Below are 57,671 nucleotides of genomic sequence, written 5' to 3'. Positions count from 1 at the left end.
TCCTATCTGAATGGAGTTATTGAATAAAAATAACCTCATACTCAAAGAAGTAAAATACAACTAACCCGCCTTACCCGCCACAAAAGGGTTATGCTGTTTTTCAAAACCAATCGTACTTAAAGGTCCATGACCTGAAATAAATTGTGTTTCATCAGGCAAACTAAAACATTCTCGCTTGATTGAATCGATCAATTGCTGATGATTGCCACGCGGGAAATCAGTTCGACCAATCGAGCCTTTAAACAGTACATCTCCCGTCCATAACAATGCATTTTCCGCGTTATAAAACATCACATGACCTGGAGTATGACCTGGGGCAAAGCGAACTTCAAAATTTTGCTGACCGAGCTGTAAGGTTTCACCACCTTCTAGCCATTGAGTGACTTCAACTTTTTCTGGAATCGGAAAACCATAACGTGCTGACACTTCTTGCAGCATATCCAACCAGAACTGGTCTTCTTTGTGCGGACCAATTACAGGGACATTCCAGACACGGCTTAGGGCGCCGACTGCTCCTGCATGGTCTAAGTGCCCATGTGTTAACCACAGCGCTTTTACTGTTAAACCCAATGCTTCAACTTCTGCCTGTAATTTTTCAGGTTCACCACCCGCATCAATCAGTACTGCTTCTTTGCTCTCAGAATCCCAAAGAATAGAACAGTTCTGCTGAAAGGCAGTTACAGGTACAATTTTCACTTGAAGCATAGTGGCAGCTCTCTCTTAAGCAGATGCTAATGTATGTTTTAAGCCATCAAGATTAGCTTGCAATAAGCTCAAGAGCAATTGCAGATGATCTTCACGCGTATTCAGTGCCGGAATATACGCATATTTTTCGCCACCATGTTCGAAGAATAACTCGGCATTCTGAATGGCGAGCTCTTCTAAGGTTTCCAAACAATCGGCTGAAAATGCAGGACTCATAATCTGCACCGATTTCACCCCGTGTTCCGCCCAATCTTGTAGCAATTGATCGGTATAGGGCTTGACCCATTCCTGCTTCCCAAAACGTGACTGGAAGCTAATCGCCCATTGATCCTCACCCAAATTCAGGGCTTGAGCCAGTAATTGCGCAGTTTTACGACAACGATCTGCATAAGGATCGCCCTTATCGGCATAAGGTTGCGGAATGCCATGAAAAGACATCAATAATTTTTCTGCCTGACCATGTGCTGCCCAATACTCTTGGACGCTCTGTGCCAAAGACTGAATATATAAAGGATGTTGGTAGTAATCCCGTACAATTGAAAGACCCGGTAAATTGCGTTGCTTTTGCATCCACTGCGACAATAAATCATATAAAGGGGCGGTCGAAGTCGCCGAATACTGCGGAAACAGTGGCAGTAAAATAATATGATCTTGTGGTGTCTGACTCAAATTTTCCAGCACCGTTGCCATACCAGGTTGACCATAGGTCATGGCAGGCACTACGTTTAACTCAAACTCAGGATATTGCAGCAATAAAGCTTCACGAACCTGTGCCACTTGATCCAATACAATTTCACGCATGGGAGAATCTCCCCCCCAAACACTGGCATAAGCATGTGCCACGCGTTTCGGACGGAAAGGTAAAATAAATAAGCGTAAAATGATTTGCCATAACGGCTTTGGAATCTCAATCACGCGTTGATCAGACAGGAATTGTTGTAAAAACTTTCTAACTGCTGGTGCCGTGGGCGCATCAGGTGTACCCAAATTGGCTAAAATAACGGTGATCTTTGCTTTTTCCGCAGGCATTATGTGACCTTCATTTCCAATTCAACCCAGTCACTTTAACAACTTTTGAGTTAAATTAAATCTGAATTAATACAATTATTTCGATAGAGAAACACGATCATCTGAAAGCAAATGACTTTCGATCAGGTTATGCCCCTTCTGGGTCAACTTCCATAACAAGCGTTGACGGTCATCACGCCCCGCAGGGCTAATCCATTCATTCTGACGCATCTGCATCTTAATATTATGTAAAGCCCGAATATTGATTTGAGCACGTGCCACCGCATGCGCGCGTGGCATTTCGATGCGTGCATCTTGCAGTCCAATCTCATTCAAATATTCATTGATGCGTTTAGAAAAATATTCTTCTGGGGTTGGATGCAAAAAGGTACTACCCAATACCGCCAACAATTCTGCCCATGTCAGGGTTTTCTGAATTTTTAATTCTTTGAAATTACCATCTTGATAAGCATGCACACGATACTCAAAACTAAAAGCTTCATTCATGGCTACTTTGGGCAAAGTCAAAAATGGATCGGCTTCTCGTGTTCCCAAATCGCGTTCTAATTGCGCCATTTTGTCTTTTAGGCGATCAATTTCATCATGCAAAGCTTGGGTATTTTGTGGGCGCACCCAACCAGTTGCAGGATAACGTTCCAACATTTGCGTCATATTCAAGCGTACCGCCATTTCCAGATCACGCAATGTTCGATAGGTAAATACTTGATCAACTTCCTGCTGCAATAGCTTACGAAACTCTTTGAACTTTTCTTTGAGCTCTGGTTTCTGATCATGCAAAGTCGGATCACGGGAAGTTGGATCCTCATGCATAAACACGATAATCGGCTTTTGCTTGGTCATAGCATAAATATATTCCAGATGCATATAGCCCACACCCGAAACCGACTGCTCCCCGTATTGGCTGCCTAAAAGCATAATTACATAATCACAATCATCAATCTGACGGCGTGCAAAAGCAGTACTCAGCGGTGTTCGTTGTTCTAATCCCCAAGAAAAAAAACCCATGCCCACCAATGTTTGGGACAAAACCATCCGTTCTGGTTGCATCTCCACACCAGATGTCGAAATAAATACTTGATAACGCTTATCGATCATTGGTTATCCTCATCCTTTCTTTGCATACCACAATCAAGATCTTGTGGTATTACAACCCCAATTTTTAATATTGATACTTAAGATTGAAGACGGATTATTGTTCTGCATTTATTCCATCGCGATATTGTGAATACTCCAACTCAAATCAGGCTGAATTAGATGTTGCAATATCGGCTCTAAATGCGCGGCATTATTTCCACTGACATAACATGCTATGCGTGGTAAACCATCATTCCGTCTTTGTTCAAATAATAACTCATTTTTTAACAAAATACGGGAAGTTTGACGTGCAACGGCATATCCAGAGTCAATTAATGTCATTTTTTGCCCAAAAATTGACTCAATTGCAGGTTTTAAGAACGGGTAATGCGTACATCCGAGCACCAAATAGTCTGCGCCTTGATCCACCACGGGCTGTAAAATCTGATTTAGCGTCGTTAAACAGGCAGGACTCATCTGCTGTCCATTTTCGACAAACGGCACCAAATCTAAACAGGTGACAGGTATTACGGTGACATGAGAAGGAATAGCAAAACGCTGCACCACATCGTGAATGAGCTTGCCCCGAAATGTTGCTGGCGTCGCCAGCACCGCAACGGTTTTACTTTGACTTTGCAATACCGCTGGCTTCAGTGCAGGCACCAAACCAATAATCGGGAAATTTTCTCCATAATGCTCACGCAAATAATCCAGACTAAAGGCGGAGGCGGTATTACAGGCGACCACGGCTACTTTACATCCTTGTCGATATAACCATTCAATCGCACGCGCAGTCAGTTCTCGAATCTCCTGATCTTCTCGCGGGCCATAAGGCACATTGGCGGTATCAGCAAAATAGAGAATGCGCTCATTTGGCAAATAGCGTGCAATTTCCTGCGCAACCGACAACCCACCAATGCCTGAATCAAAAATACCAATCGGGGCATCCAATTGCGCTTTTGGCATGGGATTGACTAAAGGGTAAATTGGATGGATCGCTGTCATGACACGCTATTTACAAAGAAAAGTTGGGAATGGATCAAGCTTAAACCTCAGGCGCCCAATTGCAAGTGAAAATCGCCGCTTTGTAGGCTTAAAATGGTATCACCTTGTGCATTTTCAAGCAGCTCGCCCATCTCAATCAGATGAAAAAAGACGGAACGTTGAATCAAGGCATTCATGCCCCAGCGTACATGCACATATGGGCGCAGTTCTCCTGCAAATTCACGCATAAAAATGGGATGTTCTGCATCCACAATAATCACATCCTGATTGGTGGTGGTAAATTGAATGATTTTTTGTCCCGCAATGACCGCAGAGTCAACTTGGTTGACGAACAGCGCTTCATCTTCCACTTCAATTTCAATTTGCTCTACAGGTGTCTTTAAATAAAAGCGCCCCTCTTCTTTCCATAGGACACTCGAAAACAGGTCTAGTAAGGACTGGCGCTTAATCAATTGACCTTCGTGCCACCATTCTCCGTTCGCAAAAACCTTCAAATCCATTTTGCCACAATGCTTTGGGTTCCATTGCTCCAAAGGGGGAATTGACCTTTTGTGACCGCCCTGTGCACTTTTTAAGTATTGTGCAATACTCATTAAGTTTTTATCATCATTTTTCGCTGAATTATTCGTCGGACTGTTGGAATTAGTTTGATTTACCATGAATTAATGCCTACCTGACGTAAAAATATTATGATTCAGCCAATTGGCTAGACCGCGGTTTAAAACTATACTAGCCCACAATATAAAAGGCACGATAATCCATCTGTGCTGAATATTTAAGAACACTCATGGCAGCACTGTAAAGAGTCATACAGTTGCCACCTTTAAGTAATATGAGGAGTCCTACATGGAACACATCGAACGTGAATCGATGGAGTTTGACGTTGTTATCGTAGGCGCAGGCCCTGCAGGTCTTTCTGCTGCGATCAAAATTCGTCAACTCGCGATTGAAAACAATTTATCTGATTTATCCGTTTGTGTGGTAGAAAAGGGCTCCGAAGTCGGTGCGCATATTCTTTCTGGTGCTGTACTAGAACCACGTGCAATTAACGAATTATTCCCGAACTGGAAAGAAGAAGGTGCGCCTTTAAATGTTCCTGTGACGGAAGATAAAACTTATTTCTTGATGTCGCCTGAAAAAGCGCAAGAAGCGCCACATTGGATGGTGCCTAAAACCATGCACAATGATGGCAACTACGTCATCTCTTTAGGTAACGTAGTCCGCTGGTTAGGTCAAAAAGCGGAAGAACTCGAAGTTTCAATTTTCCCGGGCTTTGCTGCGGCTGAAGTGCTTTATCATGCAGATGGTACGGTAAAAGGCATTCAAACTGGTGACATGGGCATTGGTAAAGATGGCGAACCGACGCATAACTTTACTCCGGGTTATGAACTGCATGCCAAATACACGATTTTTGCTGAAGGCTGTCGTGGTCACTTAGGTAAGCGCTTAATTGCCAAGTTTGATTTGGACAAAGATGCCGATCCACAACACTACGGTATCGGGATTAAAGAGCTTTGGGAGATTGATCCTGCCAAACACAAACCAGGTTTGGTGATGCACGGTGCAGGCTGGCCTTTAAGTGAAACTGGTTCTTCAGGCGGTTGGTGGTTATACCACGCTGAAAACAACCAAGTAACTTTGGGTATGATCGTAGACTTGTCTTACGAAAACCCACACATGTATCCATTTGCAGAAATGCAGCGCTGGAAAACCCACCCACTGGTGAAACAGTATTTGGAAGGTGGCAAGCGTATTTCTTACGGTGCACGTGCTGTCGTCAAAGGTGGTTTCAACTCACTGCCTAAATTCACCTTCCCGGGTGGTTCTTTAATTGGTGATGATGCAGGCTTCCTGAACTTTGCGAAAATTAAAGGCTCACACACCGCCATGAAATCAGGCATGTTATGTGGTGAAGCGGTATTTGAAGCGATTCAAGCTGGTGTTGCTAAAGGTGGTGATCTTGCGATTGCCCGTGTCACTGAAGGTGAAGACTTCTTCGCTAAAGAACTGACTGCTTACACAGAGAAGTTCAACAACAGCTGGTTAAAAGAAGAGTTATACAACGCGCGTAACTTCGGTCCAGCCATGCACAAGTTTGGTCAATGGATGGGCGGTGCATTCAACTTCATCGATCAAAATATCTTTAAAGTGCCATTTACGCTACATGACTTAGTGCCTGACTTCAGTGCATTAAAAACTGTCGATACAGCTACATTTAAGCCGAATTATCCAAAACCAGATGGCAAGTTAACTTTTGACCGTTTGTCTTCAGTCTTCGTTTCAAACACCGTGCATGAAGAAAACCAGCCTGCACATTTGAAACTGACCGATGCTTCAATTCCTGTGAACGTGAACTTACCAAAATGGGATGAGCCTGCTCAGCGCTACTGCCCTGCGGGTGTTTATGAAATCATGGAAAATGATGATGGTTCAAAACGCTTCCAAATTAACGCAGCCAACTGTGTGCACTGTAAGACTTGTGACATTAAAGATCCATCACAGAACATCACTTGGGTAACGCCGGAAGGTGGCGGTGGTCCGAATTATCCTAATATGTAATTCCTTGCGACACGGCAAAGCATTGCTTTGCTAACCGTGTCTCATACCCAAACATGTAATTCACGCGTAGGTTCGGGCTATGCCCGACCTCACTCAGGAGATCATGATGATCTCGATAAAAAATCCCCTCACTTGAGGGGATTTTTTATCGGTGAAACTTACAGACGAGTTAGCCCTTTTTCACCAAATAATGGAATTCTTTATTGCCGTTTTCATCCAAACGTTCTTCTTGCAACAGTAATTCGTGTCCCAAGTGCATACAAAATTTAGGAATATCCCAAGACGTTGAATTATCCGTTGCAAACACCTCAACCACATCCCCAGATTTAGATTTACGAATGGCCTGATGCAACATCATCACAGGTTCAGGACAACGCAAGCCACGGGTATTCAATTGTAAAGTCGGGGTCATAGAGGATTCAGACATCTAGGCACTCTTGGTTCATTTTCAGCGCTATTCTAACATAAACTCGACTAGACACAGCAGGGCATGCTGCTTATCCCTTAATCCACAAAACACACAATCATAAAATAGCTGTTTTAGTCTAAGACTTGCATCAAATGATGACGATAACATTCATATTTTGCTGTATTTTTTGCATAGACATCTGCATTTTCTAAGGTATGATGAAAATAATTTTTTTCACATCTAGAGTCTTTAGGAAAGATCATGCACGATGAATCCAGCCCGTCGTGGGGCATGCGTGGCTTAAGAAAGTGGTTAGGAACTGCACCAGAAACTCGCGACGAATTGCTCAAACTCGTACAAGATTCGCGTCGTTTTTTAGAACCTGATACGGTCGCCATGCTAGAAGGTGTGCTTGACCTGCCTGCGACCAAAATTCGCGAAGTCATGACCCCGCGTACCGCGATGATTAGCCTGCAAGAAGATGATGAATTACTTGATATTCTGCATGTCCTGATTGAATCGGCGCATTCACGCTTTCCTGTATTTTCTTCAGATCAACCCGATAACGTGGTCGGAATTCTGTTGGCGAAAGATCTACTGCCATTTCTGACCGAAAAAGCCAGTAAAGTCGACATTCGGGTCTTAATGCGCCAACCGCTGTTCGTCCCTGAAAGTGCGCGCTCTGACCAAGTGCTGCGTATGCTGAAAAATACCCAGACGCATATTGCTGTGGTGATTGATGAATATGGCACGACGTCTGGTTTGGTGACACTGGAAGATATTCTGGAAGAAATTGTCGGTGAAATTGAAGATGAACACGACACCGTCGATGAAGAAGCGCAATACATTGTGCCTGATGATGATCCAAAAACTGCCAATACGTGGATGGTGCAGGCACTTACACCAATCGAACACTTTAACAATCTTTTAGATGCTGATTTTCCAGAAGATGAAGTAGAAACTATGGGCGGTTTATTGCTTCAAGAAATTGGTTTAGTCAGCGATTTACAAGGTCAAGTGATTGAAATTGGCGATTGGGAATTTACCATTGTAGAAGCAGATGCACGCACTATTCATCTGATTCGAGCTGTACTTAAATGAGAACATATTTTCATGCGCTGTTAAGGTCTTCACAACAACAAAAACAGCTACCCATGATTTTACCTTTTATTATTTCCTTATGTTCAGGTGCCATGCTGAGTTTCGCATTGGCACCTTACTATTATTGGTGGATTGCACTCCTCTCACCTGCCTTGCTGTATGCCTGCTTGCGCCAACGTTCAGCCAAACAAGCCTTTTTCATTGGTTGGGGTTATGGTTTCGGACTGTGGTTTGTAGGTGCGTTTTGGCTTTACACTTCTATTCACGTCTATGGCGATACCAGTGCAGTACTCAGCGTCCTCATGATTGCGATCATGGCTTTGGCAATGGGACTGTTTACGGCGCTACAAACTTGGATTTATCGTAGATTTTTCCCTGAAACGCCGCTGACCTTCGCACCGCTCTGGGTGTTCTTTGAATGGGCAAAAACGTGGGTCTTTACTGGCTTTCCATGGCTCTTTGTCGGTTATGCCTTCACTGAACGTTTCTTAGATGGCTATGCGCCATTGTTTGGCGTATTCGGGGTTTCTTTTGTCGTGATCCTCTTGGCCTGTGCCATGGTGGAAATCCTCAATAAACGTCTATTTTGGTTGGTTCCATCGCTCCTCTTACTGCTCGGAGCTTGGGGTGCAGCACAAATCCAGTTTGTTCAGCCCAAGAATGAAAAACCTCTTTCGGTCTCTCTGATTCAAGGCAATATTCCACAAGACCTGAAATGGCTGACGGAATACCAAGCACAGACCTTGATGATCTACGCGGAATTGAGTCGCAGTGAATGGGGACGCGATTTAATCGTTTGGCCTGAATCGTCTATTCCCATGTTCCAAACCGACATTCAGCCTTTTTTAGATGCCATGAAAGTACAGGCAGAAAAATCAGGCACAGCATGGGTTACAGGCATCCCTTACTGGGATTTAAAAGCATCTCAACAACAAGGTAGCCCGATGTTCTATAACGGCATTATGGCAATGGGCGATCAATCTGAGGGACTATATAAAAAGCAACGCTTGGTGCCTTTCGGTGAATATATTCCACTTTCAGGCATGCTGAGTTGGGTATTGCCTGCATTACAAAATGACCCTTCTATGAGCGGGTTTTCACGTGGTGCATCAGATCAAAAGCCTTTACAAATTAAGCAGCATCCCTTAGCTGCAGCAATTTGCTATGAAGTCGCTTATCCAAATCTGACTCGTCGTAATGCCAGTCAGAGTGACTTCTTAGTGACGGTGTCGAATGATGCATGGTTCACAGGTACGGCTGGCCCATGGCAACATTTACAAATGGTGCAAATGCGCGCCAAAGAAAATGGGCGTTGGTTCATCCGTGCGACCAATACAGGAGTCACCGCCTTTATTAACCATGAAGGGCATATTGTGCGCCAAGCTCCGATTGATCAACGTACGGTGTTACGCGGAGATTTACCTGCCATGCAAGGTCAAACACTGTATAACCGTCTCAGTGACTGGCCAATTCTCGGATTTTCAGTGCTACTTTTGATTGTGGGTTGGTTCTTCCGCCCTCGCAAGGTTGATGTTTCGTTTAAATCAAGACGCTAATACAAAGGGGATTTTAAAAATCCCCTTTTTTTATATTGAAATTCAATCAAACTTTTGAAAGCTAGAATACATTACAACACGCTTGCAAACTGACTCGCCAAATAGGCCACTAGACTGGATAAAAACAGCATCGGTACATAACGATAGGCATGAAAGATTTTTTGCTCAAAGATGGAATGCTGACTTTGCATCTGCCATAACGTGGCTTTAAGTGCCGTCATAAAACACACCACCAACCAAGCACTCATGACACTCAAGGCAAAAAAGCCAATCATAATCTGGCTGCTGCCCTCAGTATGCTGCCATAGAGTGACTGCCGCATTCATCAACGGCAAGATGGTTAAAATCAACAGAACAGATTTCAGCATCGCCCAATGAAATTGGGTGATTTCATCTGATAAAACGAATGCTTTCATTCTATTCTCCCCAGCACACTTTTTGTTCTTAAAATCATTATGCTAGGTTTTTTTTAAATAAAAAGTCTCTTTATCTAGATACTTGACAATTTTTGTAAACATTACGGTTAGGAATAATTCTTACTATAAATCTCAACATCCTCTTATTATATTTAATGCTTACCTATCAGATGTTTATATTTAAATGTGTAAATAATAAAGATTATCACTTTATCTTTAATTGAAGTACTCAATTATATAAAGTGATAATTTCCATGAATTTAAAAATCTATTTTTATGGTTGATAATAAATATCGGCATCGGTGCCTTCACCGCCTTCTTTGCCATCAGCACCAAATGAATATAAATCAAAAGCACGACCTTCAGCGCCCGGACTAATATACTGAATATCATTTTCCCAGCTGTCTTTTGGATAGCCACCTTTGACATAGCCGCCTTGCATCCAGTTCTTCGCCGAAGCTGGCTGATTCACCAAGGCATCTAAACCACCATCTTGCATAGACGGATATTTACTGTTGTCCAATTTGTATTGATCCAGTGCCCCCGCAACCCCCTTCAGGGTAATCACAGTGGTATCCACTTTGGCTTTTTCGCCTCGTCCCATCACATTCGGTACAATCAGCGCAGCCAATACCCCTAAAATAACAATCACCACCATCACTTCAATTAAAGTAAAACCCGATTGCTGGGTTGGATATTTATTCATTTGCATTCAACGACTCACTCTAAACTCTTTTACTTCTTAAATCATATTGTTCATATTTACGATTGGCAGCATGACCGCGATTACAATCACCAAAACAATGCTCGCCATCAGCACCAACATTAAAGGCTCCAGCAACGCCAACAAGGTCGAAATCAGCGTGGTCACCTCTCGATCTTGCATATTAGACGCACGCTCCAGCATACGGTCTAACTCGCCCGAGGCTTCGCCACTTTTGATCATTTGTACCATCATCGGGGGGAAATAACCACTGCGCTCCAACTGGGTCGCCAAGTTACCTCCCTCGGTAACTTTTTCAGCTGCTAAATCGACTGAATCACGAATCACCCAGTTACTGCTCACTGCGGCTCCAATGCGTAAAGCATCTACCAGTGGTACACCCGATTTGGTCAAAATAGACAGTGTACTGGCAAGGCGAGCTGAATTAATACCACGTGACAATTTACCAAATAATGGCAACTTGAGCGTTAAACGATCAAACGCATAATGCCCTGCGGTCGTTTTTAAAAATCTTAATAGCAACACGATGCCCAATACAGTCGCAATCAATAAAAAGGGCCAAGCCACCCGAATAAAAGCACTGGCTTTCATCAGTGCCACGGTAATCCACGGTAAAGCATCTTTATTCTGATCGAAGGTTTTGACGATATCAGGTACCACGTAAGTCATTAAGCCCATCACAATTGCAAAGGACATCAACATCAGAATAATGGGATAGATCATTGCCCCTTGAATTTTCTTTTGCATGGCAAAGCGATTCTCTGTGTAGTCTGCCAATTGCTCCAAAATTAAATCCAAATGCCCTGAACGCTCCCCTGCAGCAATAGTGGCACGATACAGTTCTGGAAATCGCCCCGATTGCTGTAGAGCACTAGCGAGAGAATGCCCTTCCAATACTTTTGAGCGTACGGACAATACCAGTTGTTGCACATGGGCTTTTTCACTTTGCTTGGCTACAGCACGTAAGGCTTCTTCCAGCGGAATGGCTGCTGCGACCAAAACAGACAATTGACGGGTAAACAACGCCAAATCGTATGCGGTAATACTTTTTTGAAACCAACGCGCGCCCTGCTGTTTAGATTTATGTTCTACAGGGTCGACCGTAATCGGTATCAGTGATTGCTCACGTAACTGCTGACGAATCTGACGTGCCGAATCACCTTCAAGCACCCCTTTTTGCTGCTTCCCTAAAGCATCAAGGGCGGTAAATTGATATGCTGGCATTGTAATGCTCTAATTTTCCAAAATTTGTTTCAGCGCTGTTGCGTCTGACCACTATAATCATTCATATTCTTCAATATAAATTTTATTTGCTCACTCTAACATAACTCAAGACTTCACACGACGACCATTCAGCTGGAACCTTTGACCTGTTTATGCCAAATACTGTATCACCCACTCTACCTCTTTATCGGATTCGTGTTGCCGTTCCAGCGCATGTCTATGACTGTTTCGACTATCAAATTTCCGCAGACGATTATGAGCGGGCACAGATTGGCGCACGCGTTGCAGTTCCCTTTGGACCACGCAATTTGGTTGGGGTCATTATGGAAAAACTTCCACTCGACGCACCCAGCAACCCCAAATTCAAGTTAAAGTCCATTCAAGCCCTGTTAGATGACGAAGCCATTTTAGATGACAAAGTTTTAACTTTGTTGACATGGGTGGCTCAATATTACCAATTCCCGATTGGTGAAGTCGTGCAGAGCGCATTGCCTAGTCTATTACGTCAAGGCAAACCCTATGATTTACTGGCACATATGTGGCGCCTGCTTGACCAACATGCAGAAGACAAAATTAAGCGTTCTGAGAAACAGCAACATGCTTATAAAATTTTAAAGCTGCACCCTACCGGAACCTCTGAAAATATTTTGAATTTGGCAGGGATTGAAACCGCGACCTTAAGGGCTTTAGAAAAGAAAGGTATCTGTGAAGCCTATTTAGAGCAGAAGGATTTTAGTCCACAAACCTTAAGTTTGGCGCAAATGCCGCTGACTGCTAATCCAGATCAAAAGCATGCCATTCAGCAAGTCTTAAAGTCTCTCTCTTCTTATCATGCCTATTTACTGGATGGTTTAACGGGTAGTGGTAAGACCGAAGTGTATTTGCAAATCATGCATGAGGTACTGAAGCAAGGTAAACAGGTACTGGTACTGGTGCCTGAAATTGGACTGACTCCTCAAACCATCAGTCGTTTTCAATCCCGCTTTCACTGTCATATTGCGTTGCTGCATTCGGGACTGACCGATGCCAAACGTCTGCAAGCTTGGCAAAGTGCACAAACGGGCAAAGCCTCGATTATTTTAGGCACCCGATCCGCCATTTACACCCCACTGCATAATTTAGGTTTAATCATTCTTGATGAAGAACATGATCTGTCTTTTAAACAGCAAGAAGGCTTTCGCTACCATGCGCGTGATGTGGCTCTGTATCGCGCACATCTAGAAAACTGTCCGATTATTCTGGGTTCCGCCACCCCAAGTATGGAAAGCTATGCACTGGTCAATCAAGGCAAATTAACCTGTCTGGAATTGAATGAACGTGCAGGCACCGCGCTACTGCCTAAGTTGCACATTTTGGATTTAAAGCTCGGACGTAAGCAGCATGGATTTAGCCAGTTTTTACTGGATGAAATGCATAAGCGTCTAGCCCGTAAAGATCAGGTCCTAATTTTTCTTAATCGACGTGGCTATGCGCCCGTGCTGATTTGTGAAAGTTGTGCTTGGCAAGCCAAATGCCCACATTGCGATGCCAATTTTACCTTGCACACGCAGCCTTATCAGCACCTGCATTGCCATCATTGCGGCACCATTCATCGTGTTCCCGATCACTGTCCACAATGCCAACATACTGAACTGAAACCGATTGGTATGGGCACAGCAAAAGTCGAAGAAAGTTTAAAAGAACTTTTTCCTGAGTTCGATGTGATTCGGGTCGATCGAGACTCGACTAGCCGTGTCGGCAGTTGGCAAAAAATTTATGATCGGATTCAGAAAAGTGAACCTGTAATTTTGCTCGGCACGCAAATGCTCGCCAAAGGACATCACTTCCCTTATGTGTCATTGGTCGCCATTTTAGATATTGATTCAGGCTTACTCAGCGTCGATTTTCGTGCACCAGAACGTACTGCGCAACTGATTGTACAGGTGGCAGGTCGTGCAGGGCGTGGTGAGAAGAAAGGCGATGTCTATTTACAAACCCTACGTCCAGAACATCCCTTGTTGCATACGCTAGTCGATGGCGATTATCGACAGTTTGCACGCCAGACCTTAAAAGAACGACAACAGGCTTTATTTCCACCTTATCGTTATGCAGCACTGATTCGCTGTGAATCGAAAAGTCAGGAACTGAATCAGCAGTATCTCACTGAACATGCACAACAACTGCGCCAAATTTCGGAACTGAATATCGATATCTGGGGACCGATTCCAGCCCCCATGGAACGTAAAGCAGGTCGTTATCAGGCACATATGGTGCTATTGTCTAAAGATCGAGCACGTTTACACTATTACTTAAGAGCATGGTGGCAAAATATGTTGCAACACAAACCAGCCAGCATGAAACTGAGTCTGGACATTGATCCACAAGAATTTAGCTAAATGGGATCAGCCCAAGCGATTCACCGTTAAAAAATTATATTTCAGGACACAGGCATGTCGTTATTGTTGCAAGTCACGCTTTTTCTAGGTGCAGCCCTGATAGTAGTGCCACTACTCAAACGCTTGGGTATTGCTACAGTCTTGGGCTATCTCATCACGGGTATTGTGTTGGGACCGCATGTGCTGAATATTGCCAATGACCCCGAAGCAATTCATAAACTGGCTGAATTTGGCGTGATTTTCCTGATGTTTTTAATTGGTTTGGAGCTGCGACCACAACGGCTATGGACGATGCGCCAATCCATCTTTGTCATGGGCAGTGCACAAGTCGGTATCACTGCGGTAGTGATTGGCACTATTCTGTTTTTCGTGTTGCAACAAGGTATTGCGACCAGTTTGGTAATTGGCAGTGCACTGGCACTGTCTTCAACTGCATTTGTATTACAACTGTTGACTGAGAAACAACAACTGAATACCAGTTATGGACAACAATCTTTCTCAATTTTATTGTTCCAAGATATTGCCGCAATTCCACTCATTGCAGTCATTCCCCTACTTGCAGGGAATGAAGCCTCCCATTATGGCATCGCCTACTTTGCGGCAATTGTGGCGGCATTCACAGGGCTATTTCTGTTTAGTCGCTTTTTAATTCGCCCTTTTTTCCGCTTTATCGTGAAAACAGGTGCGCATGAGTTAATTACAGCAATCAGCTTATTCATTGTTCTCGCTGTTGTGTTATTGATGGATCTGCTCAATATCAGCACCACACTAGGTGCATTCTTGACAGGCGTATTACTGGCAGACTCCGAGTTTCGACATGAACTTGAAGCCAGTCTTGCACCTTTTAAAGGACTGTTACTAGGGCTGTTTTTCATGACTGTGGGCATGCTGACCCCAATTCAATTGTTATGGCAACAATCACTGTTTATATTCACTGGCGCACTGCTATTACTGCTGATCAAATTCACCCTTTTAATAGCTATCGCACGTTATTATAAGGTTTCATGGTCCAATAGCTTACTGCTCGCCAGTTGTTTGGCTCAGGGTGGAGAATTTGCTTTTGTGGTGTTCAGTGTGGCGCAAAGCGAACAACTGCTTACAGAAGCGATTATCGCGCCTATAACCTTAATTGTCATTATCTCGATGATACTTACCCCAGTTCTATACTGGATTATTCGTCAAGGGATTGTGCCGCGTATTACACCAGTGACAGTACCCGCTTACGATGAAATTCTGGATCAGCGACCAGCCATGATCATTGCAGGTTTTGGTCGTTTTGGACAAACCATTGCACGGGTGGCGCATCTGCAACACCAAAAGTTTACCGCCATCGACAGTAATTTAGAAAAAGTCGATTTTGTCCGTAACTATGGTGGGCATCTATATTATGGTGATGCAACGCATCCTGACATTTTAAGAGCTGCAGGTATTGAACACGCCAAAGTATTTATTCTGGCGATTGATGATATTGAAGATTCAATGAATGTTGCACGTCATATACGCTTAAATTACCCCGAGTTACAGTTATTAGTCAGAGCGCGGGACCGACATCATGTACACTTATTACGTGACTTAGGTGTACAGCATATTTGGCGAGAAACCTACTTATCTTCGCTTGGCATGGCGTATCGAGCCTTGTGTGATCTAGGAGTCAGTGACAGCGATGCCAAGAAAAGCATTGAGTTATTTCGCGATTATGATCAACAGCTATTAGCACAGCAACAACGCGTCTATACCGACGAACAGAAGGTATATGAATCGCATCGCAATGCCCTAGCTGAACTGGAACATTTGTTTGAGCGCGATGCTGAAATTCGTGCGGTCGAAACAGGCATCGATTTACAACGCGGTTTAGATTCTACCCGAATAGATGTGACACGAGATGAAGGAAAGTGACTTGTGTTTTACAATATCGCCACCATTAAAGCAGGGTTTTGGAGAAAATTATGTCTGATATACGTCAACGCTTTTATATTGAAGATTGCCCTGTACGTGGTGAAGTCGTTCACTTGGAAGAAACCTTACAAACAATTCTTGCCCAACGTGACTACGCACAAGCCGTAGAAATTTTACTGGGTGAAATGCTCAGTGCGACGGCCTTACTGGCGAGTACGCTAAAAATTAAAGGGCGTATCAGCTTACAAATTCAAGCCTCTGGAACATTCAAGTGGGCAATGGCGGAATGCAACCATTTAGGTGAAGTCCGTGCTTTGGCTGACTATGAGGAAGATCCGCGCTTCCAAGCCGCAAGCGACAGCAGCACTGTGCTGAAAGCATTAGTCAGTCCTGTGTTGTTCATTAACATTGAACCTGAATTTGGTGAGCGTTATCAAGGGATCGTGCCACTAGATCAACCGACTCTGGCTGGCTGCTTAATGCAGTATTACGATCTTTCTGCGCAGATTCCAACCCGTATTGTGCTGGCAAGTACTGCGCAACGTTCAGGTGGTTTACTGATTCAATTGTTACCGCGTATCAGTGAAGAAGAACAGCAACGTGTAGATGAAGATTTATGGCCACGTCTGACCATGCTTACAGAAACTTTAAAAGTGGAAGAGTTGACCGACTTAGAAGCCAATGAAATTCTGTACCGTTTATACAATGAAGAAGACGTCCGTCTGCCTGAAATTGAACAACTCAAGTTTGGTTGCACCTGCTCTAAAGATCGTTGTGCCAACGCCCTGCAACAGATTGGGGTGGAAGCAGTACGTGAAACCTTAGAGCATCAAAATCCAATTACCATGGATTGCCAGTTCTGTAATACCCAATATCAATTTACCGCTGAAGAAGCGCTTGGATTGTTTGGTGAGCATTTAAGTTAAGTACTGATTGCGCCGTCTGCCTGTACTCATCGACTCGTCATGTACTACAGGCAGTCACCCCCTCCTGAAACAGCCCTACAGCATTACTCCGACCACGCTCATCTTTACAGCACACCTGCCTTAGTCTTTGAATCTATTGGACTAAAATCGTATTTATTCGAACCACCCATACACTTTATAAAATACTGCGACCTAGATAACAATCATTTGTTGAACAGCGTCCTAATATGACAATAAATCCATAATTTTTATATGTGATTCATTCTAATTTTATACATTGATATTGAGGTAATGTTTCATGGGAACTTCTTTTCTTTCCCGTACGGTTTTCCTTTCTGCGTTACTCTACAGTGCGCACAGCTTGGCAGCAACAGATCCACTGGTTGGCAAATGGAAAACCATGGATGATCGTACAGGGCACTCACTGGCAGATGTGATCATCAGCAAAGACCAAAATAATCTGTACAGTGCCCAAGTCACTGCAATTCGCCCCCTACCCGGCAAAGAGAAACTGATTACTTGCCAAAAGTGCATAGGCAACCTGAAAGATCAGCCGATGATTGGCTTAACCATTTTATCGGGCTTAAAACGCAATCCTGAAAAGCGTGACCAATTTATTGAAGGTAAATTTCTTGATCCTTTATCTGGACAGCAATATGCATCAGAAGCCCGTTTAGGTCAGCAAGACAAATATCTGCAAATTCGTGGTCAGGTTGCAGGCTCATCCAATGTACGCCATATGACATGGATTAAAGTGAATTAATCTCTACGATCTACGCTACAGAAAAGCCCCAAGTGGGCTTTTTTTCTTGTCATAATTTGAAACAAATACGAACAGTTCTACACTACTTCCCACTTTCCGAAAGACATAATAATATTGATGAAAATATAATCAATTTAACTATGCTCTTATGCCTAAGAATTATTACGAAATCCTTGGGGTAACACGCGACGCAACCCCAGACCAAATTAAAAAAGCGTATCGGAAGTTGGCACGCAAGTACCACCCCGACATTAGTAAAGAAAGTGATGCTGAAGCCCGTATGCAAGAAGTGAATGTCGCATACGACACCCTCAGTAACGAAGAAAAGAAAAAAGAATATGATTTCATCTTAGATCATCCTGAAGGTTTTTCAGGGTTTGGTGGACAAGCAGGTGCTTCAGGATTTGATGAGGCTGAGTTTTATCGGCAAGGATTTGGTCAAGGTAATTCTTCCGATTTTTCAGGATTTGAAGACCTTTTTGGTCGCTTTGGGACTGGTTTTGGAGGAGGAAACTATCAGTACAAACAAAGACAACAATCTTTCCGAGGTGAAGATCAACACGCCAAGCTTGAGGTCGACCTAGATGTTGCCTTTCATGGTGCTTCACAACAGATTACCCTGCAAATTCCAACCATTAATGCCTATGGAGAACCCGAAGTTCAGCGTAAGACCTTAGAGGTCAAAATTCCCAAAGGAATGAAAGAAGGACAACAAATTCGTTTGACTGGACAAGGACAAGTTGGTGTGCGCGGTGGCGAAAATGGAGACCTGTATATTGAAATTTATTATAAGGATACGGCGCAGTACCGCGTTGAAGGCACAGATATTTACTACACCATTCCCGTGACCCCGTGGGAAGCAGCCTTGGGACAACAAATAGAATTACTGACGCCAGCAGGAACAAAAGTTCAGGTCAATCTGCCGAAGAATGCGCAAACAGGACAACAATTACGTTTAAAAAATCAAGGGATTCCCAATAAAACAGCAGGACATTTATTTTTAATTCTTAACATTGTGAATCCACCTGCGCAAAGTGCAGAACAAGAACGTGCTTACCAAGTGTTTGCCGAAGCCTTTTCGCAGTTTAAGCCTCGACAACTTTAAGGAGAACGCTATGACAACCATTCATTATCGAGAAATTATTTGCGACGGTTATTGCACCGCAGAGATCGTCGATGAACATCGTAGTTTCGATTTAAAACACTTTGCCGAAGCCTGTGGTCAAAGCCCAGAATGGGTTTTACAGCTGTTGGAATACGATATTTTGCCGACACGTCCTGAAGAGCGCATTCATCAATTTTTTGGTGAAGATGTCTCGCGCGCACGTAAAGCCTATCGTTTACAACGTGACTTTGATGCCAGTTTTTCTGCAGTGGCTATGATGCTGGACCTGATTGATGAAGTACAACAATTACGTCGCCAAGTTCGACATTCACATCATCAACAATCATAACCCCAAAACACCACCCATTCCTTGATGCAGAAACATCATTGAATGGGTTTCTTCTTTGATCGCCAATACGAGAGAAATACGGTTCCATGAAAACAAAAGAATGTAATAAAAAAGTCAAACTCATGTTCCCAGAACATCGCGAAATTATTCCGCAATTACGTCAAGATAATCCGCATTTTGCGAAAATTTTTGAAGAGCACGAAATACTCGATCAGGAAATTTGCCAGCGTGAGCTGAATCCTGTGTTTCGCATTAATGATGACATAGAATCCTTAAAGCGAAAAAAACTGCGCCTCAAAGATGAGATTTATCGCCTGTTACAGCACCATGCGAATTCTACAAATCTAAGCGAATCATGAGCAGCCTATGCATTTGATTTAACTTAAATCATCTTGATCAAAACAAAGTCCTATCAGAACATTTTGACCATATAGAGCATAAAAAAAGAAGATGTCACTTTGATGACATCTTCTTGTATTTGATCGTGATTATTTTAACTTGGTTAGTTTTTCTACTTCTTTTAAGGTGACTTTAACGCCTTGCTTAATTGGCTCATAATCCAAGAACCACAATAAGCCCACATGCTGATCTTTATGTTGCTGTGCCAGCATATCCATCACACTCTTTTCCCCACGTCCAACCAAATGACGGCGGTAGAAATACAAAAGCAACCAGATGGTGGTCACCAGCATTACCACCAACATGATCCAGAATCCAAGCGGAGATTTTAGCCCTGGAATAAACTCAAAGTTCATGCCATATATCCCTGTGAGTAAGGTCAGTGGAGCGAAAATTGCGGTAATAATCGCAAGAATACGCATGTTTTCATTGGTCTGGTTGGCAATCGCCGAAAAGTGTAATTCAATGGCTGCTTGTACGGCACTGCGTAAGCGCGTGGTATGCTTTTGAATCCGCTCGACATGACTGACCAAATCATCGGTACGCACCAATACGATATCGCGTTTTTCTGAGCGCTTTTTCGGCTTCAGATGGGAATAATTTTCCACAATTTCATCACGCAATTCTTGTAAGACTTCAATTTGCTCTTCGCATAAATTCTCGATTTGCTGAAACGCCATATTCTCTTGCAACAGCTGATTCCATTTGGCAAAGCGTCGATGACCTTGTAACAGCTCCTGCTGCCAATATTCCACCCGTCGGGTCAAGGGAGCTCTCAGATCCAAATAACCATCCACCATAGCATTGAGTAAGCGTAATGCTAAATCCAAAGGGCTATGTGACAGTTTACGTGGCTTGTTTTGTTCATCCAACGCACGGGCTGCAATCGCGTTGATCCGTTCAATATATTGCTCCACCACCTGATTCCCCTGTTCCCGCACCGTAATCAATACTTGTGAGGTCAAGATAAAGCTAATCGGTGTGGTCGACAGACCGAAAAAACGCTCATGCTGTTCTAGGGCTTGCTCCCCAACTTGAATCTTGTCATCTGGCGTAATCAATTTACGGAAAATTAAGAGATCATAATCTTCCATAGCATCGAAAGCACACGGATGCTCCAGATTCAAAATATCCTTAAGATGGAACTCATTCAGGCTAATGCCGGTCAGTTCAAAGATTTGGTTTTGCCATTGCTCGGCATGATTCACGACATCATCACGTGTGCTGTCTACCCAGATAAATTCTGGCTCAATATCTTCCAATGGCTGTTGTTGTACATACAGATAAGCATCAGTCGGATGTTGATAAAAATAGTAACTTTGCATCTATCTAGTCACTCTATTCCGTCAATCTTGTTATTCAATTCATGGCTTCGAGTGTAATGCATTCAGCTGATAAGATTCATTTTTATCGCAATTTCACCACAAACTTTCTTCATTTCACCTTCATCCCTAAAAATTCAGGCATAAAAAAGCCCGCTCAAGAGCAGGCTTTTTGAAAGATTATGCAGTCAAGGGATTAAACTTGCTCAATATCTTTCATAGTCAATTTAATACGACCACGGTTATCAACATCCGCAACTTGTACTTTCACTTCCTGGCCTTCAGATAATACGTCTGCAACATTGGCAATACGCTCATTTGAAATTTGAGAGATGTGAAGTAAACCGTCAGTACCTGGAAGGATGTTTACGAACGCACCGAATTCAACAATACGGATCACTTTACCAGTGTAAATCGTACCTGGTTCAACTTCAGCAGTAAGCGCTTGGATTTTCGCAATCGCCGCTTGCGCAGCAGCTTTAGTTTCACCAAATACGCGAACTGTACCGTTGTCTTCGATATCAATTGCCGCTTTAGTTTCTTCAGTAATCGCACGAATGGTTGCACCACCTTTACCAATCACGTCACGGATCTTGTCTGGGTTGATGTTAATTACTTGGAAAGTTGGTGCATGCATTGAAATTTCAGGACGAGCGCGTGAAATCACTTGGTTCATTTCGTTCAAGATATGCATACGACCTGCATACGCTTGGTTCAATGCCGCTTCCATGATCTCTTCAGTGATACCTTCGATCTTGATATCCATTTGAAGTGCAGTAATACCGTTCGCAGAACCAGCTACTTTAAAGTCCATGTCACCTAAGTGATCTTCGTCACCTAAGATGTCAGAAAGAACTGCGAAACGCTCGCCTTCTTTCACTAGACCCATTGCAATACCTGCAACTGGCGCTTTTAATGGAACACCTGCATCCATAAGTGATAATGAAGCACCACATACAGAAGCCATTGAAGATGAACCGTTTGATTCAGTAATATCCGATACGATACGAATCACGTACGGGAAGCGGTCAGCCGCAGGAAGAACAGCTTGAACACCACGACGCGCCAAACGACCGTGACCAATTTCACGACGCTTAGGACCAGATTCACGACCCGTTTCACCTACAGAGTATGCAGGGAAGTTGTAGTGCAACATGAAGTTGTCAGTTTTTGTACCAGCTAGGGTATCAACCATCAACGCATCACGCGTATTACCCAAAGTCGTGGTTACCAATGCTTGAGTTTCACCACGTGTGAATAATGCGGAACCGTGTGCACGGCCTAATACACCCACTTGAACATCAATGGCACGAACTGTTTTGGTGTCACGACCATCAATACGTGGTTTACCAGACAAAATGTTGTCACGTACCGTACGGTATTTCAAATCTTCAAACAATTCGTTCAAGTCATCAGCAATACCAGTTTCGTCATTTTCTGGAACGAATTGTGCAACCGCTTCTGCTTGAATCGCGTCTAATGCTGCATAACGGTCTTGCTTAACAGCAATGGTATACGCTTCAGAAATTTTCGCTTCGAAAGCTTCTTTCAATTTAGTACGAAGATCTTCATTCTTCTCTGGTGCAGTCCAAGTAGACTCCGTTGCACCTGCTGCTGCTGCAAATTCTTTAATCGCTTGAATTGCGATTTGCATTTCGTCATGACCGAAAAGCACAGCACCCAACATTTGGTCTTCTGAAAGTTCTTTCGCTTCAGATTCAACCATCAACACAGCTGATTCTGTACCTGCAACCACAAGGTCAAGATCACTTTCTTTCAACTGTTCGTTGTTTGGGTTAAGGATGTATTCACCGTTGATTAAACCAACACGTGCACCAGCGATTGGACCACGGAACGGTGTACCTGCAATCGCAAGTGCAGCAGAAGTACCGAGCATAGCTGCAATATCAGCGTCCATGGTTTTGTCAGAAGAAACAACAGTTGCTGTAACTTGGATTTCGTTGTAGTAACCTTCTGGGAACAACGGACGGATTGGACGGTCAATTAAGCGTGAAATTAACGTTTCTGCTTCTGAAGCACGACCTTCACGTTTACCATAACCACCCGGGATACGACCCGCAGCATATTGTTTTTCTTGGTAGTTAACAGTTAACGGGAAGAAGTCTTGACCCGCTTTCGCTGTAGGTTGAGCCACAACGGCAACCAATACCGTTACGCCACCCATGGTGATCACAACAGTGTTTGCTTGACGCGCCACACGACCTGTTTCTAAAACAACCGTGTGTTGACCATATTGGAATTCTTTACGAATAATATTAAACATCGACATATATTTTTCTTTCCTGATTTTATTCTAGTGGAGACCCCTAAGGTTTGGCATTCACAACCATAAGTTTGTGCAAATGACAAAGCTTAGAAGCCGACCTCACTAGATACACCATTTTTAAACACAAAGAAGGAGCGAAACATTCGCCCCTTCCCCATTATCTAGACACAGCTAGATAGACTTTAGTTTTCAGTAATACAGCATTCAACATGCAATAATCCGAAAATAAAAGTTTCAATCGAATTAACGACGTAAACCTAAAGCACCGATCAAAGCAACATAACGACCGTGATCTTTACCATTTAGGTAGTCAAGTAACTTACGACGTTGGTTAACCATACGGATAAGACCGCGACGGCTATGGTGGTCGTGTTTGTGCTCTTTAAAGTGACCTTGTAAGTCATTGATTTGAGCAGTTAAAAGAGCTACTTGAACTTCTGGTGAACCAGTGTCGTTTTCAGCACGAGCAAATTTAGCGATGATTTCTGCGCGATCTGCGTTTGTTAAAGCCATTCGATTTCTCCGAGATGCTTAATAAATTACATTTGATTCGAATCAATTGATTGCTCAATTGACTGCCGTGCATCACTACAGCAAGAGCGATATTTTAAGGGAAAACGGTGCTGATTGCAAAATATGCGCACTATTTAAATTTTCTAAATAAATAAACTATTCTTTTCAATCACTCTCATACAACTTTGGTATGAAATGTTTCCTCAGCTTTGCTTTAAAATTAAAAAATGAATAATAAATCACATTTTAATTTCCATTTAGCAATTAGAGCCGCATTCTCTTAAGCATTAAAATGCAAACTCTATAGACAGCATGTCTTTAGTGAGAATAAACAGCCGAAATTTTAATCGACATCCTCATTAATACTAGAGTTGCAGACTACAATTTGAATCTTATAAAAAGATCTTGGATCGTGCTTTATGTTCAGATACAAACAGATAAAAATGTGCGTTAAATCTCACAAAACACCAATAAACACTCACTAGCTTTTACTATGCATAAATCATTTTTTGATATTTTATGCCAATCTATTCACCCTCTAAATACAAAAAGAAAAATGCCCAAGCTAAACTTGGGCATTTTTCATTGCGCTGTAGTTCTTATATTTATTTTTGTCATTGTTTTTATTATTGCGCATTATGCGCTTATTGTGCAAACAATCCTTGTTTCCACCAAGATGTCCTTATGTGTAACATTTTGCCACAATAAAAAAAGAAGACTAGAGGTGTTTTTCCTAACTCGATGTACGTTTTAACTTACAGCAGTTGAGCGGAATAAATCAGTGTTGAAGAAGTCGAAGGCTGTAAATCATACAAAACGAACAGCAATAAAAAAGCCCTGTAGTCTCTCCCAAAACTACAAGGCTTAGCGGCTGTAAGTTTCCTCTTTCACCTACTTCACTGTAAGCTCGCTGTCAAATTCTGACTTTGTTATTATCCTTTTGCGATTATGGCTCAACGTTCCGTGTTGTGCTCTTTATGTGAACTCATCTTCTCAGAAACCGAATGAAAGCTCTATGCGCAAATATCTCGAATCACTGTAAGCTATTTCGTACAAAACTTAACAGTATTTAGTACAGCTTAATAATCCAGAATACCTTTTATTTTTTCTAAAACTCCACTGACGCGAGTGGTTCTTTTTGACAACGCTTGCATGAGTGACAGAGGATCTGCCAGCACACTCACCACGGTTTTAGCACGGGTAATAGCAGTATAAAGTAATTCCTGACTCAATAAATTTTGCGCTTGTGCATCTAGCACGACAGCCGTATGGGTAAACTCCGAACCTTGTGATTTATGAATGGTCAATGCAAAAGCAGTTTCAATGCTCTTTGGCAAACGTGTTGCCAGTACCCATTTCTCTAGACTTGGGAAATAAACCTCAAACTGTGCCTGCCCCTGATGTTGCCGCTTAAAACAAATGCCAATATCACCATTCGACAGTCCCAACTGGTAATCATTGTAGGTCATCATCACAGGACGTCCGACATACCAATCACCTTGCTTGGTGGCATAGCGACTCAGTCCATGCAGTAAGCGCTGTTCCATCTGTTGATTGAGTTGTTTTAAGCCAAAGTTGCCATGCCGAATCGCCGTAAGAATTCGATAATCATCAAAAACTTGAATGACATGTGGAATAGACACTTCAGGGTCATCAGCACTTAAATGTGTTTTCAGTGCTTCCATATAGCGCTGATAGCCCAGCATCAGTTTATCGTAATACAGCTCTGGGGCTTGAACCTCCTCCGTGAAATACTCCAGTTGCAACACATTCGACATATCTGCGATAAGGGGCACTGCTTGAAGTTCAGTCGGAGCAACCACCTGTTGATGAAATTGCTCCAATAATGCTTGCGGAGAGGTCACGTCAGGTGGTTGTTGAATAAATGCCGCCATCTGTCCAATCAGTGCTTCACCATCAAAGCGTCGACTGGTCTTTAAATGCACCCGATTGCCCTGCAAGGCAGGAACCTGTTGCAAATCTGCCAGCACTGCCCCGACATCCACCGATGCCAGCTGATTGGCATCACCCAATAGAATCAGTCGCGCCTGATTGGGCACAGCAGCCAACAACATGCTGGCGAGATTCAAATCCAGCATCGAGGCTTCATCCACCACAATCACATCATAAGGTAAAGGCTGTGTCGTATCATAACGTGGTCGTGCGGAATGCCCCAAACCCAACAAACGATGCAAGGTGACCGGGTTTAATTGTTTCAATGCTGGTGTTACTAAAGCTTGCAAGTTTTCATCATTCAGGGCTTTTTGCAGTGCTTCTTTCATGCGCTGTGCTGCCTTGCCTGTCGGTGCTGCCATGGCAATCCGTAAATTAGGTAAAGACTGATTCAACGCTGCAATGATACGTGCCAAGGTATAGGTTTTACCCGTTCCTGGTCCCCCTGTAATAATATTCAAGCCTTGCTGACACACCATGCGCAGTGCCTGTTGCTGATGCTCATCACTGAGTAAAGTGGCATAAGCTTGGTCATCGACCACAGCAACTGATTGTTTTTTTAGTCGTGCCACATGTTGAGCCAGTGTGGCTTCCTGTTTCCAATAACGATAGAGATATAAATACTGAGTGTCATAAATAAAGGGTGCAACACCATTCGACACTTCACTCGCACTGACCGCCAAACCCTCTAAGTTTTGCAGCGCATTTGCCTCAACAGGCACGCAACTATTGCCCTGTAGCATCGCTTCGAACACGGACTGAATCACAGCATCTGTCTGTAGATTGGGTGTTGCACAAAAAGGAGGCTGCTGAATGTATTGACTCCACGACTTGATCCATTCGGCATTCAATGGCTGTTCACGCTTGTTTTCCACACAGTTATCCTCAAAGTTATCCACAACTTAATTCATTGTTTTTACATAGAAGCAATCGCGACTTATGCACTTTTATGAACATGCTCTTCAGCAAAATAGCCCAATAATGCATCCAAACGCAGAATAAATTCTGCATCAGGGCACCAATAGTTGACCCCATACTGCGCATCACCACGCATACCTCGTAAATACAGATAACTGGCGCCACCTAAATGCTGCTCGATCTCATAGTCTTCCAGTTGCACCTGTAAATAGCGATGCAGCGCCACCAAATATAGCCCCGCCTGCAACCAGTAACTGGCATGCGACATGCTTTCCTGTAATTTTGACGAGGTGTAATCTGCAATATCCGCACCCAAGAAATTACTCTTGTAATCGGCAATTTGGTAACGCTGCCCATCAAAATAGACCAAGTCGATGGAACCAGTTAGATAGCGTGCGGAATTGGCAGCATTCAGTTCAGGCATGAAAATGCCATATTCGGCATATAAGTCCTGTATGCGCTTAATAGCCAAGACATGATTGGACAATGACAAATAGAACGGAAATTCAGCCAGATGCGACTCTGCATTCAACTGATTCAGACAAAACTGTTGATGCAATGGAGTCGAAAGTACCTGCAACAACCATTCCGTCATCCACAGCAATAACTGCTCTTCATCCAACTGCTGAAAATCCTGCTGATATTTGTCGCACAGTGCATGCCACAAACTTGGATAATCATTTTTAAAACGACGGCGAACTTCGATTTTCCAGTCTTGTGGCTGTTGGAAATCAATATGTTCAAAAATTTCATGCAAGAAATTTCCTGCTAGCGTTCCCATTGGGAATTGGCGTTGAATCCAACTGATCTGTTGAGCAACCTCTTCAGACTGTTCCATCACGTCCAGATTGATTTCATCCGCTGCACTTTGCAAGTGTTCACGCTGTACCGCGAGTGCATCCAGTGCTTGCTGCCGACTCAGATGCTGAGCCAAGGCACTAAAACTAGTTTTGGCACGCGGATAAAAGCGTTGTGTTGGAAACTCAACTGCATAAAGTTCGGGTATCGTCTGTTCATGTACAAGTTTGATTGCAGCAGGACAGTCGGTTAAAAAGGCTTCATCTGTGCTATGTGGGTGCTGAAAAACTTGATCAGCATGCCCACGCCAGAACGCCAAACCTGTGCTCGACTTGCCTGCCTGATCTTGCAACATGGCATAGACTCGATGACTGGCGCGGGTCAATGCCACATACCATAAACGATGCTGCTCTGCCTCGGCACGAGCATTGTGCTGCTGAATCGCCACGTCATCCAAAAGGTGTTTGTCATTCACCGCAATCACACGCTGCATTTCGGGCTGTCCTGTCACAGGATCGGGCAATTGCTGGGTAGAGAAATTCAGGGTCTTGTTCATTTCCCGAAAATCTTTATCTGCGCCCAACAGGAATACGATTTTAAATTCTAGACCTTTGGATTGGTGGATGGTCATCAGCTGCACGCCTGCCTCATTCGACAGCTTGCGCTCCAGCTCCCACTCACGCTCACTTGGTGCTTGAATTTGTCTGAGATACCAGTGATAGAGCGCCTGTGGTCCTTGAAACTGCTCACTGTGCTGACTCAGCAATTCAGTTAAATGGCGTAAGTTCACCACACAACGTTCATTGTCACGACTTTGACTGGCAACCAAATTCGACCAGGCTTTAAACAGGTTTAAAGCATATTGCCATGCACTTAAAAAGCCCGTGTTAAACCACATTTCCCGAATGTAATCAAAATCCTCAATAAACTGGCTCAATCCTTCAGGACGTTGTTCCAATTCCATCAACTGGCTGAGTTGAAAATTCAGTAAGCGTGTAAGCAGTGCCCGTTTCACCTTGGCTTCATCATAAGGATGCATAATTGCTGTTAAAATTGCGGCAACATCCTGTGCAATTGGACTATCAAAGACGCTGCGCTTAGAAGGTCGATTCACCCGGATGCCCAAACGTTCTAACTCATATTGCACCTTATCCAGTCCATCATGGTTTTTGGATAAAATCGCAATGTCATTTTCATCTACGCCACGGTTGCCTGCACTTTCTGCCAAATACAGTTGCTGCTGAATCCCCTGATTGAGTAAATCACGGATTTTCCACGCCACTTGGATAAATTCATCTTTCTTGTCTTGCAGCATTAGCCAGCGTAAAGGCTGATGATTGTTGCCTTGGGTATCGACCAATACTGGATGTGGACGTGGTCCAGCCTCAACTACCGTGTATTCAACCTCTTCGCCAAATTGGGTTTGGCGCTGGAATAAGGCATCCACTACCGTGACCAGTTCAGCCACAGAACGGTGATTGTATTTCAGACTATACAACCGTCCCTGCTTACTCAACACATCGACACGGGCTTTGTTATAGGTCAGCATGTCACCGCCACGGAAGCCATAAATCGCCTGTTTCGGGTCACCCACCATGATCATGCAGCCTTTGGCATAATGTCCTGCATCACGCCAGATGCGTGCCAACATATTGTCCTGATCCTGATTGGTGTCCTGAAATTCATCCACCAAAATTAAGGGATACCGCGCTTGGACAAAACGAGCAAAGCGCGCGCCTTGCCCATCTTGCAGAGCATCGGCTAAGGTACGAATTTGCTGAGCAAAGGTGGTTTCGCCTTTTTGCTGCAACACTTGCGGCAAGCGCTTTTTCACTTCCGAAGCCAGATAGAACTGCAAATAGCTATCCAGCGTTTCTAAATCAAAGCTGAGCTTATCCAGACTTTGCATAAATGCGGTGAGTTCACGGATCAGCACATGCTGTTGAAAGCCCTGAAATACCTCATCAGGGCATTTGTTCAGTACTTTATTGGTAGCATCACTCAAATTTTTCAGGGTTTCGGCATATAAAGGGGCAAATAAAGCATAGGTGCCTTGCTGCTTTAACACGTCCAATAATTCAGGCAACTTGATTGTCAAAAGTTGCTGTAATTTGTAGTCATCGCGCCATTTCTTCGCCAGCAACTTAAAATGTGCACCATCGGCACTATAGTAATCTGCCAATTCAGCAATGCGGCTCCAGTCCAGCCCCAGTAAATGTTCAACTTGCTGGCTAAAGCCTTCCACATCGACTTCGGGAGCAGTCACTGCTTGAAAATGCGCTGAAGCAAAATTCAGACTGTTTTCTACCACTGCCACATACGCCTGCTGCGACTTTAATTTTTTATTCAGCAGTAGATAGTCCAGAATATTTTGCGGTTGCTGCTGAATCCATTCACGCAAGACATCGTGAATCAGTTGCTGCGTGTATTGTTTGGCGTCATCGGTAATTTCTGCACGCTCAATTTTTCCGCTTTCAAAGGCAAACTCACGCAGCAACTTCTGGCTAAAACTGTCCAACGTCCCCACAAAAAGCTCATCCAGTTGATCAATCACCAATTTCAGCCGTTCACGCGCATAATCCACACGCGGTGCATAATCCTGCAAAACTTTTTGATATAAAGGATCCGATTCCTCTGCGATTTTCTGTTGTAGCTCCGATTGCGTCAGGGTTTGACAGGTTTCAAAGTAACGCAAAGTATCCACCAAGCGACTGCGAATCCGTCCTTGCAACTCCGCTGCCGCCGCACGGGTAAAGGTCGTAGCAATCACCTGATTCGGCAGATAATCACCCAAGAAAATCCGTACCATCAAACTGGATAAGGTAAAGGTCTTGCCTGTGCCTGCTGAAGCCTCAATCCAGTGTAAGCCTTTAAAATGCATATCCACAATTGGATGATAAGAAATTGCAGCAGCTGGTGTTAATGTGGTCATCTGCATTATTCCTTGATCAACTGTTGATATTGAAAAATCGGGGCATACAAATCATAGGCATACTGCTGGCAAGCTTGAGCCAACAACGCGGTGGTATCTTGCTGTTGCAAAATAAATTGCCAATCGCGGTGCTGTTGACTGGCTTCATTGTCTAGCACGGAGTAACCAGCGAAGCGTCCATCATCCTGCCAGTCTTTCACCAGAGCTTCCCAATCTTTGATCTGAGGTCTGCCTTGTTCATCAGGCTGCCATTCCAGTTCTTTGCCTTTTTCTGCCACTTTAAACAGCAAGGCTGCGGGTAAGACTACAGGTTGCGTCTGTCCGTGTTGCCACAGCTCAAACCATGCCTTCAAATATTCTCGTGCCTGATGGGAAGATACCCCACGACAGAGCACCGTCTGATCACTAAACACCACCAGTCGCACCAAGTCCTGTCCTGCATCGCCCAAGTTTTCATGTGCCAGCCAAAACAGATATTCCAGCCAGAGTTGTACTCGTCGTTTGGCGCGAGCACTCGAGGCTTCCAGACTGACCCATTGCTGAGTCGTTTGTGTAGGAACACTGATTTGAAACTGAATCGTGGCATCCATATTCCAGAGTTGCTGCGTCACAGGCGTGACGTCTGGTGCATAACGTTGCAAACGTGCCTGTAATTGCTGCTGTTCAATCACACTAATTTGCCAAGCTGCCTGCTGCATTTTACCCACAGGTAATTGATCCAATAACAGTTCTGGTTGGGTCGCCTGTCCTTGCTGCTGTAAGAAATGCCGCACTGCATAACGTCCTAAACCATCTAGAACCAAAGGTTCTACTTCATCAGGTAGATTCTCAGGTTTTAAGTTTTCCACCCCAAGAGTTTTCAAATACAGACGCGCTGGGAAGCAGACATCCTGAATCCACTGTCGGCTTTGCAGACTAAGAAAATCACTTTGCGTCGTGAGATAGGGACTATCTTGCCATGCCTGACGTTGACCTGTCGGTGCTGCAATCTGCTGCGCCACCCGATACCAGTGATCCTGAAAGCGGGTGGGTTTAGACTGGGTAAAGCCTGCAACATCAAATGGTTGTAAGGGATGAATCTGGTACAGCGTATGCAATTGTGCTGGTACGTCTAAGCCTTGCAAATTCTGGCCAGCTTCTACTGCTTCATCTTTCCGAGTAATCAAAGCCAAATATTGAATCAATTCCTGTACAGCGGTAGAAGGTTCACGCATTTCGCCATCATTGACATCAAACCCTTTATAAAACAACCACAAACTCTGCCGTGCCAACAACAAGGCATCCAAGAAAGCCCCCTGATCATCCTCTAAACGAGAGCGATCACCCAATTGTGGTTTCAGGATATCCATTAAATCAAAGGGTAAATGTTGATTACGACTTGGAAATTTACCACTGTCCAAATTCAGCATCACAATCAATTGATATGGAATTGGACGAATCTGCCCCAACTGGCTAAAAGTAATCTGTCCGGTTGGTTCCGCCTGATCGAGCTGTGCATCCAAAGTGGTGTGAATTTCATCCAGCAAATACCCCAATGGCAAGCTTAACTGATTCAAGCCATATTGATCTTGCCCCTCATAGAAGTTGGACAGCGTCAGCATTCGTTCTTGTTTTTTAATGATTTGCGAAACTGTGGCTAATACCTCTACACCCGCTTGCTCAAATTCCGCCACTTCCTGCATCAAGATTTTTAGCCATTGCTCAACCTGCTTCGGCTGCTGCTGTTGTTCATGCGCCAATAACCATTCACGGCGGGCATCCAAATCTTGATAAATCTGAATGAGCTTCGCAATCAGCTCAAAATCACTTGGCATCACTTCGGCAAAACTCAAAGTGTCTTCAAACAAAGTATGTTCAGGAATGGCAATGCCTAAAGCCAAACGATCAAGTGCAAATTTAAAGCTAAAGCGGTAGTCCCGATCGCCTTCAGTCAGACTGAGTGCCAAATGTACTGCATCGAGTCCTCGTTTAAAGCCTGCTTGCTCCAGCAGTTCCAGCATGCGCTCAACCATATTCATGTCTAAGCCATAGCATTGCTGTGTGGCAGCCAAGCCTAACCAGTCAGCAAAGTCATCCAGACGGAAACGCCCTTGAGTCAATTGCATGCGTCCCAACACCGCGCGCCATGCATTGGCGGCATCCAATTGCGTTACCCCTGCAATTTTCACCGGCAAATAAATGCTGTCTTGGGTAATTCGTCCCGAGATGCTTTCTGCATCTTCACGCTCACGAACTGGCGGTGTAAACACGCTTCGAATATGCGGTTCAATATCTTTTAAATTGGGGCTGAGCACCAAAATATCGCTCGGACGGCGAGGGTGTTCTTTAGAGCCTTGTGCCAACCATGCAATCAGCTGCTCTTTCAGTACTTCTAATTGACGCAAACTAGAATGGCAGACATGCACTTGAATGGAATCATCCTGTGCATCCAATTTGAATTGATTGGCTTCAGGCTCGACCAAATACAAAATATCCGACTGGACTTTACCCAATAAAGTGAGCGGATATTCATCGACAAATACATCTGCCCACACCCCATCTTCTCCCGAAGAAAGTCCTGAAAGCAGTGAAAAATGATCACGTGCCTGCTTACCAAAACGGGTCAACAGTGGATGGCGTGATTCACGAATCTCGGCATTAAAATGCAGGGTGAAATCCTGAAAGAATTGTTGGATTTGCTCATCGGTTGCCTGCGGATTTTTGGCAATAAAACGTTCTTTAACGCGTAAGTCGTAACGTGCTTTCCAGTTCGGATCGACACTGTCTGCCCAATATTCCTGTGACGGGTTATAGTGCAGCAGGTAAATATCAATATATTGCCCCAAACGCTGTAAAAACTGTAACTGACTCGGTGGCAAGTCCAGCAAGGTAAACACCACCAAAGGCTGTGGCAATTTTTTTAGTGCTGCTGCATTCGGTGCTTCGACACTGCCCAAGGTCTGCCAAAATGCCGCATCAATCTGCTGCATTTCCATGAAGTCCTGATGAAACACCACCTGCCACAACCAACGCTGCCATGCTTCTAATTCATGTGCTTGATTCAAAGTAAATGCAGAAATTTCAGTATTGGTCTGGAAGAACATTTGCTCAATCGGCAACGCCTGATCATTGCCCCAACGTTGCAACCAGTTGGTCGGACAGGAACATTGATTGGCAGGGCAGTTTTTCTGACAATGCCCGCGATATTCCATGTAATGACTGAATAATTTGGAAACCTGTTCCGCCACCCAATACAACATACGCTGCTTTTTCAGTTGTTTTTCGCTGCCCTGTTCAAGTTGATCCGCACTGGCATAAATGCGTTGCACAATCGGGGTCAGTGGATGTTCAGCAGCTAAAGTGCAATGTTCAGGTTGAATATACGCCAGCAAGGCTTGATAGACCCGCCATTTAATAATAATGCGTGGAATATTGGCTTTACGTACCTGCTCTTTGTCTTGATCCAGCACCCATTGATATGCGGACCATTGAAAACCACGGATGCGATGGTGAAACTGGGTATTGGCACTAATGCCTTTTTGTTCGGCCATCTGCTGGGTCAGCCACGCTTCCACCGCAGGTGATGGCACAATAAAATGCTGGGTTTTGAGCACCTGCAAGGGATTACGACTTTGAGATTTTACCGTTTTCAACATGGCCTGTAACAAAACATCAATCCGTTGACTTTGAATCACGTGAATGGCCATGAATATTTATTCTCCAACGATAAATGAACGACAATCTACAAAAGCATAAAGATTATTGACTATACTTGGTGTACTGTCTATGTCACGGTATAGCACAACATCGATTTAAAAATGACTTTGAAAATCGATGCTTAAAGATGCTTCAATATAAAAATAGATACAAGGTTTAGACTAGACAATGAAAATAGACAATCTTCCTGACTCAATTGATGCCTCATTAAATCTAGAACACATCCGCACCGAATGCCTTGAACTAGTGCAAAAGCGTGCCTATGTCTCTGCGGGTGCAGCGGTCATTCCCGTGCCTTTTTTTGATGTGATGGTTGATGTTGGCATCTTGTCACAACTGATTCCAGAAATTAATGCCCGCTTTGGGCTGGCACCTGAGCAAATCAGTGTTTTTGACTTGGAAACCAAGCAGGTTCACTGGCAAGAACTACGTAAACGTGGCTTTGAGTTTTCAGGTCTGATCGTGGCTCGTACTGCCGTAAAAAGCTCGCTGCATAATGTCGCTTCTAAAATGATTACCAAACAAGTGACCAAATATATTCCCTTGGGTGGTCAGCTGGTGGCGGCAAGTCTCGGCTATTTCGTCATGAAAAAAGTGGCTGAGGCTCATGTAGAAGATTGTTACAAACTCGCCAAATCCATCCAACAAAAGAAAAACCTGCAAGCCACCGTTTAAACTTAAGCGAGTTAAAACCGAATACGACCAAGCAACTCAACCCAGATTACTCTGCTTTGAGTTGCTTCAAAATGCTTCTTAAAATTTCCAGTCGCGCACTATATTTATCATCGTTAGCGACAATATACCAAGGTGCATAATCAGTATTGGTTCGTTCAAACATATCCGCTGCAGCATGTAAATATTCGTCCCACTTTTCTCGATTACGCCAGTCATCTGCCGTGATTTTAAAGCGCTTATGCGGTGTTTCTTCACGCTCCTTAAAGCGCGCATATTGCTCATCTTTACTGATAGACAGCCAGATTTTCACCACCACGGTACTGCTGTCCGTCAGATCTTTTTCAAAACGGTTAATTTCTTCATAAGCGCGTTGCCATTCCACTTCATTGGCAAAGCCCTCAACCCTCTCCACCAATACGCGTCCATACCACGTCCGATCAAAAATCGTAATATTCTGATTGGGTATAATTTTCCCCCAGAAACGCCATAAATAAGGATGACGTAATTCGTACTTTTCAGGTGCCGCAATACTATAAATATCGTATTCACGTGGATCCAAACATTTAACAATCCGTTTAATCGCACCACCTTTGCCCGCAGCATCCATGCCTTCTAAAGCAATAATCACATTACGTTCCCCGAAACGTAAGGTATCCGCAACCTTCCGGGTCAGCCGATCTAACTCAGCTTTATATTCGGCCTTGTCAATTTTATTGGTGGGTGGTTGTTGCAGAATGGTGGGGATATCAGCTTGTTTCCATTTATGTTGTGCTGACTTCACATAATCAGGGCAATGCTGCATGGCTCTTAATACATGCTGTGCAAACTGTTGGTCTCTTAATTGTTCATCTTCACAGTCAATAATGATCCAGTCTTCGGTAAAGCGCTGACGTAACTTCTGTAAACGTTCATACTGCTTTTTATTGCGCCAATTTAGGCCGTGTAATTTGTGCCAATGAATTTCACTGGCATCCATATCATCCAGACGTTTTTGCAACGATTTCCAAGACAAATCAAACCAAACTTTAATCACATCGACATGGTTATTTTTCAGGTCTTGCTCGTAGGCTCGCATGTTGTCGACGTATTCATCGTAGAGCGTTTCATCCAGCGGCTGCGACACATGTAAGGCGGTACTGAGCAAATCACCATACCAGTTTCCAAACATCACCACAATTTGTCCTTCCGCAGGGATAAACTTTGCATAAGGTTGCCAAAAGGTTTGAGTGTTATTAAACATCACAGGCGCATCGGCTTTCACCCGCAAATATCGTGGATCCATCCACTCACGTAACTGTTTAACCGACTCCCCCTTACCTGCCAGTTCTATACCGCTAACCAACACCAATAAGCTTTTGGCATTCGGCTGACCTTGGGTATCTTTTAAGGCGTATTGTGCATCAATTAAATCGAGTGACAGTTGGCTTTCATCTACCAAGGCTGGTTCTAGTTGTTGTTTCGCCATTTTTGTCTCGCCATCAGTTGAAAGATATAAATTCGGTCTTTTAAAGCCGCTGTTTTGTTTCAGTATAGAACAAGCTGAAAGCTCATTTTTACAGATCTTTGTATAATTTCATGACAAATTGGCTGATTTTCATGCCGTATTCGATCATTTTGTCATAGCGGGAACTTGCAACAAGCTCTAAGATTTGCACACGTTTCAAATCGAGATAGCTCATGTCTAAACTTGCAGTACTAGATGACTTACTAGAACAGTACAATCAATTGCAATACCACCAGAATGCTGAGCTATTTCAACGCCTGCACGATGTACAAATGTGGCAAAAACTGCGTATGCAACGCACCCATCAACAACACTTCAATGTGAAAAGTAACCAGTTGATGGCGCAGTACTTTTTGAACCGTTTATACGGTGGTCCAGATTTTGATGCTTTAGCTCAACAAATCGCACGTATGATGAAATATGTGCATAAAGCCGAAAAACTGATTCCTGACAATGCGATTAAAACGGGTACGGCTGGGGTTGAATTGGCAATCCTTGCTGTACAACTGGATGAACATGTTGCACGTCAACTATTAGAAGACTATGCCCCAAACACCCCACTAACCGATGAGATGATGCGTCTCAGCTATTTGAAACTGGATCAGGGACAGTCACGGTTACATCAACTGGAACTGCTGGATCAGTTAGGTGCCAGCCTCGACAAATATATGCGCTCATTCATGGTCTATACTGCTTTTAAAATGTGTAAAGGTGTCGCCTACAAGCACCATTTCGATGTGATGTATGAATTTATGCAAGACGGCTTCTTGGCCATGAAACCGTTAAAATCGGCAGAGCAATTTGTGAAAGATTTTACCACCATCGAACGTCAGATTATTGCCAAAGTGCATGCGGGTGACCTGCATCCCTTTCAATAACAGCGCATTCGCAACAAGATAAAATCGTGCGCATAGATACAGGATGCATCATTTTTTCTGTATATTATTCATAACAATTGCATGATGGTTACTGTACATCGGCTGAGAATCTGTCATCATGCTTGCACTGCAACATTAACCCTATTTTTATGTTAGGAGTGACTTGAATGTCTAATGAAAATCAAACGCCTACCCCTACACCTGAGTCGGCTCAACAAACAGACAAAGTCAGCCCATTCCTAAACAGTCCACTTCCTGAGGGAGTTCCTCAAGGGCAACAACAATCCTTACAACAACAATTAACCGATACTCCTGTGAATGGCACGGTACCTAAATACAATCTGCCTCGCGGTGCCAATACAGGCAATGTTGGCGCAACCACACACTTCGGCTACCAGACTGTCAGCAGTGAAGATAAAGCACAGAAAGTTGCGGAAGTATTCCATTCCGTTGCCAGCAAATACGACATCATGAATGACCTGATGTCTTTTGGTATTCACCGTCTATGGAAACGCTTTGCGATTAACATGTCGGGTGTACGTCGTGGTCAACATGTATTAGACATTGCAGGCGGTACAGGTGACTTGGCGAAAGTCTTTAGCCGTGAAGTTGGTCCTACAGGTCATGTGGTACTTTCAGATATTAACGAATCGATGTTGAACGTCGGTCGTGACCGCCTGATTGATGCAGGCTGTACCAATGTCGACTTCGTCTTGGCGAATGCCGAAACCTTGGAGCCATTTGCGGACAATAGTTTTGACCTGCTCACCATCAGCTTTGGTTTACGTAACGTGACCGATAAAGATGCCGCCCTAGCAGCCATGTATCGCGTACTTAAGCCAGGTGGTCGCCTACTGGTGTTAGAGTTCTCTAAACCTGTATTTGAACCATTCTCAAAACTGTACGACTTGTATTCCTTCACTGCACTGCCAATCATGGGCAAGATCATTGCCAATGATGCTGAAAGCTATAAATATTTAGCTGAATCGATTCGTATGCACCCAGACCAACGTACCCTGAAAGGCATGATGGAACAGGCTGGCTTCCAGAACTGTGATTACCATAACCTCACAGGCGGTATCGTGGCAGTACACCGTGGTTTTAAACTTTAAACGGACTGGGTGAAGGTTAAGCTATGTGGTCCATTCTGGCACTCGGTGCAGTTGAACGCTTGATTCACCATGTGATTGATCTGGATGCTATTACCCGCATTCAGCTCAATCAATTGCAAGGCAAAATGCTGCGTGTGGTGCTCGAATCACCGCAGTTGTCAGTAGATGTGTTCTTTGATCAGGACAAAGTTCGTCTTGAACCGAGTGTGACAGGTCAAGCAGAGCGTCCATCCATTTTTGAACAACGCCCGTTTGATCCGCAGCAGACCTTTACAGTTGCAACAGCAACCTTGCAGGTGAAAAATGTGGTCGAACTGCTGAAGTTATTTTTAGCGGAAGATGTCGGCACCATTCCAGTACAAGGTGACTACCATTTACTGCAAGATATCCAAAGGATTATGCAACAGGCAGAACCTGATTTGGCTGCGCATCTTAGCCCTTGGATTGGACCTGCCTTGGCGCATGAACTGGGTAAAATCCAGCTTGCACCCAAACATCTAAAACGCTCTTTACAAAGCCATCTATTTTTTGCTGAAGATGCCCTCAAAGAAGACTCAGGCCTGTTTGCTGCACGCTGGCAAATGGATGACCTGCAACAAGACACTCGTCTTTTGAATCAAAACCTTGACCGTGCAGAAGCCAAAATTCAGCAACTGCAACGTCAAATTGATGCCCTTCCAGACTCTATTTAAATTTAGGTAATACACTTTATGATTCCGCACGTTTCACGTTTACTCGAACTTTGGCGCATCGCTGCGCACTATAGACTCGACACGTTGTTTCCTGCGGAAGAATTACCTGAGAAAGCGCGTCATGCCATAGCCATTATTCGCATGCATCCTGCGGCATGGTCGAGTAAAGAACGTAAAAATCCGCTCAAACTCAAGCAAGCCCTCGAAGACATGGGACCGCTGGCAATCAAGCTGGGACAATTACTCTCGACGCGTCGTGACTTGATTCCACCTGAAGTTTTGGCACAGCTAGTGTTGTTGCAAGATCGCGTCAAACCGTTTAACAGCGATGTGGCAAAAACACGGATTCAGCAATCCTTGAAAGCCGATGTTAACACCCTGTTCAGCCGCTTCGATGAACAACCACTTGCTGCGGCATCCATTGCACAAGTGCATACCGCTGCCCTGCATGATGGGCGTGAAGTGGTGGTCAAAGTCACGCGTCCTGATATTCGTAGCCAAATTCTGCAAGATTTCGAAATTCTGGAATGGCTCGGTGCAACCCTAGAAAAGCGTTTGGAAGCTGCGCGTGCACTACATCTTTCCGAGATTATTCAGGATTACCGTCAAATTATCCTGAACGAATTGGATCTGACTTTAGAAGCAGACAACACCCGTCGCATGCGTCATTACTTTACCGGTTCAAGCATGATGTATGTGCCTGAAGTCTATATGGACAGTAAAGAAGTGATGGTCGCGGAACGCATTACCGGTGTGCCGATTTCCGACACAGCGACCTTTGATCGTATGGGCATGGATCGTAAAGATTTGGCGGAGAAAGGTTTAACCATCTTCTTTACCCAAGTGTTCCGTGACAACTTTTTCCATGCGGACATGCATCCGGGTAACGTCTTTGTCGAGACCATCAACCCAAGTAATCCCCGCTTTATTGCGTTAGATTGTGCGATTATGGGCGAGCTGTCTAAGCACGATCAAATGACGGTTGCTCGCATGTTACTGGCGGTGATGAACAGTGACTTTATGCAGCTGATTCAGATCGTGCATCAAGCCGGCTGGATTCCACCGGGTACCGACCAAGATGCTTTGGCACGTGAAATGCGTCGCACCGTAGGACCGATGGTCTCTAAACCAATGCATGAATTGGATTTTGCTGGCATTCTGATTCAGGTCATGGATATCGCACGTCGTTTCCATTTAGAAATTCCACCACAACTGATGTTACTGCTGAAAACATTGGTGCATGTGGAAGGTTTAGGTACCGACCTTTACCCAGAATTAGACATCTGGAGCTTGGCAAAACCAATCCTCACCGATTGGATTAAAGCTCAAATGAATCCGCAAAAAAATCTAAAAGAACTCGGGCAGAAAATCCCCGATTTACTTTTGGGTGCGCAGGACTTCCCAACCCTGCTGGTGGACAGCTTAAATGGCTTAAAAAATCAGTCGGCTTGGAATGCGAAACAGCTGAATGAACTGCAAAGCCTGCGTCTGCAAATGGAACACCAACAAAAACGCAGTTGGATTTTTGGCAGTCTGATGGCCATTTTGCTGTCAATTGCGATTATTGCCCCGTGGTACATCTCTATTATTTTGATTGTCTGTGCCAGCCTATTGTCAATCTGGCGCCTGTTTAAATAAATATTTGTCGATAAAACAGACTGTGGATAGCCTGAGAGTTATCCACAGTTTTGTCTATTATTAACCCGTTGCATTAAAGTGACTGATAAGTCACCTAAAGTTTTTCCACGCCATTGAGCCATTAGACAGAACTTTTAAACTGAGTGCACATTCGTATATTTATAATTGCACTATGATTCAAATTCTTGAAAAGCGCTCTCCCGCCTTGAACATTCGTGCTGGTCATCTTGCTCGCCAACTGATCCAACAACAAGGCTTCCATGCCAAACAGGTCGATATTTTACCCGGTGCTGCAGGTGGTCCCAAAGGCATTGGCTTAACCGGGCTTGATCAGGCTATCTTTGGCAGTTTTCTGCCACAAGCCAAACAACGCCGCTTTTTGGTGGGTTCTTCTGTCGGTGCATGGCGCTTTGCAGGGATTCTGGCGCAAGGTGAAAAGCTTGGTCCCGAGCAATTGGCGGAGCTTTATATCCATCTGCCTTTTCATAACAAGATGAAAATTGCCGATATCGAAAAAATTTCACGTGACATGCTGGCAGGCATTTTAAATCAGCAAACCCAAAAATTGGTTGAGCACCCCGATTATCACCTGACCATCATTGCCGCCAAAGCCGCACATCTGTTTCAAAGTGATCAGCGACTGGCGCTGTATGGTTCTTTGCTCGGCATTATTGGCAGCAATGCCGTTTCCCGTCAGCATTTAAACCTCTTTATGCAACGGGTGATTTGCCAGCCTCAACATTTCCCGCAGTTCAAAATTAAAGACGATAGTTTCACCACGCATTATCTTAACTTCAATCAAGACAATGTTGCGGATTGGCTCATGGCTTCCGGTTCGATTCCAGGGGTAACGCCTGCGGTTAAAAATATCCGTGATGCACCACAAGGTGCCTATCGTGATGGTGGCTTAATTGACTATCACATCGATTTACCGTTTGAAAGCCAAGGGATTGTGCTCTATCCACATTTTAGCGACAGTATCACCCCAGGCTGGTTCGACAAGATGTTTAAATCACGTAAAGCCAATCCGAGCAATCAAGCCCGTACCCTACTGATTTCACCTTCGCAGGAATATCTGGCAAGCTTACCTTTGGGGCGTTTACCAGATCGTAAAGATTTCACCCTCAAAGGCCTAGAGCCACAACGTCGCATCCAGCTCTGGAAACAGTGCGTGGCTGAAAGCCAACGTTTGGGCGATGAGTTTTTAGAACTGGTCGAAAAGCAGCGATTTGCTGAAGTGATACAAGACCTTTAAGCGCAGGACAACGTATGAGCTGAACGTATTCAGCTCATGTTGATTATGCCACCTAGGTAAATTGGGTAAAGATAATTCACACAAATCCAGCCCGATCACCTACACTATAGCCTGATGTTTTTCGCATCAACTTATATTCTTTTCGATTAACTGATTTTGGTGAAGTCCCTATGAACAATGTGCTATGGCTCGATGAAGTAAAATTTAACGAACAAGGTTTAGTCCCTGCCATTGCTCAGCATCATCAAACTGGACGTGTGCTGATGGTGGCGTGGATGAACCGCGAAGCCTTGGCACTCACTGCTGAAAAAAATCAGGCGGTTTATTTTTCTCGTTCACGCAATAAACTATGGCACAAAGGTGAAGAATCGGGTCACTTTCAAACGGTGCATGAAATTCGCCTCGATTGCGATGCCGATGTGATTGTTCTGCAAATTGAACAGCATGGTGGTATTGCCTGCCATACTGGTCGTGAATCGTGCTTCTACCGCAAGCTCACCCCGCAAGGCTGGGAAATTGTGGATGCACAACTGAAAGATCCAAACGCCATTTATGGTGAAAAATCCAGTAATCCGCATACTCTTGCAATGAATGCATCGAATGCACAATCAGAACAGGTTGAAGTCTTGTCTTATCTTGGTCAGATGATGGCTGAACGCAAAGCCGCAGACCCAGACTCCTCTTATGTGGCAAAGCTGTATCACAAAGGGCTGAACAAAATCCTAGAAAAAGTCGGTGAAGAAAGCGTTGAAAGCATTTTGGCAGCGAAAGAGCTGCAACTTGTTGCCAATGAAGACAATAAAAATGACCTGATTTATGAAGTTGCAGATTTGTGGTTCCATACCATTGTGATGCTCGGTCATTTCGACCTCGATCCACAACTGGTATTAAATGAATTGGCACGCCGCCAAGGCCTCTCTGGTTTGGTTGAAAAAGCCAACCGTAGCCACTAAGTCCGCTTTGCCTGTGTCGAATCAATATCAGAAACCGAGCGCTACTTATGAGCAGGCGACTGCCATTGATAACGCTCGTCTGGGACAATCCTTTAAAGTGATTGCCTATGCAGGCACAGGTAAAACCACGACTCTGCAAATGGTTAGTGATGCCATGCCACAACGACGTGGCATGTATCTCGCTTTTAACAAAGCCATTGCCAGTGAGGCACAGCAAAAATTTCACGCCAATGTGGATTGCCGCACCTTTCACTCGCTGGCATTTCGCAGTGTTCCACGTGGAATTACCGATAAACTGCGTTTACCCCGTTTAAGTCCAAGTTTTATTGCCAAAGAGTATCGCCTAGAACCGATTACCTTAAGACGCATGATGGGTGGACGTTATGAAAAATACGTACTGATGCCAAGTCGTCTTGCCAGTCTAGTTGCCAATGCCGTCAGCTATTTTTGCTCGACCAGTTCGCAATACCCTGCCCCACGACATCTGCAAGCGCCGAACTGGATGCATCCAGATGACATAGACGTTTTACAAAAACACCTCTACCCCGCGATTGAACGGCGTTGGCTGGAATCAATTGATCCCAACCATCAAGCTGGAATTGGGCATGATGTTTATCTAAAACTTTGGGCACTGTCTGAGCCGAATATTCCTACAGATTATGTCTTGTTTGATGAAGCCCAAGATGCCGATCCCCTTATGCTCGGCATCCTATTACGTCAAAAAAGCACTCAAGTGATTTATGTCGGTGATGCACATCAGCAGATTTATGCTTGGCGCGGTGCAGTCAATGCCATGCAGCAATTGCCGCTGCCCGAATCGCGTCTGACCACCTCATTTCGTTTTGGCGAAAGCATTGCGCAAAATGCCAATGCGATTTTAGGTGCGCTCAATGAAAAAGTACCACTTTTGGGTAATCCACTGCTGAATTCTAAAGTGGTGAATAAACCACACACCAAAATGCGTGATGCCATTTTATGTCGTACCAATGCCCGTGCCATGGAACTGCTGCTTTCTGGTTTGGTGCATGGTGATAAAGTCAGTCTGCAGGCCGATCATGTCAAACTGAATCGTTTTGTCGATGCCGCTAGCATGCTGAAACAAGGCAAACGCGTCACTGATGTGCCTGAACTGGCGTGGTTTAACTCATGGCATGATGTACATGAATATTGCGAAACTAATGAAGGCAGTGACATTAAACCTTTGGTGAAATTGGTCGATGATCATGGTACCGATCCACTCAAACGCGCTTTAGCCAAAATTACGCCGATTGAGCAGGCGGACTATATTATTTCCACAGCACACAAAGCCAAGGGACTGGAATGGGACCGTGTGCATATTGAAGATGACTATCAATTTAAACTGACCGAGCAAGATCACAAAATTAGTGACGAAGAGTTAAGATTGCTGTATGTCGCCTGCACTCGTGCTAAAGTAAGTCTAAATATTCACCATATTTACGACTTGATGCAACAACTCAAAAAGAAGATGCCTATATCGTTACGCCAAGCAGTAGGCTAGTTGTTGAACGAATGCGGGGCTTATATGAAAATCAAATCGTTACAGCTCAAACACACCAATCTGTTTGCCAATTTACAACTGCAATTCCATTACCATGATCAGCCGATTACTCTGATTCTAGGCGATCAGGCTTCAGGTAAAACCAGCATTTTAAAACATGCCTATCAAGCTCTGACCTGGTTTTCTGCTCGCTATAAAGATTTGCGTAGCGCTGGTGTTGTCATGCTTGATCAAGACATCATGCACAGTCGCTTGCAATCCAAAGTCCAGATTAGTGTCGAAATTCCTGCGGACATCGGTACTCTCGCTGAATCGGAAACAGCACAGCCCGAAGAGTCGAATTATTGTCGTTGGCAATTGTATAAAACCTTAAATCAGCAAGGCATAGGTCTCAGTAAAGCAGAAACCGATCAACTGGAACAACTGGTTCAGCTTTATCATCGCGCCTTACAGCAAGACCCGATGCAGGGCTTACCCCTGATTGCCTACTATCCCGCTGAACGCTTTGTCAATGAAATCAATTTGCTCAGTAAAAATAACCCAATCGTATTTCAGGCAGGACATGCCTATGAAGTGGCTGCGATTCCGTTTACTACCTTTAGTCGTTTTTTTGAATGGTTTCGTGAAATCAGTGATCTAGAAAATGCGCAGACCGCGCAACTGTTCCAGCAACTGATGCGGGATAAATTACATTTGGGTCCGCATCTACAACCTGAAAATGTACCGAACACCCTGTTTCAGGCGCATATTCAACTGCATGCTCCCTGTTTAAAAGCCTTGAAAGACAGTCTAAAAATCATTGTGCCTGAACTGAATGATATTTTTGTGCAATATCAGCCCAAACTGCAATTGATGGTGAACTACCAAGGCAAGGTCATGCAATTTCAACAGCTGTCCAGCAGTCAAAAGAACTGGATTGCCTTGATTGGCGATATTGTACGGCGCATGTGTTTACTCAATCCCCTTAGCCTGTATCCGTGTTTGGAAGGTGATGGAGTGTTATTAATTGATGCGATTGATGAGCAACTGGATCAAAACCACTGCAGTCTGATTTTGCAACATTTACATCAAGTTTTTCCGCGCTTGCAGATTATTGCCACAGGCAACCGCACCGAACTCTTAGAAAATGCCGCTGCCTACCAATGTCTGCAACTCAGCTCACAGGGCGTGCAGAATATTATGCTACACCCCCTGCAGCAGCAATTTGATCAGATATATGCCGAACTCAGTCAAATTTCTTTATCGGGTGCTACCGCATTGGAACAATTGTCCGATGAACCTACGATATCTGCTGCGCAACAACTGTATGCACAAATCCAACAACTCTCACCCGAAGCCCAAGCTGAATTACAACAACTTTGGCAACAACCGAATGACTCTTCCTTCAAAGATCCCTCCTCTTAATTGCAGATTTACACTGCATTCTACCCCTAAGTTTTAACCGCAAACTAGCGTTCAGCGCGTATAATCGGACAGGTGTGCGCAAAATGGTTTGATGTTGTTTTATTCATGTAATAAGATCAGATTTATTGGGCTTTTTTATAGTAAAATTTTGTTTTGCTATAATTTTGCAAGTTGCGCAACACAACTTGTTTTTCGTTTTTTATTTTCTTTACGGCTTTCAAGATCGAGTATTTTTGGATAACTCTTTGCTGTCCTGTAATCCTTGAAAGATAAGATTCACCCTTAGGTTTCGACCTAACACGACAATGGATACAAGTGTGCTACCAATTATTATCTTGTTACCGTTAGTACTTGGCACAACCCTTGTCTCGTGGCTGAAGAAATTTTCGCGCGGGGTAACGGCTCTCGGGGCTATCGGAGTCAGTCTAAGCAGTTTAATTCTGTTGCTGACTCAGGCAAAGCAGGTCTTTCATGGCGAAGTCATCACTCAAAGCTGGTCTTGGTTACCGCAACTGGGCATTGATCTGAGCTTTCGACTCGATGCCTTAGGTCTACTCTTCTCTTTGCTGATTACCGGTATCGGTACCCTCATTTTTATATATGCCTATTATTACCTTAGTCCTAAAAACTCATTGAGCAAACTGTATTTGTTACTAATGTTGTTTATGGCGGCAATGTTGGGTATCTCTCTTTCCAATAATTTAATTTTGCTGCTAATTTTTTGGGAACTGACCAGTATTTCCTCCTTCCTACTCGTTGGCTACTGGAGCAACTATGATGTTGCACAGCGTGGCTCACGGATGGCACTCACCATTACTGGTATGGGTGGCTTGGCGATGCTGGGGGGCTTTGTGCTGCTGGGACAAATTACAGGTACCTATGAGATTGACCAGATTCTGACCATGTCAGAACAGATTCAAAGTCATTCTCTATTTGTACCCACCTTATTGCTGATTTTATTGGGTGCTTTTACCAAAAGCGCACAATTCCCGTTCCATTTCTGGCTACCCAATGCCATGGCGGCACCCACCCCTGTTTCGGCTTATCTGCATTCAGCCACCATGGTCAAGGCAGGGATTTTCCTGCTGGCTCGCTTACTCCCGATTTTTGCAGGGGCTGCGCTGTATCACAATATTGTGACCTTTGTTGGCTTATTTACCTTTTGTATGGCAGCTTTCTTTGCCATTTTCAAAGAAGATCTCAAAGGTCTATTGGCCTACTCCACCATCAGCCATCTTGGTTTAATTGTGTGTCTCTTGGGTATCGGCTCACCGCTGGCGGTTGCTGCGGCAATTTTCCATATCATCAACCACGCAACTTTTAAGGCTGCGCTGTTTATGATCGCGGGGATTGTTGATCATGAAACGGGAACTCGTGACTTACGTAAGCTCAGTGGTGTCTGGCAATTGCTGCCATTCACAGCAACCCTGACTATGGTTACAGCGGCTGCCATGGCGGGTGTACCTCTGACTAACGGCTTTTTGTCTAAAGAGATGTTCTTTACCGAATTGCTTGCAAACTTGAATGGTCCAGTACTGATTCTGGCTGCAATCGTCGCCACTTTTGCAGGTATTTTCGCGGTGGCCTACTCGGTACGTTTGGTTCATGGCGTATTCTTTGATGGTCCACTGGGTGCACAGGTCCCAAATAAAGAAGGACACGAGCCACCCATCGGCATGCGCGCCCCTGCCATTCTCTTGGCAATTTTATGTATTGTAGTGGGCATTTTCCCTGCACTGACGGTTGAACATATCGTCAATAGCACCACACGTGCCAGCACCCAATTACATGATTTCGGTGGTACTCATTTAGCCATTTGGCACGGGTTTAACCTGCCTTTGCTGATGAGTCTAATTGCACTGGTCGGTGGTCTAAGCTTTTACTTTGTACTTGCTAAAAACCGCAAACTCCGCAGTATGGATCTAGATCCAACTTTAGGGGCATTTCAAGGTAAGCTTTTATTTGAATCATTCCTGAAACATTTATTACTGACTTCACGCAAGATTAAACGCAAAACAGAAACAGGTTCCTTACAGACCTATCTGATCTGGATTGTAGCATTGAGTATAGTCATGGTCGCAGTCCCTCTAATTGGTCAAGGTCTGACCACAGGCACACGCGAACTCACCCATGCACCAATGCTGGCAGTTGTGCTCTGGCTACTGCTGTTCTCTGCTTGCTGGATGATGCTCTGGTTCCACCATGAACGCATCAAAGCAGTGTTGATTAGTGGTGCAATCGGTTTAGTCGTGACCATGGTGTTCGTCACCTTATCGGCACCTGATCTGGCGTTGACCCAAATCACCGTCGATGTAGTCACGACTGTGTTGCTATTAATGAGCCTATCACTGTTACCACAACTCACCCCGTATGAATCCAGTCAAGCACGTCGTTGGCGCGATGCCATTATTGCAATTGCTGGTGGGGTTGGGATTGGCTGGATCACTTGGCTGATTCTGACCCGCGATCATAATTCGATTTCTTGGTTCTTCTTGCAACAGTCCATTCCATTGGGTGGTGGCTCCAACGTCGTTAACGTGATTCTGGTGGATTTCCGTGGTTTCGATACCTTCGGTGAAATTACCGTATTGGGAATTGCAGGGATTGGTACCCTCTGTTTAATGGATGGCATGCGTACGCATGGCACCACCACGACACAGGGTTTAACCTACCGCTTTAACCCCTCCCCTTTAATGCTCCGCATCGCCTCTTCTTGGATTTTGCCTTTGGCATTGGTAATTAGCCTGTATATTTTCCTGCGTGGACACAATTATCCAGGCGGTGGTTTTATTGCAGGCTTAATCACCTCCTTGGCACTGATCATCCAGTATATTGCATTGGGTCAAGACCAAGCTGAACAAATGCTGAAAGCCAAATCTGGTCGTTTGTATGAAATCTGGATTGGTACAGGCTTAAGCATTGCAGGATTAACAGCACTGGCTGCTTGGTATTGGGGACGTCCGTTCCTGACCAGCGCACACATCTATGTTTCACCACCAGTTTTAGGTGAAATGCATTTGGCATCAGCGGCAGCCTTTGACGTCGGGGTGTATATCACGGTGGTTGGCGCAACCATGCTGATGATCTCGGTGTTGGGCGACTCACGTCACTCCAGCATGGCTGGTCCATTACCAAAGGGGAAATAATATGATTAGTCTAGAATTTCTTATTGCCTCTGCGATTGGACTATTAATTGCAACCGGCATTTACCTGATTCTACGGGCACGTACTTTTCCTGTTGTGCTCGGTTTAGCCATGATTGGTTATGCCGTGAATGTGTTCCTGTTTGCCATGGGTCGTGTACAAGTCAATGCCCCTGCGGTGTTGACCGAAGCCACTAAATCCAGCGACCCATTACCGCAAGCACTGGTACTTACCGCCATTGTGATTGGTTTTGCCACCACCGCCTTTATTGTACAACTGGCATTACGCAGCCGCTATGAATCAGGGACAGACCACGTTGACTCCAAAGAAGAGATTAGTCTTGTCGACCCACGTGAGGATGAGCCTTAATGCATAATTTCATCCAATTTTGGGCCGAACATACACCAATTTTTAGCATCATCATTCCTGCATTCACAGGTTTCTTACTGGTTTTACTGGGTAATCCGGGTTCAGGTTCACTCGCCTACGACTGGCGTCAACCGTGGCGACGCGGCATCAGTTTAATTTCTTCATTACTTGGACTAGCCACAGCCATCAGTTATTTAATGATTGCCAGTCACGGTCAAATCAGCAGTTACAATTTGAGTGAATGGACTGCACCTTTCGGTATTGTCTTGGTCTTAGACCAGCTCTCCGCCCTGATGCTGGTCTTAACCTATGCCCTTGCCGTACCTGTGTTGTGGTTTGCCAGTCGTGAATGGGATACCCGTGGTCGTTATTTCCATGCCATGTTCCATTTCTTGTTAATGGGACTCTGTGGAGCCTTCTTAACAGGTGACTTGTTCAACCTATTCGTTTTCTTCGAAATCCTGCTACTGGCATCGTATGTATTGCTATTACATGGACAAGGTAAAGCACGTTTCCAGCTCGGCATTCATTACGTCACCATCAACCTGCTGGCTTCTGCCCTGTTTTTGATTGGTCTGGGCATGATTTATGGCAGTGTCGGCAGCTTAAATATGGCGGATGTCGCACGACTGATCCCAAGTCTACAACCTGATCAGCATAAACTTGCAGTTGCGGGTGGTTTGCTGCTCTTCGTGGTGTTTGGCATTAAAGCTGCCATGCTACCTGTCGGTTTCTGGCTACCAAAGACTTATGCTGTTGCCACTACGCCTGTCGCTGCCATCTTTACCATCATGACCAAAGTCGGGATTTACGCGATTTTGCGTGTTAACGGTACGGTATTTGATGATGCCTTGAGCCAATCCATTCTACAAAACTGGTTATTACCGATAGGATTGATTACCTCACTGTATGGCGTGATTGGTGCGATTGGTGCGGAACGCTTACGCCGCTTTGTCGGGTTTATGGTGCTGTCTTCGATTGGTACATTACTCATCGCCATCTCAACGATGAATACACAGGCATGGTCAGCCACACTGTATTATCTGGTCCACAGCACGCTGATTGCTGCGGCCTTTTATCTGCTCTGTGGCTGGATTACTTCTCAACGTGGTGTCTATAAAGACTATCTCAAAATTGCACCACAAATGAAGCAACACCATGTGCTTTCAATCTGCTATTTCCTGATCGCCTTGATGATGGCAGGTTTACCTCCATTCAGCGGCTTTTTGGGTAAGGTTTTCATTCTACAAGCTACCGCCAATGAGCCTTATCAAGGTCTGATTATTGCCGTGATTTTGATTGTCAGTCTGTTAAGTATTATCGCCTTTACCCGTGTCGGTTTTATTCTGTTCTGGCGTGCCAGCAAGCCTGAAGAATTGGCGCATACTGAAGCGGATTTTATGGCCTATCAAGCCACTCCAGAGCAAGCCCCTGCACGTAACGATACAGCAATTTACATGCTATTAGCAGGTTTAATGGTGTATATGGTTGCGACTGGACCGATCCAACAATATACACAGAATGCTGCACTGCAAATTCAGAATAATGCTTTGTACGAAGCTTCTCTTTTGAAAAAGGATGAACTCAATCAAGTGATTAGTGTGCAACCTTTCGATCCTGAGAATTTACCAGAAACCAAATATGGTGGTGAAACACGTGATCCAAATGCACATTTAATTCCGTATGCCATCAGCGAAAAAACCTTGTCAGGTGAACACATCTCACCGTATAAGTTACATCAAATTCAAGAACAGCAGACTCCAGAAATGTTGATTCCTGATAATGCTCAACTTAAACCAGTGGAGCCATAACGATGCAAAAAACAAATTTTCTTAGTCGCTGGCTGCCACATCCTTTTGTTTCCGTTTTGGTTGCCATTACATGGATAATGTTGGCGCATAGCTTAGATGCAGCCACCTTAGTCATGGCGGCTTTGCTGGCAGTGATTATTCCTCGTCTAGTGCAGCCGTTTATCCAACCTACCTCGAAGATTAACTGGGTCGCTGCGATCAAACTGTTTTTTGTGGTGCTGTGGGATATCATTATTTCCAACATCCGTATTGCAAAATTAGTGTTGGGTCCAATGGATCGCTTACATCCAAAATGGTATCGCGTGCCTTTGGAAACCCAACACGATGAAGTCAATAGCTTACTGGCAATGATCATCACCACCACCCCTGGTACCGTTTCCGCAGGGATTGATCTGGATCGTGGCGATATCCTGGTGCATGCTTTAAGTAGTGAAGATGTCGAGATTGATATTCAGGACATCAAGAACCGCTATGAAAAGCCATTACTGGAAATCTTCCACGTCAACTCAGGAGATGCCACATGACCATTTTGCCTTATGCTTTAGGAATTTGCATGGTGGCGATTACCGTTTCGATGCTCATGTGCCTAGGTCGTCTAATTATTGGACCTTCGATTGTGGATCGTCTCTTGGCTTTAGACACGCTATTCTTGAATGCGACCTGCCTGATTGTGGTATTAGGCATCTACTGGAGCACCACTTCATTATTTGAAGGAGCTCTACTGGTGGCCATGCTCGGCTTTGTTTCAACCGTCGCCTTGGCACGCTATTTCACTTCAGGTCATGTCATCGATTAAGGAGAGCCTTTAATGCAATTACTCATGGAAATTTTGGTTTCTATTTTCTTGCTGATCGGTGCATTCTTTATGCTGGTCGGCGGTATTGGTATGGTTCGCCTGCCCGATTTGTTTATGCGCCTACATGCTCCCACCAAATCGAGCACCTTGGGTTTGGGCAGCTTCCTGATTGCCGCCATGATTTACTCAGCGTTTCAGGGACGCATCGGTTTTGCAGAAATTTTACTCACACTATTGGCTTTCATCACTGCACCCGTATCTGCCAACCTCATGGCACAAGCAGCATTACATTTACGTTTACGCTCAATGAGTGGTGATGTACCTGAAGCATTAAATCGCCCTTTACCATGGCAGCGCCAACGTCGTCGTGAATAACCTCTAAACATAAAAAAGCCACCCGAAGGTGGCTTTTTTATGTCACTCAATTTCGCAATTGAGCTTATTCATCATCTTGTTGTTTTGCTTCAGCATCAGGTAAATCCTTCACTGCTTCTGCAATCAGACCAAACATGTAGTTACCGTAGGCATTTGTCTTATCATAATGAAAACGCAAGCGTGGCGTAATACGTGTCTTAATACGACGGCTTAATTCATGACGTAAGAAACCAGATGCTTTGTTAAGTACATCAAGCGTTTCTTTATTTGCCACTGCACTTTGCTCATCGCCAAGTTCACGCCCCATTACGGTGACATAGACTTCTGCATAGCCTAAATCTGGGCTGACCTTCACCGCCGAGATGGTCACAAGACCACCTAAGCGTGGATCTTTCAGCTCTTGACGGATTAACTCAGACAACTCACGCTGAACTGTATCTGCCATTCGCTTAAGACGCTGACTACCCGCCATTAAAGACTCCGTTTAATCAGTTGAACATCATAGACTTCGATCTTATCTTTGACTTTGATGTCTTTATAACCTTTCACCGCAAGACCACATTCCATACCTGCACGAACGTCTTCAACCACTTCTTTATAGCGACGAAGAGACTCAAGCTCACCCTGGAATACCACCACGTCATCACGTAATACGCGAATCGGTTTATTACGGTGTAACATACCTTCAAGTACCATACAGCCTGCTGCTGCACCAAACTTACTTGAGTGGAATACTTCACGAACTTCAGCCACACCTAGAATCGTTTCACGATGTTCTGGCGCAAGCTTACCGCTCATCGCATCTTTCACATCATCAATCAATTGATAGATCACGCTGTAGTAACGAATGTCGATACCGTCTGCATCCGCTTTTTGACGCGCAGTGTTGTCTGCACGAACGTTAAAGCCAAGTAATACAGCTTCAGAAGATTCAGCTAGTGTTACGTCAGACTCAGTGATTGCACCCACGCCTGAACCGATAATACGAACTTTTACTTCATCCGTTGCAAGTTCAGCAAGGGCTACGTGCAATGCTTCCAAAGTACCGCGTACATCAGTTTTCAACACTACATTCACAATCGGCACATCTTTCTTGCCCATTGATGCCATGATGTTTTCTAAACGCATTGCACTTTGACGTTCAAGACGTTTTTGACGTTCACGATCCATACGCGCATCAGCAACTTCGCGTGCTTTCTTCTCATCGCTAACAACAAGAACTTCATCACCCGCCATTGGTGCTTCTGGAAGACCCAAAATTTCCACTGGAATCGATGGACCTGCTGACTTAATGCGTTGACCATTTTCATCGGTCATTGCACGAACGCGACCATAAGATGCGCCTGCTAGAACAAGGTCACCGACTTTCAATGTACCGTTTTGAACAAGAATAGACGTTACCGCACCACGGCTCGTGTCTACACGTGCTTCAATCACCACACCTTGTGCTGCACCTTCTTCAGATGCTTTCAACTCTAACATTTCTGCTTGAATTGAAATTAGGTCTAGAAGCTCATCGATACCCATACCAGAGTGTGCTGAAACCATCGCCACTGGTACATCACCACCCCATTGTTCAGGGACGATTTGTTTCGTTGTCAATTCGTTCAATACGCGATCTGGATCAGCAGATTCTTTATCCATCTTGTTGATTGCAACAATGATAGGTGTACCTGCAGCACGCGCATGATCAATTGCTTCCGCAGTTTGTGGCATTACACCATCATCTGCTGCCACAACCAACACCACGATATCTGTCGCTTTCGCACCACGTGAACGCATTGCAGTAAATGCTGCGTGTCCAGGTGTATCTAGGAAGGTAATGATGCCTTTATCAGTCGTTACATGGTATGCACCGATGTGCTGGGTAATACCACCTGCTTCACCCGCAGCCACTTTCGAGCGACGGATACGGTCAAGCAACGATGTTTTACCATGGTCAACGTGACCCATAATCGTAACAACTGGCGCACGAGTTGATTGTACACCACGTGCTTCTTCAGCAGCTTCAAGTAAGTTATCTTCTGCTTGTGTATCAGAAACTAGAACTGGGTTATGACCCATTTCTTCAACCACGAGTGCTGCAATTTCTTGCTCAATCGCTTGGTTCTGTGTCACTAACTCACCCATTTTCATGAGTGATTTAATGACTTCACGTACTTTAACTGCCATTTTTGCAGCAAGGTCAGCAACAACAATCGTTTCACCAATTTCAACATCATAAACTTGTTTTTTAACTGGTTTTTCAAAGCCATGCTTGTTTGACTGGCTTGTTTTTAAACCACGTTTATGTGAGTTATCACGGAAAGATTGTTCTTCACCACGACGACCACCTTTCTTCGATGAACGTGTATTGGTCGTGCTTGTACCACGCTTAATTTCACGGTCTTCTTTCGCGAAAGAATCTTCGTATGCCTGACCAACAAGACCCGCTGCAAGAGGAGAATCATCAATCACGCGAATGGTAGGCGTTGCATCATCAGAAGAATATTTTGAAGCCATCTGACGCATCTGTTCAAGCGTACGTTGTTGTGCTTCTTCTGCTGCCTTGCGACGAGCAGCTTCTTCAGTCGCTTTAAGTTGTGCTGCTTGAGCTTCACGCGCTTTTTTCTGCTCAGGCGTCTCAATTACTTTAACTTGCGCTTTTACAATCGGCTTATTGGTTGATTTACGCTTCACCACTACCGCTGCTTTCGCTGTTTCTTGCTTAGTGGTTTCTTGCTTAGCAGCAGCACGCATCGCTTCTAAATTTGCAGCCGCTTTGTTTGCTACTGGAGTTTCAGCTTTAGGCTCAGCTTTCGCTTTAGAATCAACAGCTGTACGTGCCTGTTGTTCAGCTTGTGCTTTTGCTAAAGCTTCTGCTTTGATTTGTTCAGGATCTGGCTTAGTAAATGTATGTTTCTTGCGAACTTCTACATTAATCGTTTTAGCCTTACCTGAGGTACTTGCCACTTTGGCAGTACCTGTAGTTTTACGTTTCAACGTGATTTGTCCTGCTTGCCCTACGTCCTGACCATGAACTTTCTTCAAGTGGTTAACGAGGGTATCTTGTTGTTCAGTAGAAATAATGTCGTCAGCTTTACGTTGCGGCAAACCTGCATCGCGAACCTGCTCTAGGAGCTTGTCTACAGGACGTCCTACGCTGAGTGCTAACTCTTGAATCGACTTGTCCGTCATATATTACCTCCTAGTTAAACCATGATTCGCGCGCTTTCATAATCAATTGACCCGCTTGTTCAGCCCCTAAACCTTCAATATCAGAGATATCGTCAGTTGCTTGGTCTGCCAAGTCATCAACTGTCACTACTCCACGTGCAGCCAATGCATACGCGATTTCTTGTGTCATTCCTTCCATTGCAAGAAGTTCTGCACTTGGATCTTGGATATTTTCCTGCTGCTGTAATGCATCTGCCAACGCTACTTCTTTAGCACGGCTTTGCAGTAATTCAACAGTTTCAGCATCTAGCTCAATTTCATCAAAAGTTTCAGCTGGTACATAAGCGATTTCTTCGAGTGAAGTAAAGCCCATCTCAACCAAAGCCATTGCTAAATCTTCTTCAATATCTAAACGTGAAACAAACAAGTCTAGGTATTGTTGAGCTTCGTTTTGCTGACGTGCATGATACTCTTCTTCAAGCATCATGTTCAGTTTGTAGCCTGTTAATTCAGACGCCAAACGTACGTTTTGGCCTTGTGAACCAATCGCACGAGCCAATTGATCGCTCGTTGCAAATATAATGTCTGCAGTACGTTCTTCTTCATCAATCACGATACCCGTTACATCAGCTGGCTCTAAAGCACTTGCGATATATTGAGCCGGATCATCAGACCACACCACCACATCAATACGCTCACCATTCAGTTCCTGTTGTACTGCTTGAATACGCGTACCACGCATACCAATACATGCACCTACAGGATCAATACGATGGTCATTGGTTTTCACTGCAATTTTAGCACGAACACCTGGTTGACGAGCTGCTGCTTTAATCTCAATGATTTCTTCAGAAATTTCAGGAATTTCCTTTTTCATCAATGCCATTAGCATTTCAGGACGTGCACGTGACAATAACAATTGTGCACCACGACCTTCACGATTCACGTTAAACAAAATCGCATTTACGCGTTGTTTCGGACGTAAAATCTCTTTCGCGATCATTTCTTCACGCGCAAGATATGCTTCAGCATTATCACCAAGATCAATAATAAAACCGTCTTTGGTCTGCTTCTTCACTTCACCGTAAATCAGCTCACCGACTTTTGACTCATAAGCATCAGCAACTAAAGCACGCTCAGCTTCACGAATCTTTTGCACGATCACTTGTTTCGCAATTTGCGCAGCAATACGGCCGAAATCAATCGATTCCACTTCCAATTCGCGGATGTCACCAATTGACCATTTGGCAGGATCAACATCAGTAATCGCGTCTTGGCATGCAGGCATTTCGTGATCTTCATCTGCAACCACTTCCCATTGACGGAAAGTACGATAGTCACCAGTTTTACGATCAATCTCTACACGCAGACGCGCTTCTTCAGAATTCGTGCCTTCATAAAATTTCTTTTTCGTCGCTGCAACGAGAGCTTGTTCAAGCGCTTCGAAAATTGCTTCGCGACCTACACCTTTTTCGTTACTAACCGTTTCAACGACGGTAAGGATTTCGCGTGCCATAAGTCACCTATTTGTTCAGATTCTTATAAATTGAATTAATCTTGATAGACCAGATGTGCTTTGTCGATATTGTTACTATCAATTTCAAGTACTTGTTGCTTTTCTACTTCAACCTGAATCATTTCATTTTCCAGATCTACTGCAACCAATTTAGCTTGAAATTTACGACGATTTTCTACAGCACTGATCAGACGTAATGCGACTTGTTGACCAATATATGCCGGCATTTGCTCCAATTGGAAAAATGGACGATCCCAACCTGGAGAAGACACTTCGAGTGCATACTCTCCTGAAATTGGATCATGAACATCGAGCATAGCACCCACTTGTTGAGTGACACGCACACAGTCTTGCACACCGATACCACGACCGAGTTCAACCTCGCCATCTTCGTTGATAGCTGGTTCTACATCTTCGTCAACAGCTTTATCAATATAGATACGCAATAATGAACGTTTACCTTGTGGGATAAATTCAATCCCCCAAAGATCTACATTACAAGCTTGCACTGCAGGAGCGATTAAATCTTGGAGTGCTTGGGTTTTATTTGATAACTTCATTTACTCTCGTCATTTTTGTGCGATTCAATGGTCGTTGTGACCGATGAAACAGACCTACTATAGTGAAGCATGACTATTTGACCAATTGATGTCGACACTACACGATAGCCAATAAAAAAGGGCGCAATCGCCCCTATTATTACACAGAAAACCAATGTCCACTGTGCAAAAAGGCCCACCTAGTTGTGAGCCTCTTTAGAAACTTGGTAGCGGGAGCTGGATTTGAACCAACGACCTTCGGGTTATGAGCCCGACGAGCTACCAGACTGCTCCATCCCGC

45 protein-coding genes are annotated in these 57,671 nt (G+C 44.3%); 25 read left to right on the top strand and 20 right to left on the bottom strand.

The window, feature by feature from the left end; all coding sequences use genetic code 11:
• Positions 1-60 precede the first annotated feature (60 nt).
• The 5 genes from MKI85_RS13730 to MKI85_RS13710 all read right to left on the bottom strand — a co-directional run bounded on the left by MKI85_RS13730 (position 61) and on the right by MKI85_RS13710 (position 4,472).
• The gene (locus MKI85_RS13730) at positions 61-705 is read right to left on the bottom strand and encodes an MBL fold metallo-hydrolase (protein ID WP_241628396.1); all 645 of its coding nucleotides are present in this window, start codon (positions 703-705) and stop codon (positions 61-63) included.
• A 15-nt stretch (positions 706-720) separates the two neighbouring features.
• On the bottom strand, positions 721-1,734 hold the full coding sequence (gene hemH, locus MKI85_RS13725; protein ID WP_241628394.1) for a ferrochelatase: 1,014 nt from the start codon (positions 1,732-1,734) through the stop codon (positions 721-723).
• A gap of 75 nt (positions 1,735-1,809) precedes the next feature.
• Complete coding sequence (locus MKI85_RS13720; RefSeq protein ID WP_241628392.1) at positions 1,810-2,829, bottom strand: DUF4062 domain-containing protein; 1,020 nt, start codon at positions 2,827-2,829, stop codon at positions 1,810-1,812.
• 108 nt (positions 2,830-2,937) lie between these two features.
• Complete coding sequence (gene murI / locus MKI85_RS13715) at positions 2,938-3,813, bottom strand: glutamate racemase (protein WP_241628390.1); 876 nt, start codon at positions 3,811-3,813, stop codon at positions 2,938-2,940.
• Positions 3,814-3,860: 47 nt separating this feature from the next.
• Complete coding sequence (locus MKI85_RS13710; protein WP_241628389.1) at positions 3,861-4,472, bottom strand: DUF1285 domain-containing protein; 612 nt, start codon at positions 4,470-4,472, stop codon at positions 3,861-3,863.
• Positions 4,473-4,659: 187 nt separating this feature from the next.
• Between MKI85_RS13710 and MKI85_RS13705 the strand changes: the two genes are divergently transcribed.
• Positions 4,660-6,372, top strand: coding sequence for an electron transfer flavoprotein-ubiquinone oxidoreductase (locus MKI85_RS13705; RefSeq protein ID WP_241628388.1), 1,713 nt, complete (start codon positions 4,660-4,662; stop codon positions 6,370-6,372).
• 169 nt (positions 6,373-6,541) lie between these two features.
• Here the strand turns inward: MKI85_RS13705 and tusA are convergent, their stop codons facing one another.
• Entirely contained in the window at positions 6,542-6,799 is a 258-nt protein-coding gene (tusA, locus tag MKI85_RS13700; protein WP_241628387.1) for a sulfurtransferase TusA, read from the bottom strand.
• A gap of 243 nt (positions 6,800-7,042) precedes the next feature.
• On the opposite strand from tusA, the gene MKI85_RS13695 reads away from it, so the two are divergent.
• Together MKI85_RS13695 and lnt are read left to right on the top strand one after the other, a co-directional pair.
• Complete coding sequence (locus MKI85_RS13695) at positions 7,043-7,882, top strand: HlyC/CorC family transporter (RefSeq protein ID WP_241628386.1); 840 nt, start codon at positions 7,043-7,045, stop codon at positions 7,880-7,882.
• On the top strand, positions 7,879-9,438 hold the full coding sequence (gene lnt / locus MKI85_RS13690) for an apolipoprotein N-acyltransferase (protein ID WP_241628385.1): 1,560 nt from the start codon (positions 7,879-7,881) through the stop codon (positions 9,436-9,438). Before MKI85_RS13695 ends, lnt begins: the two co-directional genes overlap by 4 nt.
• A gap of 71 nt (positions 9,439-9,509) precedes the next feature.
• Here lnt and MKI85_RS13685 read toward each other — a convergent pair whose 3' ends face one another.
• From MKI85_RS13685 to gspF, 3 genes are all read right to left on the bottom strand, one after another.
• Positions 9,510-9,854 (bottom strand): hypothetical protein, encoded by a 345-nt coding sequence (locus MKI85_RS13685; protein WP_241628384.1) that lies wholly within the window; start codon positions 9,852-9,854, stop codon positions 9,510-9,512.
• A gap of 274 nt (positions 9,855-10,128) precedes the next feature.
• Positions 10,129-10,566, bottom strand: coding sequence for a type II secretion system major pseudopilin GspG (gene gspG / locus MKI85_RS13680; RefSeq protein WP_281070041.1), 438 nt, complete (start codon positions 10,564-10,566; stop codon positions 10,129-10,131).
• Between the two features lie 30 nt (positions 10,567-10,596).
• Positions 10,597-11,802, bottom strand: a complete 1,206-nt coding sequence (gene gspF, locus MKI85_RS13675; RefSeq protein WP_241628383.1) for a type II secretion system inner membrane protein GspF — start codon at positions 11,800-11,802, stop codon at positions 10,597-10,599.
• A 152-nt stretch (positions 11,803-11,954) separates the two neighbouring features.
• Between gspF and MKI85_RS13670 the strand changes: the two genes are divergently transcribed.
• From MKI85_RS13670 to MKI85_RS13640, 7 genes are all read left to right on the top strand, one after another.
• The gene (locus tag MKI85_RS13670; RefSeq protein WP_241628382.1) at positions 11,955-14,177 is read left to right on the top strand and encodes a primosomal protein N'; all 2,223 of its coding nucleotides are present in this window, start codon (positions 11,955-11,957) and stop codon (positions 14,175-14,177) included.
• A 54-nt stretch (positions 14,178-14,231) separates the two neighbouring features.
• A complete protein-coding gene (locus MKI85_RS13665; RefSeq protein WP_241628380.1) occupies positions 14,232-16,073 on the top strand; it encodes a monovalent cation:proton antiporter-2 (CPA2) family protein in 1,842 nt (613 codons plus the stop codon).
• A 50-nt stretch (positions 16,074-16,123) separates the two neighbouring features.
• On the top strand, positions 16,124-16,999 hold the full coding sequence (gene hslO, locus MKI85_RS13660) for an Hsp33 family molecular chaperone HslO (protein WP_241628378.1): 876 nt from the start codon (positions 16,124-16,126) through the stop codon (positions 16,997-16,999).
• 298 nt (positions 17,000-17,297) lie between these two features.
• Positions 17,298-17,762, top strand: a complete 465-nt coding sequence (locus MKI85_RS13655) for a DUF2147 domain-containing protein (RefSeq protein WP_241628375.1) — start codon at positions 17,298-17,300, stop codon at positions 17,760-17,762.
• Positions 17,763-17,910: 148 nt separating this feature from the next.
• On the top strand, positions 17,911-18,867 hold the full coding sequence (locus MKI85_RS13650) for a DnaJ C-terminal domain-containing protein (RefSeq protein WP_241628373.1): 957 nt from the start codon (positions 17,911-17,913) through the stop codon (positions 18,865-18,867).
• A gap of 10 nt (positions 18,868-18,877) precedes the next feature.
• Complete coding sequence (locus MKI85_RS13645; protein ID WP_241628372.1) at positions 18,878-19,216, top strand: chaperone modulator CbpM; 339 nt, start codon at positions 18,878-18,880, stop codon at positions 19,214-19,216.
• Positions 19,217-19,302: 86 nt separating this feature from the next.
• Entirely contained in the window at positions 19,303-19,575 is a 273-nt protein-coding gene (locus MKI85_RS13640) for a YdcH family protein (RefSeq protein WP_241628371.1), read from the top strand.
• 129 nt (positions 19,576-19,704) lie between these two features.
• Here the strand turns inward: MKI85_RS13640 and MKI85_RS13635 are convergent, their stop codons facing one another.
• From MKI85_RS13635 to MKI85_RS13610, 6 genes are all read right to left on the bottom strand, one after another.
• Complete coding sequence (locus tag MKI85_RS13635; RefSeq protein ID WP_241628370.1) at positions 19,705-20,940, bottom strand: magnesium transporter CorA family protein; 1,236 nt, start codon at positions 20,938-20,940, stop codon at positions 19,705-19,707.
• A 193-nt stretch (positions 20,941-21,133) separates the two neighbouring features.
• Complete coding sequence (pnp, locus tag MKI85_RS13630) at positions 21,134-23,221, bottom strand: polyribonucleotide nucleotidyltransferase (protein WP_241628437.1); 2,088 nt, start codon at positions 23,219-23,221, stop codon at positions 21,134-21,136.
• 246 nt (positions 23,222-23,467) lie between these two features.
• Positions 23,468-23,737 carry a 30S ribosomal protein S15 gene (gene rpsO / locus MKI85_RS13625; protein WP_004637724.1) on the bottom strand — a complete coding sequence of 90 codons (270 nt, stop codon included), beginning with the start codon at positions 23,735-23,737 and terminating at the stop codon, positions 23,468-23,470.
• 1,079 nt (positions 23,738-24,816) lie between these two features.
• The gene (gene recD, locus MKI85_RS13620; RefSeq protein WP_241628369.1) at positions 24,817-26,565 is read right to left on the bottom strand and encodes an exodeoxyribonuclease V subunit alpha; all 1,749 of its coding nucleotides are present in this window, start codon (positions 26,563-26,565) and stop codon (positions 24,817-24,819) included.
• Positions 26,566-26,627: 62 nt separating this feature from the next.
• Complete coding sequence (locus MKI85_RS13615) at positions 26,628-30,338, bottom strand: UvrD-helicase domain-containing protein (protein ID WP_241628368.1); 3,711 nt, start codon at positions 30,336-30,338, stop codon at positions 26,628-26,630.
• Positions 30,339-30,343: 5 nt separating this feature from the next.
• Positions 30,344-34,024 carry an exodeoxyribonuclease V subunit gamma gene (locus MKI85_RS13610; RefSeq protein ID WP_241628367.1) on the bottom strand — a complete coding sequence of 1,227 codons (3,681 nt, stop codon included), beginning with the start codon at positions 34,022-34,024 and terminating at the stop codon, positions 30,344-30,346.
• Between the two features lie 178 nt (positions 34,025-34,202).
• Here MKI85_RS13610 and MKI85_RS13605 point away from each other — a divergent pair, with 178 nt between their 5' ends.
• Positions 34,203-34,709 (top strand): hypothetical protein, encoded by a 507-nt coding sequence (locus MKI85_RS13605; protein ID WP_241628366.1) that lies wholly within the window; start codon positions 34,203-34,205, stop codon positions 34,707-34,709.
• A 46-nt stretch (positions 34,710-34,755) separates the two neighbouring features.
• Here MKI85_RS13605 and pap read toward each other — a convergent pair whose 3' ends face one another.
• Positions 34,756-36,174, bottom strand: a complete 1,419-nt coding sequence (pap, locus tag MKI85_RS13600) for a polyphosphate:AMP phosphotransferase (protein ID WP_241628365.1) — start codon at positions 36,172-36,174, stop codon at positions 34,756-34,758.
• 212 nt (positions 36,175-36,386) lie between these two features.
• Between pap and MKI85_RS13595 the strand changes: the two genes are divergently transcribed.
• The 14 genes from MKI85_RS13595 (at position 36,387) to MKI85_RS13530 (ending at position 52,159) form a co-directional block, all read left to right on the top strand.
• The gene (locus tag MKI85_RS13595) at positions 36,387-37,091 is read left to right on the top strand and encodes an FFLEELY motif protein (RefSeq protein ID WP_241628363.1); all 705 of its coding nucleotides are present in this window, start codon (positions 36,387-36,389) and stop codon (positions 37,089-37,091) included.
• Positions 37,092-37,258: 167 nt separating this feature from the next.
• Complete coding sequence (gene ubiE / locus MKI85_RS13590) at positions 37,259-38,203, top strand: bifunctional demethylmenaquinone methyltransferase/2-methoxy-6-polyprenyl-1,4-benzoquinol methylase UbiE (protein ID WP_241628361.1); 945 nt, start codon at positions 37,259-37,261, stop codon at positions 38,201-38,203.
• Between the two features lie 23 nt (positions 38,204-38,226).
• Positions 38,227-38,895 carry a ubiquinone biosynthesis accessory factor UbiJ gene (locus tag MKI85_RS13585; RefSeq protein WP_241628359.1) on the top strand — a complete coding sequence of 223 codons (669 nt, stop codon included), beginning with the start codon at positions 38,227-38,229 and terminating at the stop codon, positions 38,893-38,895.
• Positions 38,896-38,913: 18 nt separating this feature from the next.
• Entirely contained in the window at positions 38,914-40,533 is a 1,620-nt protein-coding gene (locus MKI85_RS13580; RefSeq protein WP_241628357.1) for an ABC1 kinase family protein, read from the top strand.
• A gap of 172 nt (positions 40,534-40,705) precedes the next feature.
• The gene (locus tag MKI85_RS13575) at positions 40,706-41,788 is read left to right on the top strand and encodes a patatin-like phospholipase family protein (protein ID WP_241628355.1); all 1,083 of its coding nucleotides are present in this window, start codon (positions 40,706-40,708) and stop codon (positions 41,786-41,788) included.
• Between the two features lie 170 nt (positions 41,789-41,958).
• On the top strand, positions 41,959-42,741 hold the full coding sequence (hisIE, locus tag MKI85_RS13570; protein ID WP_241628353.1) for a bifunctional phosphoribosyl-AMP cyclohydrolase/phosphoribosyl-ATP diphosphatase HisIE: 783 nt from the start codon (positions 41,959-41,961) through the stop codon (positions 42,739-42,741).
• Complete coding sequence (locus MKI85_RS13565; protein ID WP_413351379.1) at positions 42,680-44,260, top strand: UvrD-helicase domain-containing protein; 1,581 nt, start codon at positions 42,680-42,682, stop codon at positions 44,258-44,260. Before hisIE ends, MKI85_RS13565 begins: the two co-directional genes overlap by 62 nt.
• A gap of 24 nt (positions 44,261-44,284) precedes the next feature.
• A complete protein-coding gene (locus tag MKI85_RS13560; protein ID WP_241628351.1) occupies positions 44,285-45,664 on the top strand; it encodes an ATP-binding protein in 1,380 nt (459 codons plus the stop codon).
• 305 nt (positions 45,665-45,969) lie between these two features.
• On the top strand, positions 45,970-48,810 hold the full coding sequence (locus MKI85_RS13555; protein ID WP_241628349.1) for a monovalent cation/H+ antiporter subunit A: 2,841 nt from the start codon (positions 45,970-45,972) through the stop codon (positions 48,808-48,810).
• A gap of 1 nt (position 48,811) precedes the next feature.
• The gene (locus MKI85_RS13550; RefSeq protein ID WP_241628346.1) at positions 48,812-49,177 is read left to right on the top strand and encodes a Na+/H+ antiporter subunit C; all 366 of its coding nucleotides are present in this window, start codon (positions 48,812-48,814) and stop codon (positions 49,175-49,177) included.
• Entirely contained in the window at positions 49,177-50,988 is a 1,812-nt protein-coding gene (locus MKI85_RS13545; protein ID WP_241628345.1) for a monovalent cation/H+ antiporter subunit D, read from the top strand. The genes MKI85_RS13550 and MKI85_RS13545 overlap by 1 nt, the downstream gene beginning before the upstream one ends.
• 2 nt (positions 50,989-50,990) lie before the next feature.
• Positions 50,991-51,512 (top strand): Na+/H+ antiporter subunit E, encoded by a 522-nt coding sequence (locus tag MKI85_RS13540; RefSeq protein ID WP_241628344.1) that lies wholly within the window; start codon positions 50,991-50,993, stop codon positions 51,510-51,512.
• Complete coding sequence (locus MKI85_RS13535; RefSeq protein WP_241628343.1) at positions 51,509-51,784, top strand: monovalent cation/H+ antiporter subunit F; 276 nt, start codon at positions 51,509-51,511, stop codon at positions 51,782-51,784. The genes MKI85_RS13540 and MKI85_RS13535 overlap by 4 nt, the downstream gene beginning before the upstream one ends.
• 12 nt (positions 51,785-51,796) lie before the next feature.
• Complete coding sequence (locus tag MKI85_RS13530) at positions 51,797-52,159, top strand: Na+/H+ antiporter subunit G (protein ID WP_241628342.1); 363 nt, start codon at positions 51,797-51,799, stop codon at positions 52,157-52,159.
• Between the two features lie 64 nt (positions 52,160-52,223).
• Here MKI85_RS13530 and MKI85_RS13525 read toward each other — a convergent pair whose 3' ends face one another.
• Genes MKI85_RS13525 through rimP form a run of 4 tightly spaced genes read right to left on the bottom strand, consistent with a single transcriptional unit; the run spans position 52,224 to position 57,391 of the window.
• On the bottom strand, positions 52,224-52,631 hold the full coding sequence (locus MKI85_RS13525) for a ribosome-binding factor A (protein WP_241628341.1): 408 nt from the start codon (positions 52,629-52,631) through the stop codon (positions 52,224-52,226).
• Positions 52,631-55,336: a translation initiation factor IF-2 gene (infB, locus tag MKI85_RS13520; RefSeq protein WP_241628340.1), complete on the bottom strand. Its 2,706-nt coding sequence runs from the start codon at positions 55,334-55,336 to the stop codon at positions 52,631-52,633. The genes MKI85_RS13525 and infB overlap by 1 nt, the downstream gene beginning before the upstream one ends.
• A gap of 10 nt (positions 55,337-55,346) precedes the next feature.
• The gene (gene nusA, locus MKI85_RS13515) at positions 55,347-56,831 is read right to left on the bottom strand and encodes a transcription termination factor NusA (protein ID WP_241628339.1); all 1,485 of its coding nucleotides are present in this window, start codon (positions 56,829-56,831) and stop codon (positions 55,347-55,349) included.
• Between the two features lie 35 nt (positions 56,832-56,866).
• Positions 56,867-57,391, bottom strand: a complete 525-nt coding sequence (gene rimP / locus MKI85_RS13510) for a ribosome maturation factor RimP (protein ID WP_241628338.1) — start codon at positions 57,389-57,391, stop codon at positions 56,867-56,869.
• Positions 57,392-57,671 lie beyond the last annotated feature (280 nt).

This window comes from Acinetobacter zhairuonensis (genome assembly GCF_022601715.1).
Classification (GTDB): domain Bacteria; phylum Pseudomonadota; class Gammaproteobacteria; order Pseudomonadales; family Moraxellaceae; genus Acinetobacter.
Note: the sequence above shows the minus strand (reverse complement) of the source record. Positions and strands in the feature narration are given on the sequence as shown.

What these genes read in the sequence shown, in the direction of transcription:
- MKI85_RS13730 (WP_241628396.1), bottom strand. Translation starts at nt 705, where the DNA reads ATGCTTCAAGTGAAAATTGTACCTGTAACTGCCTTTCAGCAGAACTGT.
- hemH (WP_241628394.1), bottom strand. Translation starts at nt 1,734, where the DNA reads ATGCCTGCGGAAAAAGCAAAGATCACCGTTATTTTAGCCAATTTGGGT.
- MKI85_RS13720 (WP_241628392.1), bottom strand. Translation starts at nt 2,829, where the DNA reads ATGATCGATAAGCGTTATCAAGTATTTATTTCGACATCTGGTGTGGAG.
- murI (WP_241628390.1), bottom strand. Translation starts at nt 3,813, where the DNA reads ATGACAGCGATCCATCCAATTTACCCTTTAGTCAATCCCATGCCAAAA.
- MKI85_RS13710 (WP_241628389.1), bottom strand. Translation starts at nt 4,472, where the DNA reads ATGGTAAATCAAACTAATTCCAACAGTCCGACGAATAATTCAGCGAAA.
- MKI85_RS13705 (WP_241628388.1), top strand. Translation starts at nt 4,660, where the DNA reads ATGGAACACATCGAACGTGAATCGATGGAGTTTGACGTTGTTATCGTA.
- tusA (WP_241628387.1), bottom strand. Translation starts at nt 6,799, where the DNA reads ATGTCTGAATCCTCTATGACCCCGACTTTACAATTGAATACCCGTGGC.
- MKI85_RS13695 (WP_241628386.1), top strand. Translation starts at nt 7,043, where the DNA reads ATGCACGATGAATCCAGCCCGTCGTGGGGCATGCGTGGCTTAAGAAAG.
- lnt (WP_241628385.1), top strand. Translation starts at nt 7,879, where the DNA reads ATGAGAACATATTTTCATGCGCTGTTAAGGTCTTCACAACAACAAAAA.
- MKI85_RS13685 (WP_241628384.1), bottom strand. Translation starts at nt 9,854, where the DNA reads ATGAAAGCATTCGTTTTATCAGATGAAATCACCCAATTTCATTGGGCG.
- gspG (WP_281070041.1), bottom strand. Translation starts at nt 10,566, where the DNA reads ATGCAAATGAATAAATATCCAACCCAGCAATCGGGTTTTACTTTAATT.
- gspF (WP_241628383.1), bottom strand. Translation starts at nt 11,802, where the DNA reads ATGCCAGCATATCAATTTACCGCCCTTGATGCTTTAGGGAAGCAGCAA.
- MKI85_RS13670 (WP_241628382.1), top strand. Translation starts at nt 11,955, where the DNA reads ATGCCAAATACTGTATCACCCACTCTACCTCTTTATCGGATTCGTGTT.
- MKI85_RS13665 (WP_241628380.1), top strand. Translation starts at nt 14,232, where the DNA reads ATGTCGTTATTGTTGCAAGTCACGCTTTTTCTAGGTGCAGCCCTGATA.
- hslO (WP_241628378.1), top strand. Translation starts at nt 16,124, where the DNA reads ATGTCTGATATACGTCAACGCTTTTATATTGAAGATTGCCCTGTACGT.
- MKI85_RS13655 (WP_241628375.1), top strand. Translation starts at nt 17,298, where the DNA reads ATGGGAACTTCTTTTCTTTCCCGTACGGTTTTCCTTTCTGCGTTACTC.
- MKI85_RS13650 (WP_241628373.1), top strand. Translation starts at nt 17,911, where the DNA reads ATGCCTAAGAATTATTACGAAATCCTTGGGGTAACACGCGACGCAACC.
- MKI85_RS13645 (WP_241628372.1), top strand. Translation starts at nt 18,878, where the DNA reads ATGACAACCATTCATTATCGAGAAATTATTTGCGACGGTTATTGCACC.
- MKI85_RS13640 (WP_241628371.1), top strand. Translation starts at nt 19,303, where the DNA reads ATGAAAACAAAAGAATGTAATAAAAAAGTCAAACTCATGTTCCCAGAA.
- MKI85_RS13635 (WP_241628370.1), bottom strand. Translation starts at nt 20,940, where the DNA reads ATGCAAAGTTACTATTTTTATCAACATCCGACTGATGCTTATCTGTAT.
- pnp (WP_241628437.1), bottom strand. Translation starts at nt 23,221, where the DNA reads ATGTTTAATATTATTCGTAAAGAATTCCAATATGGTCAACACACGGTT.
- rpsO (WP_004637724.1), bottom strand. Translation starts at nt 23,737, where the DNA reads ATGGCTTTAACAAACGCAGATCGCGCAGAAATCATCGCTAAATTTGCT.
- MKI85_RS13615 (WP_241628368.1), bottom strand. Translation starts at nt 30,338, where the DNA reads ATGACCACATTAACACCAGCTGCTGCAATTTCTTATCATCCAATTGTG.
- MKI85_RS13610 (WP_241628367.1), bottom strand. Translation starts at nt 34,024, where the DNA reads ATGGCCATTCACGTGATTCAAAGTCAACGGATTGATGTTTTGTTACAG.
- MKI85_RS13605 (WP_241628366.1), top strand. Translation starts at nt 34,203, where the DNA reads ATGAAAATAGACAATCTTCCTGACTCAATTGATGCCTCATTAAATCTA.
- pap (WP_241628365.1), bottom strand. Translation starts at nt 36,174, where the DNA reads ATGGCGAAACAACAACTAGAACCAGCCTTGGTAGATGAAAGCCAACTG.
- MKI85_RS13595 (WP_241628363.1), top strand. Translation starts at nt 36,387, where the DNA reads ATGTCTAAACTTGCAGTACTAGATGACTTACTAGAACAGTACAATCAA.
- ubiE (WP_241628361.1), top strand. Translation starts at nt 37,259, where the DNA reads ATGTCTAATGAAAATCAAACGCCTACCCCTACACCTGAGTCGGCTCAA.
- MKI85_RS13585 (WP_241628359.1), top strand. Translation starts at nt 38,227, where the DNA reads ATGTGGTCCATTCTGGCACTCGGTGCAGTTGAACGCTTGATTCACCAT.
- MKI85_RS13580 (WP_241628357.1), top strand. Translation starts at nt 38,914, where the DNA reads ATGATTCCGCACGTTTCACGTTTACTCGAACTTTGGCGCATCGCTGCG.
- MKI85_RS13575 (WP_241628355.1), top strand. Translation starts at nt 40,706, where the DNA reads ATGATTCAAATTCTTGAAAAGCGCTCTCCCGCCTTGAACATTCGTGCT.
- hisIE (WP_241628353.1), top strand. Translation starts at nt 41,959, where the DNA reads ATGAACAATGTGCTATGGCTCGATGAAGTAAAATTTAACGAACAAGGT.
- MKI85_RS13565 (WP_413351379.1), top strand. Translation starts at nt 42,680, where the DNA reads ATGAATTGGCACGCCGCCAAGGCCTCTCTGGTTTGGTTGAAAAAGCCA.
- MKI85_RS13560 (WP_241628351.1), top strand. Translation starts at nt 44,285, where the DNA reads ATGAAAATCAAATCGTTACAGCTCAAACACACCAATCTGTTTGCCAAT.
- MKI85_RS13555 (WP_241628349.1), top strand. Translation starts at nt 45,970, where the DNA reads ATGGATACAAGTGTGCTACCAATTATTATCTTGTTACCGTTAGTACTT.
- MKI85_RS13550 (WP_241628346.1), top strand. Translation starts at nt 48,812, where the DNA reads ATGATTAGTCTAGAATTTCTTATTGCCTCTGCGATTGGACTATTAATT.
- MKI85_RS13545 (WP_241628345.1), top strand. Translation starts at nt 49,177, where the DNA reads ATGCATAATTTCATCCAATTTTGGGCCGAACATACACCAATTTTTAGC.
- MKI85_RS13540 (WP_241628344.1), top strand. Translation starts at nt 50,991, where the DNA reads ATGCAAAAAACAAATTTTCTTAGTCGCTGGCTGCCACATCCTTTTGTT.
- MKI85_RS13535 (WP_241628343.1), top strand. Translation starts at nt 51,509, where the DNA reads ATGACCATTTTGCCTTATGCTTTAGGAATTTGCATGGTGGCGATTACC.
- MKI85_RS13530 (WP_241628342.1), top strand. Translation starts at nt 51,797, where the DNA reads ATGCAATTACTCATGGAAATTTTGGTTTCTATTTTCTTGCTGATCGGT.
- MKI85_RS13525 (WP_241628341.1), bottom strand. Translation starts at nt 52,631, where the DNA reads ATGGCGGGTAGTCAGCGTCTTAAGCGAATGGCAGATACAGTTCAGCGT.
- infB (WP_241628340.1), bottom strand. Translation starts at nt 55,336, where the DNA reads ATGACGGACAAGTCGATTCAAGAGTTAGCACTCAGCGTAGGACGTCCT.
- nusA (WP_241628339.1), bottom strand. Translation starts at nt 56,831, where the DNA reads ATGGCACGCGAAATCCTTACCGTCGTTGAAACGGTTAGTAACGAAAAA.
- rimP (WP_241628338.1), bottom strand. Translation starts at nt 57,391, where the DNA reads ATGAAGTTATCAAATAAAACCCAAGCACTCCAAGATTTAATCGCTCCT.